Origin of the sequence: Streptomyces sp. NPDC058221 (assembly GCF_042882365.1) — a bacterium.
Lineage (GTDB): Bacteria > Actinomycetota > Actinomycetes > Streptomycetales > Streptomycetaceae > Streptomyces.
Genome location: NZ_JBHVWF010000004.1, coordinates 55,042 through 111,165 on the forward strand (window position 1 = coordinate 55,042; position 56,124 = coordinate 111,165).

Annotated in this window: 52 protein-coding genes, 1 tRNA gene and 1 pseudogene (1 of these 54 only partly in view); 24 read left to right on the forward strand and 30 right to left on the reverse strand. The window is 70.6% G+C overall.

The annotated features are described in order from the left end of the window. The 4 genes from ACFVW8_RS02695 to ACFVW8_RS02710 all read left to right on the forward strand — a co-directional run. Positions 1-1,714, forward strand: partial view of a hypothetical protein gene (locus ACFVW8_RS02695; protein WP_389685737.1) — the 3' portion only. It extends 1,124 nt beyond the left edge of the window; the window shows 1,714 of its 2,838 coding nt (coding positions 1,125-2,838); its start codon lies beyond the left edge, outside the window; the stop codon is at positions 1,712-1,714. A gap of 214 nt (positions 1,715-1,928) precedes the next feature. Further along, positions 1,929-3,773 (forward strand): MFS transporter, encoded by a 1,845-nt coding sequence (locus ACFVW8_RS02700; protein WP_389685738.1) that lies wholly within the window; start codon positions 1,929-1,931, stop codon positions 3,771-3,773. 151 nt (positions 3,774-3,924) lie between these two features. Then, positions 3,925-4,437 (forward strand): hypothetical protein, encoded by a 513-nt coding sequence (locus tag ACFVW8_RS02705; protein ID WP_389685739.1) that lies wholly within the window; start codon positions 3,925-3,927, stop codon positions 4,435-4,437. Then, the gene (locus tag ACFVW8_RS02710) at positions 4,434-4,844 is read left to right on the forward strand and encodes a winged helix-turn-helix domain-containing protein (protein ID WP_389685740.1); all 411 of its coding nucleotides are present in this window, start codon (positions 4,434-4,436) and stop codon (positions 4,842-4,844) included. Before ACFVW8_RS02705 ends, ACFVW8_RS02710 begins: the two co-directional genes overlap by 4 nt. 48 nt (positions 4,845-4,892) lie before the next feature. Here ACFVW8_RS02710 and ACFVW8_RS02715 read toward each other — a convergent pair whose 3' ends face one another. Then, on the reverse strand, positions 4,893-5,513 hold the full coding sequence (locus ACFVW8_RS02715; RefSeq protein WP_389685741.1) for a TetR/AcrR family transcriptional regulator: 621 nt from the start codon (positions 5,511-5,513) through the stop codon (positions 4,893-4,895). 141 nt (positions 5,514-5,654) lie between these two features. Here ACFVW8_RS02715 and ACFVW8_RS02720 point away from each other — a divergent pair, with 141 nt between their 5' ends. From ACFVW8_RS02720 to ACFVW8_RS02730, 3 genes are all read left to right on the forward strand, one after another. After that, positions 5,655-6,590 carry an alpha/beta fold hydrolase gene (locus ACFVW8_RS02720; RefSeq protein ID WP_389685742.1) on the forward strand — a complete coding sequence of 312 codons (936 nt, stop codon included), beginning with the start codon at positions 5,655-5,657 and terminating at the stop codon, positions 6,588-6,590. A gap of 190 nt (positions 6,591-6,780) precedes the next feature. Further along, a complete protein-coding gene (locus tag ACFVW8_RS02725; protein ID WP_389685743.1) occupies positions 6,781-8,214 on the forward strand; it encodes an MFS transporter in 1,434 nt (477 codons plus the stop codon). Beyond that, entirely contained in the window at positions 8,211-9,434 is a 1,224-nt protein-coding gene (locus ACFVW8_RS02730) for an FAD-dependent monooxygenase (RefSeq protein WP_389685744.1), read from the forward strand. The genes ACFVW8_RS02725 and ACFVW8_RS02730 overlap by 4 nt, the downstream gene beginning before the upstream one ends. Positions 9,435-9,446: 12 nt before the next feature. On the opposite strand, the gene ACFVW8_RS02735 is transcribed toward ACFVW8_RS02730, so the two are convergent. From ACFVW8_RS02735 to ACFVW8_RS02760, 6 genes are all read right to left on the reverse strand, one after another. Further along, positions 9,447-10,139 carry a response regulator gene (locus ACFVW8_RS02735; protein ID WP_389685745.1) on the reverse strand — a complete coding sequence of 231 codons (693 nt, stop codon included), beginning with the start codon at positions 10,137-10,139 and terminating at the stop codon, positions 9,447-9,449. Next, positions 10,136-11,395, reverse strand: coding sequence for a sensor histidine kinase (locus ACFVW8_RS02740; protein ID WP_389685746.1), 1,260 nt, complete (start codon positions 11,393-11,395; stop codon positions 10,136-10,138). Before ACFVW8_RS02740 ends, ACFVW8_RS02735 begins: the two co-directional genes overlap by 4 nt. 193 nt (positions 11,396-11,588) lie before the next feature. Beyond that, positions 11,589-12,479 (reverse strand): TIGR04222 domain-containing membrane protein, encoded by an 891-nt coding sequence (locus tag ACFVW8_RS02745; protein WP_389685747.1) that lies wholly within the window; start codon positions 12,477-12,479, stop codon positions 11,589-11,591. Between the two features lie 58 nt (positions 12,480-12,537). Continuing rightward, entirely contained in the window at positions 12,538-14,016 is a 1,479-nt protein-coding gene (locus ACFVW8_RS02750; protein ID WP_389685748.1) for a hypothetical protein, read from the reverse strand. A gap of 196 nt (positions 14,017-14,212) precedes the next feature. Beyond that, on the reverse strand, positions 14,213-14,719 hold the full coding sequence (locus ACFVW8_RS02755; protein ID WP_389685749.1) for a hypothetical protein: 507 nt from the start codon (positions 14,717-14,719) through the stop codon (positions 14,213-14,215). Positions 14,720-14,790: 71 nt separating this feature from the next. Then, entirely contained in the window at positions 14,791-15,579 is a 789-nt protein-coding gene (locus ACFVW8_RS02760; RefSeq protein ID WP_389685811.1) for an ArsR/SmtB family transcription factor, read from the reverse strand. Between the two features lie 302 nt (positions 15,580-15,881). Between ACFVW8_RS02760 and ACFVW8_RS02765 the strand changes: the two genes are divergently transcribed. The 3 genes from ACFVW8_RS02765 to ACFVW8_RS02775 are packed head-to-tail and all read left to right on the forward strand — an operon-like array spanning position 15,882 to position 18,541. After that, on the forward strand, positions 15,882-16,670 hold the full coding sequence (locus ACFVW8_RS02765; protein ID WP_389685750.1) for a hypothetical protein: 789 nt from the start codon (positions 15,882-15,884) through the stop codon (positions 16,668-16,670). A 27-nt stretch (positions 16,671-16,697) separates the two neighbouring features. Continuing rightward, positions 16,698-17,852 (forward strand): sensor histidine kinase, encoded by a 1,155-nt coding sequence (locus ACFVW8_RS02770; protein WP_389685751.1) that lies wholly within the window; start codon positions 16,698-16,700, stop codon positions 17,850-17,852. Then, positions 17,849-18,541, forward strand: coding sequence for a response regulator (locus tag ACFVW8_RS02775; protein WP_389685752.1), 693 nt, complete (start codon positions 17,849-17,851; stop codon positions 18,539-18,541). The genes ACFVW8_RS02770 and ACFVW8_RS02775 overlap by 4 nt, the downstream gene beginning before the upstream one ends. Before the next feature lie 147 nt (positions 18,542-18,688). Here the strand turns inward: ACFVW8_RS02775 and ACFVW8_RS02780 are convergent, their stop codons facing one another. Further along, on the reverse strand, positions 18,689-20,086 hold the full coding sequence (locus tag ACFVW8_RS02780) for an NAD(P)-binding domain-containing protein (protein ID WP_389685753.1): 1,398 nt from the start codon (positions 20,084-20,086) through the stop codon (positions 18,689-18,691). Positions 20,087-20,190: 104 nt separating this feature from the next. On the opposite strand from ACFVW8_RS02780, the gene ACFVW8_RS02785 reads away from it, so the two are divergent. After that, positions 20,191-20,556, forward strand: a complete 366-nt coding sequence (locus ACFVW8_RS02785) for an ArsR/SmtB family transcription factor (protein WP_389685754.1) — start codon at positions 20,191-20,193, stop codon at positions 20,554-20,556. A 150-nt stretch (positions 20,557-20,706) separates the two neighbouring features. Here ACFVW8_RS02785 and arsB read toward each other — a convergent pair whose 3' ends face one another. Beyond that, on the reverse strand, positions 20,707-21,810 hold the full coding sequence (gene arsB, locus ACFVW8_RS02790) for an ACR3 family arsenite efflux transporter (RefSeq protein WP_389685755.1): 1,104 nt from the start codon (positions 21,808-21,810) through the stop codon (positions 20,707-20,709). Next, entirely contained in the window at positions 21,807-22,115 is a 309-nt protein-coding gene (locus ACFVW8_RS02795) for an ArsR/SmtB family transcription factor (RefSeq protein ID WP_389685756.1), read from the reverse strand. Before ACFVW8_RS02795 ends, arsB begins: the two co-directional genes overlap by 4 nt. Before the next feature lie 89 nt (positions 22,116-22,204). Here ACFVW8_RS02795 and ACFVW8_RS02800 point away from each other — a divergent pair. Then, a pseudogene (locus tag ACFVW8_RS02800) lies at positions 22,205-22,318 on the forward strand (phosphotyrosine protein phosphatase); the annotation flags it as partial. 266 nt (positions 22,319-22,584) lie between these two features. On the opposite strand, the gene ACFVW8_RS02805 reads toward ACFVW8_RS02800, so the two are convergent. The 7 genes from ACFVW8_RS02805 to ACFVW8_RS02835 form a co-directional block, all read right to left on the reverse strand. After that, a tRNA-Arg gene (locus tag ACFVW8_RS02805) sits at positions 22,585-22,657 on the reverse strand. Positions 22,658-22,877: 220 nt separating this feature from the next. Then, positions 22,878-24,218: an MFS transporter gene (locus tag ACFVW8_RS02810; RefSeq protein ID WP_389685757.1), complete on the reverse strand. Its 1,341-nt coding sequence runs from the start codon at positions 24,216-24,218 to the stop codon at positions 22,878-22,880. 235 nt (positions 24,219-24,453) lie between these two features. Continuing rightward, on the reverse strand, positions 24,454-25,404 hold the full coding sequence (locus ACFVW8_RS02815; RefSeq protein WP_389685758.1) for a catechol 2,3-dioxygenase: 951 nt from the start codon (positions 25,402-25,404) through the stop codon (positions 24,454-24,456). Between the two features lie 126 nt (positions 25,405-25,530). Continuing rightward, positions 25,531-26,598: a 4-oxalomesaconate tautomerase gene (locus tag ACFVW8_RS02820; RefSeq protein ID WP_389685759.1), complete on the reverse strand. Its 1,068-nt coding sequence runs from the start codon at positions 26,596-26,598 to the stop codon at positions 25,531-25,533. Continuing rightward, complete coding sequence (locus tag ACFVW8_RS02825) at positions 26,595-27,305, reverse strand: 4-carboxy-4-hydroxy-2-oxoadipate aldolase/oxaloacetate decarboxylase (protein WP_389685760.1); 711 nt, start codon at positions 27,303-27,305, stop codon at positions 26,595-26,597. The genes ACFVW8_RS02820 and ACFVW8_RS02825 overlap by 4 nt, the downstream gene beginning before the upstream one ends. Beyond that, complete coding sequence (locus tag ACFVW8_RS02830; protein ID WP_389685761.1) at positions 27,302-28,051, reverse strand: PIG-L deacetylase family protein; 750 nt, start codon at positions 28,049-28,051, stop codon at positions 27,302-27,304. The genes ACFVW8_RS02825 and ACFVW8_RS02830 overlap by 4 nt, the downstream gene beginning before the upstream one ends. Positions 28,052-28,096: 45 nt before the next feature. Beyond that, the gene (locus ACFVW8_RS02835; RefSeq protein WP_389685762.1) at positions 28,097-28,750 is read right to left on the reverse strand and encodes a GntR family transcriptional regulator; all 654 of its coding nucleotides are present in this window, start codon (positions 28,748-28,750) and stop codon (positions 28,097-28,099) included. A gap of 188 nt (positions 28,751-28,938) precedes the next feature. On the opposite strand from ACFVW8_RS02835, the gene ACFVW8_RS02840 reads away from it, so the two are divergent. Continuing rightward, positions 28,939-30,729, forward strand: coding sequence for a class I adenylate-forming enzyme family protein (locus ACFVW8_RS02840; RefSeq protein ID WP_389685763.1), 1,791 nt, complete (start codon positions 28,939-28,941; stop codon positions 30,727-30,729). 15 nt (positions 30,730-30,744) lie between these two features. Here ACFVW8_RS02840 and ACFVW8_RS02845 read toward each other — a convergent pair whose 3' ends face one another. Beyond that, on the reverse strand, positions 30,745-32,022 hold the full coding sequence (locus ACFVW8_RS02845) for a M6 family metalloprotease domain-containing protein (RefSeq protein WP_389685764.1): 1,278 nt from the start codon (positions 32,020-32,022) through the stop codon (positions 30,745-30,747). Positions 32,023-32,327: 305 nt separating this feature from the next. On the opposite strand from ACFVW8_RS02845, the gene ACFVW8_RS02850 reads away from it, so the two are divergent. Further along, positions 32,328-32,990 (forward strand): TetR/AcrR family transcriptional regulator, encoded by a 663-nt coding sequence (locus tag ACFVW8_RS02850; protein ID WP_389685765.1) that lies wholly within the window; start codon positions 32,328-32,330, stop codon positions 32,988-32,990. 174 nt (positions 32,991-33,164) lie between these two features. Next, on the forward strand, positions 33,165-34,697 hold the full coding sequence (locus ACFVW8_RS02855; RefSeq protein WP_389685766.1) for an MFS transporter: 1,533 nt from the start codon (positions 33,165-33,167) through the stop codon (positions 34,695-34,697). A gap of 124 nt (positions 34,698-34,821) precedes the next feature. On the opposite strand, the gene ACFVW8_RS02860 is transcribed toward ACFVW8_RS02855, so the two are convergent. Then, a complete protein-coding gene (locus ACFVW8_RS02860) occupies positions 34,822-35,337 on the reverse strand; it encodes a MarR family winged helix-turn-helix transcriptional regulator (protein ID WP_389685767.1) in 516 nt (171 codons plus the stop codon). Between the two features lie 135 nt (positions 35,338-35,472). On the opposite strand from ACFVW8_RS02860, the gene ACFVW8_RS02865 reads away from it, so the two are divergent. Next, positions 35,473-36,255 carry a dioxygenase gene (locus ACFVW8_RS02865; protein WP_389685768.1) on the forward strand — a complete coding sequence of 261 codons (783 nt, stop codon included), beginning with the start codon at positions 35,473-35,475 and terminating at the stop codon, positions 36,253-36,255. Between the two features lie 69 nt (positions 36,256-36,324). On the opposite strand, the gene ACFVW8_RS02870 is transcribed toward ACFVW8_RS02865, so the two are convergent. Further along, positions 36,325-37,365 (reverse strand): questin oxidase family protein, encoded by a 1,041-nt coding sequence (locus ACFVW8_RS02870; RefSeq protein ID WP_389685769.1) that lies wholly within the window; start codon positions 37,363-37,365, stop codon positions 36,325-36,327. Positions 37,366-37,518: 153 nt separating this feature from the next. Then, on the reverse strand, positions 37,519-38,064 hold the full coding sequence (locus ACFVW8_RS02875; protein ID WP_389685770.1) for a GNAT family N-acetyltransferase: 546 nt from the start codon (positions 38,062-38,064) through the stop codon (positions 37,519-37,521). A 147-nt stretch (positions 38,065-38,211) separates the two neighbouring features. Between ACFVW8_RS02875 and ACFVW8_RS02880 the strand changes: the two genes are divergently transcribed. Next, a complete protein-coding gene (locus ACFVW8_RS02880; RefSeq protein ID WP_389685771.1) occupies positions 38,212-39,210 on the forward strand; it encodes an RNA polymerase sigma factor RpoD/SigA in 999 nt (332 codons plus the stop codon). 146 nt (positions 39,211-39,356) lie between these two features. On the opposite strand, the gene ACFVW8_RS02885 is transcribed toward ACFVW8_RS02880, so the two are convergent. Then, positions 39,357-40,340 carry a helix-turn-helix transcriptional regulator gene (locus ACFVW8_RS02885; protein ID WP_389685772.1) on the reverse strand — a complete coding sequence of 328 codons (984 nt, stop codon included), beginning with the start codon at positions 40,338-40,340 and terminating at the stop codon, positions 39,357-39,359. A 62-nt stretch (positions 40,341-40,402) separates the two neighbouring features. Between ACFVW8_RS02885 and ACFVW8_RS02890 the strand changes: the two genes are divergently transcribed. Beyond that, positions 40,403-41,947 (forward strand): MFS transporter, encoded by a 1,545-nt coding sequence (locus tag ACFVW8_RS02890; RefSeq protein WP_389685773.1) that lies wholly within the window; start codon positions 40,403-40,405, stop codon positions 41,945-41,947. 92 nt (positions 41,948-42,039) lie between these two features. Here ACFVW8_RS02890 and ACFVW8_RS02895 read toward each other — a convergent pair whose 3' ends face one another. Both ACFVW8_RS02895 and ACFVW8_RS02900 read right to left on the reverse strand, forming a co-directional pair. After that, entirely contained in the window at positions 42,040-42,810 is a 771-nt protein-coding gene (locus ACFVW8_RS02895; RefSeq protein ID WP_389685774.1) for a DUF6227 family protein, read from the reverse strand. Positions 42,811-42,944: 134 nt separating this feature from the next. Further along, positions 42,945-44,213 (reverse strand): P1 family peptidase, encoded by a 1,269-nt coding sequence (locus ACFVW8_RS02900; RefSeq protein WP_389685775.1) that lies wholly within the window; start codon positions 44,211-44,213, stop codon positions 42,945-42,947. A gap of 206 nt (positions 44,214-44,419) precedes the next feature. Here ACFVW8_RS02900 and ACFVW8_RS02905 point away from each other — a divergent pair, with 206 nt between their 5' ends. From ACFVW8_RS02905 to ACFVW8_RS02930, 6 genes are all read left to right on the forward strand, one after another. Then, positions 44,420-45,571 (forward strand): MFS transporter, encoded by a 1,152-nt coding sequence (locus ACFVW8_RS02905; RefSeq protein ID WP_389685776.1) that lies wholly within the window; start codon positions 44,420-44,422, stop codon positions 45,569-45,571. After that, positions 45,568-47,892, forward strand: coding sequence for a molybdopterin oxidoreductase family protein (locus ACFVW8_RS02910; RefSeq protein ID WP_389685777.1), 2,325 nt, complete (start codon positions 45,568-45,570; stop codon positions 47,890-47,892). Before ACFVW8_RS02905 ends, ACFVW8_RS02910 begins: the two co-directional genes overlap by 4 nt. A 7-nt stretch (positions 47,893-47,899) precedes the next feature. Beyond that, positions 47,900-48,502 carry a 4Fe-4S dicluster domain-containing protein gene (locus ACFVW8_RS02915; RefSeq protein ID WP_389685778.1) on the forward strand — a complete coding sequence of 201 codons (603 nt, stop codon included), beginning with the start codon at positions 47,900-47,902 and terminating at the stop codon, positions 48,500-48,502. Next, on the forward strand, positions 48,499-49,200 hold the full coding sequence (locus ACFVW8_RS02920; RefSeq protein WP_389685779.1) for a ubiquinol-cytochrome c reductase iron-sulfur subunit: 702 nt from the start codon (positions 48,499-48,501) through the stop codon (positions 49,198-49,200). Before ACFVW8_RS02915 ends, ACFVW8_RS02920 begins: the two co-directional genes overlap by 4 nt. Next, positions 49,197-49,577, forward strand: coding sequence for a hypothetical protein (locus tag ACFVW8_RS02925; RefSeq protein WP_389685780.1), 381 nt, complete (start codon positions 49,197-49,199; stop codon positions 49,575-49,577). Before ACFVW8_RS02920 ends, ACFVW8_RS02925 begins: the two co-directional genes overlap by 4 nt. 74 nt (positions 49,578-49,651) lie before the next feature. Continuing rightward, the gene (locus tag ACFVW8_RS02930) at positions 49,652-49,879 is read left to right on the forward strand and encodes a hypothetical protein (RefSeq protein ID WP_389685781.1); all 228 of its coding nucleotides are present in this window, start codon (positions 49,652-49,654) and stop codon (positions 49,877-49,879) included. A gap of 85 nt (positions 49,880-49,964) precedes the next feature. On the opposite strand, the gene ACFVW8_RS02935 is transcribed toward ACFVW8_RS02930, so the two are convergent. The 6 genes from ACFVW8_RS02935 to ACFVW8_RS02960 form a co-directional block, all read right to left on the reverse strand. Then, entirely contained in the window at positions 49,965-50,426 is a 462-nt protein-coding gene (locus tag ACFVW8_RS02935) for an MscL family protein (RefSeq protein ID WP_389685812.1), read from the reverse strand. A gap of 174 nt (positions 50,427-50,600) precedes the next feature. Then, complete coding sequence (locus tag ACFVW8_RS02940; protein WP_389685813.1) at positions 50,601-51,107, reverse strand: RcpC/CpaB family pilus assembly protein; 507 nt, start codon at positions 51,105-51,107, stop codon at positions 50,601-50,603. A 311-nt stretch (positions 51,108-51,418) separates the two neighbouring features. Next, on the reverse strand, positions 51,419-52,252 hold the full coding sequence (locus tag ACFVW8_RS02945) for an S-methyl-5'-thioadenosine phosphorylase (protein WP_389685782.1): 834 nt from the start codon (positions 52,250-52,252) through the stop codon (positions 51,419-51,421). An 86-nt stretch (positions 52,253-52,338) separates the two neighbouring features. Next, a complete protein-coding gene (locus ACFVW8_RS02950; protein ID WP_389685783.1) occupies positions 52,339-52,704 on the reverse strand; it encodes an FmdB family zinc ribbon protein in 366 nt (121 codons plus the stop codon). 66 nt (positions 52,705-52,770) lie between these two features. Continuing rightward, positions 52,771-54,054: an MFS transporter gene (locus ACFVW8_RS02955; protein WP_389685784.1), complete on the reverse strand. Its 1,284-nt coding sequence runs from the start codon at positions 54,052-54,054 to the stop codon at positions 52,771-52,773. 413 nt (positions 54,055-54,467) lie between these two features. Next, positions 54,468-56,093 carry a potassium/proton antiporter gene (locus tag ACFVW8_RS02960; RefSeq protein ID WP_389685785.1) on the reverse strand — a complete coding sequence of 542 codons (1,626 nt, stop codon included), beginning with the start codon at positions 56,091-56,093 and terminating at the stop codon, positions 54,468-54,470. Between the last annotated feature and the right edge of the window lie 31 nt (positions 56,094-56,124).

The following is a 56,124-nucleotide window of genomic DNA, read 5'->3' on the forward strand; positions in this document are numbered from 1 at the left end:
GTCGGCCCCCGATCAGGAAGTCCCCGACCAGGAAGCCGACGAGAAGGCGCCGGCCTCCGAAGCCACTCAGGCCGCCGGCGCCAGTGACGCCGAAGCCGCCGACGACAAGCGCGGGATCGATCAGCCGACGGCCATTTTCAAGGCGCCCAAGCTGCCCCGCGTCGACCAGCCGACGACCGCGCTGAAGATCACCCCGCCGTCGGCGCCGCCGACGCCCGGGTCCGAGCCGGATGCCGGCCGGAAGTCCCGGCCCGAGGCCCCCGCCGAGCGGACCAGCAAGTTCGTACCGCTGCGCGCCGACGACGTACGGTCGGCCACCGCGCCGCGCAGTCCCGAGGCACCCGCGCAGCCGTCCCGGCCCGAGGCGCCCGCGCCGCTGCCGCCCGACGCCTCGCTCAGCGGTGCCGAGCGGACCCGGCAGCAGCCGATGCCGCCCAGGCCGCCGCTCGACCTGCTGGCCGAGCTGACGAACACCCCGCCGCCGCCGGAGACCCCGGTCCGCACCGCCGTGCGGAGGGTCAAGATCTGGACCCCGCTGGTCCTGCTTCTCGTGATCGCGTTTGCAATCGTGCAGATGGTGCGCCCGCTGCCCGACCCGACGCTCACGTTGTCGGCGAAGCCGACGTACACCTTCGAGGGTGCCGATCCGTCCCTGCCGTGGCCCGACGAGGGCCAGGGCTACATGGCGGCGACCGGCCTCGGGAAGGTCGGCTCGTTCGGCGAGCAGAAGCCGGTGCCGATCGCGAGTGTCGCCAAGGCGATGACCGCGTACCTCGTGCTCAAGGACCACCCGCTCAAGCGCGGGCAGAAGGGTCCGAACATAGAGATCGACGCCAAGGCCGAGTCGGAGGGCGGGCTCACCAGCGAGGGCGAGTCCACCCTGGACACGGTCAAGGAGGGCGACATGCTCTCCGAGCAGGACGCGCTCGCCGCCCTCATGATCCCGTCGGCGAACAACATCGCCCGGCTGCTGGCACGCTGGGACGCGGGCTCGGAGAAGGCGTTCATCAAGAAGATGAACGCGACCGCCGACGAGCTCGGCATGAAGAACACCACCTACACCGACGCCTCCGGGCTCACCGCTTCGACGGTCAGCACGGCGGAGGACCTGGTGAAGCTGGGGGAGAAGCTCGTCGAGTTCCCGGCGCTGATGGACATCACCAAGCTGCCGGAGTGGAAGGACCCGTCGGGCAAGACCTGGCGGAACTACAACACGCTCGTGCCGTACAACAACGCCCTCGGCATCAAGACCGGATCCACCACCAAGGCGGGCGGCACCCTGCTCTTCGCCGCGCACAAGATGGTCGACGGCACGGACCAGCTCATCGTCGGGGCGGTGCTCGGGCAGCACCGGACCCCGATCATCGACTCGGTGAACGCGGCCAGCCAGAAGGTCATGCTGGCGACGCTCGACCTGCTGAAGGGCGCCAAGATCGTCAAGAAGGGCGATGTGGTCGGCGCGGTCGACGACGGCATGGGCGGCACCACTCCCGTCGTCGCGACGAAGGACGTGAAGGCGGTCGGCTGGTCCGGCCTCACGGTCAAGCTCGAACTGACCGACGACGGCAAGACGATCCCGCACTCGGCGGCAGCCGGTACGCATGTCGGGACACTCACCGTCGGTGAGGGCACCAGTCAGGTGCAGGTGCCGGTCGCGCTCCAGAGCGACCTGACCGAACCGGCGGCCGGCGACAAGCTGACCCGGATCGGCTGACCGGAGCCGGACGAACCTGACCGGCCGGAACGATTCGGCCGGTCAGGACCGAGGGGAGGGGGCGCCGATCCCGGCGCCCCCTCCCTTTTCTCGTACGTGTTAGCGTCCCGGAACAACTCAAGGACGCAGGGACAGCGTCCTCACAGGTGAACGGCGCACGGCGTACGAAGCTCGGGGTACGGGACGGGAACTCGGGGAGACGGGGAGAGCCGTAGTGACCACCGCGGAGCCGAAACCCGGCCGCGAGGCGGCCGACAGCAGAGGCAAGAGGGGCAGTAACGGCAGTATGCGGACCACAGTGCCGGCCCCCCGCGCCCCGGAGACGGGCATCGCCGCGCCCGAAACGACCCGGGCAGGGCGGCTGCTGCGGCATCCGGTGACCATCGCGACGGCTGCCGCGGCCGTGACGCACATCCTCTGGTTCTTCTTCTTCGCGAACAGTGGCGGCGACATCGCGGCCCAGGACGCCTGGGCCGAGTTCGTCGGCCGGCACCCCGGTACCGCGTACAACCTGGCCTGGTACGGGGGCATGCACCCCGTCTCGTACAGCGTCGTGTCGCCGTATCTGATGTCGGTGCTCGGTGTCCGTACGACGATGATGATCGCCGGTACGGTCTCGGCGGGGCTGACCGCGCTGATCCTGGTCAGGGTGCGGGCCGTCCGCAATCCGCTGGCCTGCTCGCTGGCCGGTGTCTTCGCGTACCTGTGCAACGCGCTGTCGGGCCGGGTGACGTTCGGGCTCGGCATGATGTTCGCGCTCGGTGCGGTGGCGGCGGTGTTCTGCTGGCCGTACCGGTGGCGCCACAAGCGGTGGGCGAAGGCGGCCGTCGCCGCGCCCCTCGCCGGGCTCGCCACGGCGGGCAGCCCGGTCGCCGGGCTCTTCCTCGGTGTGGTCGCGGCCGCGCTGTTCCTGAACAAGCGCAGGCCCGGGGCGTACGCGCTGGGGCTGGCGCCGGTCGTGGTGGTGGCGCTCTCCGCGTGGCTCTTCCCGTTCTCCGGTACCCAGCCGATGTCGGTCGCGACGCTCTCGGGGCCGTTCGTCTTCGCCGTCCTGATCTTCTTCCTGGTGCCGCGCGAGTGGAAGACCGTGCGGACGGCGGCCGCGGTGTACGGCATCGGGACGCTGCTCACGTACGTCGTGGACTCGCAGATCGGCTCGAACGTGTCGCGGATGGCGATGCTGTTCGCCGGAGTGGTGCTGCTGGCCGCACTGCCGTACGTGGAGCCCCGCTCCCGGCGGTGGTACGCGCTGGTCCTCGCGTTCGCCGGGCTGAACTTCTGGATCGGGTTCAAGGGCGTGGACGACATCGTGCGGACCGCGCCCGACGCGTCCTGGGCACGGTCGCTGGCTCCGCTGGTCAACCAGCTCCAGAAGGTCGGTGCCGAACGCGGCCGGGTCGAGGTGGTCCCCCCGAGCAGCCACCGGGAGGCGTCCGCGCTGGCTCCGGTGGTGAATCTGGCCCGGGGCTGGAACCGGCAGGCCGACATGGAGCGCAACCCGCTCTTCTACGACGACACCCTGGACTCCGTCAGCTACCGCCAGTGGCTCGACCGCTGGGCCGTGCACTACGTGGTGCTGCCGCAGGGCTCCCCCGACTCCAGCGGAGCGGTTCAGGAGGCGGAGCTGGTCAGCAAGGGGCAGCCGTACCTGAAGCCGATCTGGTCGAACGCCAACTGGCGGCTCTACTCGGTGGACAGCCCGGTCCCGCTGGCCGATCCGCCGGCGACGGTGGACCTGGCCGACGCGGGGGAGCTGACCATCCATGTGAAGAAGGCCGGCCGGGTGCTGATCCGGATCCCGTACTCGCGCTGGCTCGCCCTGGTCGACGACGAGGGCAAGAGCCTGGAGCGGCCCCAGGAGACCGAGGAGTCCAAGCGCCGTGCGGACAAGGACATCCCCAAGGACTTCGTGAACACGAACGGCTGTCTCATCAAGGTGGACGAGGACGAGTACGGCGACGAGTGGACGGAACTCCTGGCACCGCGCGCAGGCGTGTACCGGCTGGGCGCGCCCTACCAGCTGCAGCCGGGGACACCGTGCCCGGACGAACTGCGCTGACGACGGAGGCGGGGGAGCTTCCGGCGAGCACTTTCCATTCCGGAAAGTAGATGCCATGATGGTAAGTGCCGGGCCGTTCGGTGCCCGTGCGCCCTCAGTGCCCTCAGTGCCGTCATTGCCGTCTGTGCCTCAGGAAGGATTCGGTGTGCTCATGCCGTCGCAGGAGAACGTGTCCACAGCTCCGGAGGGTGGCCGGTCGGCGGTGCATGCCGAGGAGGCGCTGAGGGGTGTGGAGACGGCGAGGGAGCGGGCCCGGCTCAAGGCCGGGCTGGTTCCGGCGTGGTACGGCCCGACTGCGACGGTGACGCTGGTGCTGCCGAACGTGGTGCACGCCTGGAGTCGGGGCCGGGGCGGCGGGGCGGCGCTGCTGGCGCTTCTCGTGTCGCTCCTGGGTCTCGTCGCCGTGATCGCACTCGTCCGGGCCGCGAGGCGGGGGACGGGGGTGCTGGTGACGCGCTCCTTGTCCTCGCGCCTGCGACGGGCCCGGATCGCGCTTCCGGTCGTCCTGGTGGCGGGACTGGCGGCCGGAGGGTGCTGCTGGGGGCTCGGGGCGGGGGAGGCCGCGACCCGGATCACGGTGTTCGCCGTGTGGGGGCTCGGCGTGTGGGGCGTATGCCTCGTCCGTAACGCGGCGATCAACCGCGCGCTGAGGGATCCGGCGTGACCGGCGATCCACCGGGACGGGAGCGGGCGGCCCTCGACGAGACGATCCACCACCCGACCCGGCTTGCCGTGGTCGCCTTTCTCTCCGCGTGCGACGAGGCGGAGTTCGCCACGGTCCGCGACGGCTGCGACGTGTCCGACTCGGTCCTCAGCAAGACCGCGTCGGTGCTGGAGAAGGCCGGCTACCTGGACGTCCGCAAGGGGCACGTGGGCAAGCGCCCCCGGACCTGGCTCTCGCTCACACCCGCCGGACAGCAGGCACTGGCCAGGCATGTCGCAGCGCTCCAGGACATCGTGGCCGCGGCCCGGATCGCGGGCGCACGGGGGGGTGTCGAGCGGGAATCGTCGCCGGCCGAGTCGCCGGCCGAGTCGCCGGCAGGGTCGTCGGGCGGGTCGTCAGCCAGGTGATGCGTCCTCGCGGGCGGTGGGCGCCGGCCCGGCCTCCGTGCGATCCGCTCAGCTGTCGTTCCCGTCTCCGCCGCGGAAGATCCGGTCGAGCTGGTGGCTCAGGACGGCGTTGGCGGACTCGGGTCCGCGCTGACCGGTCAGGACGCTGATGCCGAGCCCCGCCGTCATGGCGAGCAGGCCGGTCGCCTCTGTCCGCACGTCCACGCCGGACCCCACCAGGCCGCTGTCCTGTGCCTGTGCGAGCAGGCCGGTCAGAACGCCCTCGGCGGCATCGGGGTTCTTGAGGAACGGCTGAGCGGCGAGCGTCTCGTCCGTCACGGCGAGCACCGCGTACGAGGTGTAGACGAGGTGGAAGGTGCGGCTCTCCTCGTCCGTGGGCAACGAGGCCAGCAGCAGCGCCTCGACCGTCGCGCGCGGGCCCGGGGCGTCCCCGGCGGCCCGGACGCGGGCGGTGACCCGTTCGCCGAACTCCTCGGCCAGCTGCTGGAGTCCGAAGAGCAGCAGCTTCTCCTTGGTCTCGAAGTAGTACTGCACCAGTCGCAGTGACACACCGGCCTCCGCGGCCACATCGCGCATGCCCACGGCGTGCAGTCCACGCCTTCCTGCGACCCGGACGAGGGCCCGGGCGATCTCGGTGCGCCGTTCATCATGGTCCACGCGCTTCGGCATCGGCCGGTTCGCCACCCGTCTGTCCGTCTGTCTGTTCGCCTCGTCCGCCCTGACCGGGTCGGGCCGACTTCATGGTACCGCCGTATCACGACCATGGTACGGTCGTATCATAAAAATGAGCTGCTCCAGGAGGTGGCCACCGTGCCCGATGCGACGACCCGCGACCGTACCCAGGCCGACGTCGGCCGATACGTGAACGACACTTTGCGCGACCGGTACTTCGCGGCCTGCGAGGCGGTGTACGCGATGGGCGCCCCGGTACGGGAGGAGCTCGACGTGGAGACGCGGTTCGGGACGACGCATGTGTACCGGTACGGCCCCACGGACCCCGCCGCCACGACGCGCACTCCGGTCGTGCTGGTGCACGGGGCCGGCAGCTGCTCAGCCATGTGGTACCCGAACACCGCCGCGCTCGGTGCCGATCGTGTGGTCTATGCGATCGACACCCCCGGCGACCCGGGCCGCAGCGTGCACCGCGAACCCCTCCACCGGCCCGAGCGTGCCGCGCAGTGGCTGGACGAGACGCTCTCCGGCCTGGGCCTCGACCGCGTCCACCTCATCGGCTCCTCGTACGGCGGCTGGCTCGCCCTGAACCAGGCCCACCGCAGCCCCCAACGCCTCGCCTCGGTCACACTGCTGGACCCCGGCGGTCTGGAGAAGGTCGGACTCCGCTTCTTCGTCTGGATCTTCGTCAGCCTCTTCGCGACGTCCGCCCCCAAGGCGCTGCGCCCACGCCTGGCGGCCTGGCTGGAGCAGCCGGTCCTCACGGTGCCGGAACTCCGCACGATGATCAGGGCCGGCGTCCGCGCCTACCGGATCCGCCGCCCGGCTCCACTGCCCCTCACCGAGGACGAACTGCGCACCGTCCGCACGCCGCTCCATCTCGTGCTGGGCAGGCGGAGCCTGCTGGTGCACCCGCAGCGGCAGGTGGAGCGGGTCCCGCGGCTGGTGGAGAACGCGACCGCCGTGATCGTCGGCAACACCGGGCACGGACCGCAGATCGACCATGCCGCCGAGGTCAACGGCCGGATGCTGGATTTCCTGGCCGACAACGAGGCGGGCGCGGAAACGGACTGACAACGGCGCCGTCACCGAGGCCCGAGCCGGCCCGAAGCGCGTAGTGCACAGGCACCAGGACACGTGCGGGCTGGTCCGGGCGCACCAGGGGAAGACGGCAACGGAGGACGATGCCCGGCAGGGCACCGGAAGGAAGTGTTGGAGGCGTGCGAATCCCGCGCATCACCCTCCGACGAAGAAGAGAACGCCCATGTCCGAAGTCATGGTTTCCCCGGCCCGCATCGGGAGGCCGGCGATCGGTGCCCTCGGCGTCCTGGCACTCGCCCTCGGCGCCCTGCAGTCGGTGGTGGAGCCCGCGCTCCCGCTGCTGCAAAGTGAGCTGGGGGTCAGTCCTGGCGAAGGGGCCCTGGTCGGCAACACGTTACTCGTCACCGGTGCGGTGGTCACACCCGTCGCAGGCAAGCTCGGCGACCGCTACGGCGGAAAGCGGGTGCTGGTCCGGCTGATGGCCGTGGTCTCGGCCGGTGGTCTGCTGGCCGCCCTGGCGCCGAACCTGCCGGTGCTGCTGCTGGGTCAGGTACTGCAGGGCGTGATGGTGGGTGCGCTGCCCCTCTCGTTCATCCTGGTGCGCAAACACCTTTCGGCCGGAGAGTCACAGGTGGCGATCGGGCTGGTCGTCGCGCTGTTCACGGGCGGCGGCATGGTGGGGACGTCGACTGCCGGGCCGATCGCGGAAGGACTGTCCTGGCACTGGATGTTCGCGCTGCCCACGCTCGCGGTCATCGCGATGACGTTGGCCGTGACGCGGCTGATGCCACACGATCCGCCGGCCCGGTCGGACGACAGGATCGACTGGCCCGGTGTGCTTCTGCTGAGCGGCACCCTGCTCGCGTTCATGGTCGGGCTGGTGACGGTGACGAGCGCCGGCCTGCCGCCCGTCGCGATCGGTGCCGTCGTGGTGGCCGTGGCCGCCCTCGCGGCCGGATGGGTCGCGGTGGAGCGCCGGGCGGCCGCGCCGATGGTTGATCTGCGCATGCTGGCCAGGCCCACGATGTGGCACGCGTGCGTGTTCACCTTCGTCATCACCACCAGTCTCGGGGCGGTGCTTCTTCTGCTCCCGCAGTTGTTCGCGGTATCGGCCGACGACGCCGGCGGGTACGGATTCGGAGCCGACACCACCGACATCGGACTGTTCCTGCTGCCCGGCGCCATCGCCGGGGCGGTGAGCGACTCCGTCGGCGGGATCGCGGCGCGGCGATTCGGATCGCGCGCCGTGGTCGTCGTGGGCACCCTCGTCACGGCGGCCACGCTGTTCGCCCTGGCGTCGATGCACTCCGAGGCGTGGCAGCTCGTCCTGGCGAAGGTGCTGATCGCGTTCGCCGCGGGCGTCGGCACCACGGCGTTGCTCGCCGGTACCGCCACCACTGTCGAGGCCGGGGACACCGGTATCGCGACCAGCCTGCTTGTGGTGACACGGGTGATCGGTGTCGCCGTGGGTGCCCAGATCGGCGGCGCGGTCCTCGACGGCGGGACCGACCCGTTGACGGGCCGGCCGGCCGAATCGGCCTTCGTCACCGGCTTCGTCATCGCGGGTCTCGTCGCCGCACTGTCACTGCTCGTTGTCCGTGTCACCAAGACCCGTGTCACCAAGACCCGTGTCACCAAGAAGGGAGTCCAGGCATGACATCCAACGGTCTGTCGACGGATGTGCGTACTGCCGCGAGGCGCAAGGTGCTGATCTCCGGCGCCAGCATCGCCGGACCCGCGCTGGCGTACTGGCTGCACCGGTCGGGATGCGCGGTCACCGTGGTGGAGAAGGCGGGTGCACTGCGCGGTGGCGGATATCCGATCGACGTCCGCGGCACGGCGACCGAGGTGGTGCGGCGGATGGGGATACTGCCGCAACTGCGGGACGCGCACATCGACTCGCGCCGCTGCACCTTCCTTGACGCCGACGGCGGTGAAGTGGCCTCGCTCAGCCCGCAAGCCGTCGCCGGCGGCGTCGATGGACAGGACCTCGAGGTGCGTCGTGGGGATCTGGCCGAGATCCTCTACGCGATCGTCCGCGACGACGTGGAATTCCTCTTCGACGACTCCATCGACACCCTCGACCAGTCCGGCAACGGGGCCGACGTCACGTTCCGCAGTGGACAGCAGCGCACGTTCGACCTGGTGATCGGCGCCGACGGAATGCACTCGCACACCCGGGAGTCCGTGTTCGGACCCGAAGAACAGTTCCACCGCTACCTCGGCTACGGCTTCGCCCTCTTCACCATGCCGAACACCTTCGGGCTCTCCCGCGAGGTCGTGCTGTGGAACACCCCGGGGAGAGCCGCGGCCCTCTACGCCGTCGGGGACAACGACGAAGTGCACGCCTTCCTGAACTTCCACCGACCGGAACCGCCGCTCGACGCCATCCGGAACCCCGACGCCCAACGGGCTCTGGTCGCAGAGGTGTTCGCGGACGCGGGATGGGAGGTCCCCGGCATGGTCGGCGCCATGCACGACGCGGACGACCTGTTCTTCGACACGGCCGGCCAGATCCGCATGCCCCACTGGTCCAGCGGCCGCGTCGCGCTCGTCGGCGACGCCGCGTACGCACCCTCGTTCCTGACCGGACAGGGGTCGAGCCTGGCGCTGGCCGGCGCCTACGTCCTTGCCGGCTCCCTTGCCGCGCACCGGGATCACACTGTGGCCTTCGCCGCCTACGAACGCGACCTGGGCGGGTTCGTGGCCATGAACCAGGCGCTGGTCGACAACGGTGGCGCCCGGCTCTTCCCCACCACGGCGCGGGCCCTGGAGCAACGCAACACCATGCTGCGTGACCTCGTCACCATGCCCGCCCCGGCAGCCCAGCCGGCGCATTCGGCCCTCGTCCTGCCCGAGTTCACCCGGCCGCGGTGACGTGACGACCCGCTACGGCAGGGGGGTGTTGCCGTCGTCCGTCGCGGCGTGGGCCAGGCCCGTCCGGTAGGCGATGACGACGAGCTGCGCCCGGTCGCGGGCCTGGAGCTTGGTCATGGCGCGCTGCACATGGGCGCGGACGGTGAAGGGGCTGAGGGACATCCGCTCGGCGATCTCCTGATTGGACAGGCCGGTCGCGACCAGCGCCACCATCTCGCGTTCGCGCGGGGTGAGCACGGCGAGCCGTTCGGGGAGGTGCGGCGCGGTGTTGTCGGGTGCGGCCAGGAATCGGGCCACCAGGGAGCGGGTCGCGGCAGGGGACAGCAGGGTGTCGCCGTCGGCGATCGTACGCACGGCGGCCAGCAGGTCGTCGGCCCCGATGCCCTTGCCGATGAAGCCGTCGGCCCCCGCGCGCAGCGCCCGGGCGACGTACTCGTCGGTCTCGTACGTGGTGAGGATCAGGATGCGGCTGGCGCGCAGTTCCGGGTCCGCGCAGATCTCCGAGGTGGCGGTGAGACCGTCCACATCGGGCATGCGGATGTCCATGATCACCACGTCCGGGCGCAGCTCCCGGGTGAGTCGGACGGCCTCCCTGCCATCGGCTGCCTCGCCGACGACGGTGATGTCGTCGGCGGTGTCGAGGAGTATCCGGAAGGCGCTGCGCAGCAGGGCCTGATCGTCGGCGAGCAGCACTCGAAGCGTCACGGTGCCTCCCCTGCCTCTCCGTCGGGTGTCGTGGCCTCGCCGGGCGGGAGGGGCAGCCGGGCGGAGACGAGGAAGCCGCCCTCAGGACGGCGGTCCGCGGAGAGGTGGCCGCCGACCGCGGTGGCACGTTCGCGCATCCCGATCAGACCGTAGCCGGGCGGACGGTCCGGCACCTTGGTCGCCCCCGGTCCCGCCGGTGCGGCCGGCGTCGTACGGGCGCCCCCTCCGTCGTCCGCGACGGTGATGGTCACGCGATCACGGTTCCAGCCGAGGCTCACCCGGGCGCTGCCGGCGCCGGCGTGCTTGGTCACGTTGGTCAGGGCCTCCTGGACGATGCGGTAGGCGGTGAGGTCCACCCCCGGCGGCAGCGGCCTGGCCGTACCCTCCTGGTGCACCGAGACCTCCAGACCCGCGCTGCGGAAGGAATCGAGGAGCGCGGGAAGCCGGGAGAGCCCGGGCGCCGGCTCGGCGGGTGCGGCCGGGTCCCCGGTCTGACGCAGCAGACCGACCGTGGCCCGCAGTTCGTCGAGCGCGTGCCCGGTGGTCTCGACAAGCTCCTTGAGGCTCTTACGGGTCTGCTCCGGGCGGATGTCGAAGAGGTGGGCGGCGACCGTGGCCTGCGCGTTGGCCAGGGTGATCTGGTGGGCCACAAGGTCGTGCAACTCCCGCGCTATGCGCACCCGTTCCTCGGACACTCTCCGGCGCGCCTCGCTGTCCCGGCTCAACTCGGCCCGCTGGGCCCGCTCCTCCACGGCTGCCAGGTAGGCCCGGCGGTTCCGCACCGAGTGACCGAGCACGCCGGCCACCAGCGGGAACGCCGCCACCGATCCCATCCTGCTCGCGTCCTGCCACGAGAGGCCCCCCGACAGGGGGACGGAGGCGACCAGCAGGGCCGCGGCGGCGAGCGCGACCACGCCCGCCGCACGCCGTTCGGTGCGCGCGGTGAGCGCGTACGCGTACGCGGTGATCACGGCGGGGGCCACAATGAGCGGGCTCAGCAGCAGGCCCAGGGCCGGCACCAGCAGGCCGCTCACGGTCGTGGCCGCCAGGGCGGCCAGGGGTGCCCGGTGCCGTACCGGCAGCACGGCGCAGGACACCACGGCCATGACGTAGGCGGCGACGGGCGGTGGTGACAGCGTGTTGTCGACCTGCACCACGCCGCCGAGCAGGCAGAGGACGAACGCCGTCGCCGTGACCGCTCCCTCCCGCCACCACGTGCCGCGTGATCGCGGGCCGGCATCAGTCGTGTTCGTCATCGCACTCGGAGCCGGCCGACGGGGAGCGGGGGCACCGCCGCGCCCGCCCGGGTCGCTGAGTCCGGCACGTGCCCGCTCATTGCCTCACCCTCGATGTCCCCAGTCGGCAGTACGCGCTCCAGAATACGGAGCGGCCGGCCGGCCACCGTCTGACCGGGCTCCGCAGCAGCTTCGCCCCATGTTTCCGGCAGGATCACGGCCCGCCCGATGATCCCCGGTAACTCGGTGGCTTCCACAGGCCGGTCCGCATGTCGGGGTCCGGGTAGTGGAACAGGCCCGACACCGCCACCACTCCCGCGTCGCCCTGCAACTGCGGGCCGTAGCAGGCCAGTACCGCACTGCCGTCCATGCTGCGGCCGTCGCGACGTGCCCGGCGCAACGCCTTGACGATCGCTGTTCCGGCCCGGGTGCGGAAGGCGCCGTCAGTGGCACACAGACCCACGATGCTCATGCAGACCAGCAGCCCTTCGGGCGCGATCGCCGCCTTCACACCATTGGCCACGGACGGCCTGGCCCCCGACAGACCGCTGCTGATCACCCACGCCACCCAGAGCACCAGCCACGCGGCGATCAGCGCCGGTGGTCCGTAACGGCGGAGAGCCCGGGTGCGTGCAGAGCTGACCAGCCCGTTGTCCCGCAACCGGCTGACGACTGCGGCCATCTCGGGCGCCTGCTTTGCCGCTTGGAGAAGTCCAGGTGTCCCAGCGGGTTCGCGCGCGGCACGCAGGACCACTGAGTCCAGAGCGTCGCCCTCGCCCTGGCCCTCGCTGTCTCCCTTGTTCTTTCTCCTGCCTCTGCCCTTGTCCTTGCTCCCGCCCACCGCGACGAGCACTCCGGGCTCAACGACTCGCAGCTTCCTTCGGGAGACCAGCCGCGCCAGCACGGTCTCGGCCGACCGGTCCGCGCCGTCGTGCAGGTACGCCAGCTCGACCGTGCTGAGTTCGGGCAGTGTGCCGGGCAGCACACAGCGGCGCACTCCACGGCGTGCACACCAGGCCGTTCCCCACAGAACGACGAGACCGGCAACGTGGATGATCAGGAATCGCAGCAGGGACAGCTCGGGCGGAGCAGCTGACTTCCACACGTCGACCTCCTCGACTCGACACGCCGGCTTCGTTCGGTGAGTCCGCGGTGTGACGGAATCACCGCTCGCGCAGCTTCCGTCGCGTCAGTACGCCGATGCCGGTGAGGACCACGCAGCCTCCGAGCACGCCGGCAAGTACGACGACCAGGTCCGTCTTCGAGCCGGGGCCGGCCTCGTCGGGCACCGGCCCGAACAGGTCGAACGTACGCGTGTTGTCCGTGGCATCGGGATCGGCGTGGTCCGCCTCGGTGTCGCCGAGCTTGAGTGCGGCCTTCGCCTCGCCCCTACCCATGTCCTTGCTCTTGCGCACCTCGAAGTCGAGTACGGATGAGTCGCCGGGCGCGGCCGTGTCCAGCGGGCAGGTGTAGGTGAGTCCGTGATGCCGGCAGACCGGCTCGAACGTGTCCGTGTCGATCTCCTCCATCGGCTCCTCGCGTACTTCGGTTCCCTCCGGCAGCGTGAGGACGAGCGAGGAGCTCCCACCGCCGCCCGGATTGCCCGGGCCGTCGTTGCGCAGTCCCACCCGGAGGTGGCGCCCGTCGTCGCCTGCGGCAGAGAGCTCCGACACGACTGCGTAGTCGGGGTGGTTGGCGATACGTACCTTCGTCCAGACAGTCTTCTGCTCGCTGTAATTCTTGCTCTTACCCGACGCCTTGCGTACCTGCGGGGTGAGTGCGGGGCCGGTGCCGCCGCGCGGGGTGCCGGGCGGGGAGGGTTCTGACGTCGAGCGGGAGGATCCGTCGAGGCCCCCGTTGTCGGCGCCGCTGCCCAGGAGTGTGACGGTGGCCCGGAAGGAGGCGTACATCAGGCTGCGCGAGCCGCGGAGAACGAGCCAGTTCGGGATGTGTGCTTCTTCGCCGGGTTCGAGGCGCACTCCGGGAAAGCGGCACGTCACGATCGTGGGGCCGTCGTGGGAAAGGTAGTCGCACGACCGGGACCGGCGGACCGGACCCAGCTCCTCGTCGACCGTCGCGGTGACGGTGAAGCCGTCCGCCGGCAGTTCCCCGGTGTTGCGGACGTCCAGCGCGGCAGTGTTCCCCTTGCCTGCGCCCATACGAAAGGGGCTCTGCTCGCGCAGGGCGAGGATGGGGCCGCCGACCTCGATGCGGGTCGTCGCCCGGCTCATGTCACCTTCCGCGTCGCGGAAGCTGATGTGCAGTTCGCCCTTGTCCCCGGGCCTGCTCGTGGGCGCGGCACGGGGCAGGGCACCGGCCCAGTCGGTCCAGCTGTCGTACGTCCCGCCGACACGGCACACGACCTTGCGGTCCGTTCCCGAGCAACCGTGGCCGTACTGCTTGAGCCGCAGGACGCCGGAGGAGCCCGTGACGTCCAGGGTGAGCGTGGACCCCTTCGCGTCACCGCGCGGCTCTCCCCGGTCGTAGCGGATGAGGATGTTCTTCTCACGGTCGGGACGCGGCTTTCCGCCGTGGGGGGCGATACGGAACGACGCGGGCGCCGTGAGCCCCGCCCCGGTGGAGTCCTCGTCGGCGAGGGCGGCACCCGGCGGGAGGACGCACAGGCCGAGCAGCGCGACCATGCCGGCTGCCAGGCCCCGGGCAAGGCGAAGGGTCCGGGACGCAGGAGGACGAAGACGTGGAACATCAGCCGCTACGGGGGACATCGCTCCAGTCGAACAGCTCGGGCCCGCGCCGCGATCACTGTCGGATGACGGAACAGTGACGGTTCCACGCTCCGGTCCGGCCGATCCTTGGACAGGACACACCGGGATCACGTCATGGCGTGATCCCGGTGTGGTCCGGCAGCAGGGCCAGGAGCTGTGCCGTGTGGCCGGGCAGTTCCACTTCGGCGAGGCCGGTGATGAGATCCCGTAGCGGCACTGGCTGATCGACCTGGAGCGTGTCGTTGGACAGGAGCAGCGAGGGCACCGGCGTGTCGAGTTCGGCGTCGCTGAGCGCCGGTCCGCTGCCGAGCGTGCACAGGGCGTCTCCCTGGAGGCGGATGCGTTCACGCAGGCCTGCGTTGCCGCCGCTCCGCGAGATGGTGCGTTCGATGGTCCAGGTGTCGAGCGCCAGACGGTTGTCGTATGTCGTGTTCGCTCCGGCGGCGACGGAGGCGGCGACGGTGATGGTGACGGCGTTGACGAGGGAGACGTGCGCCAGGATCTGCTCGGTGTTCCACTCGCCGGCCGGCGGCGGCAGGCTCGGTTCACCGGAGTCGGCGAGGGCTGCGGCGGCGCCCAGCAGTGCGCGGTAGGCGTCCCGCAGTGGGGTGGTGTCCATCCGTGGCTTCCTTGTCCCTGGAGTCGTACGTGGAGTGAAAGCGGGAACGGCCGGGGCGGCCGGCCGCCCTCTCAGCTGTGTGCCTGGGTCATCTCCCAGGGCGCCTGCGGCAGGACCTCGCCGGTTTCGAGCAGCGACTTGAGGTTGGCGAGCACGGCCGGCCAGCCTTGCGAAATCCCCTTGAGCATCTCCTGGTTGGGGAGATTCTCGTGGGTCACGGTGAGGCGCACGATGTCCTGGTGCGGTTCGACGAGGAAGGTGACGACCGATGGCTCGCGCGGTGCTTCGGTCCCGGCCGAGTCCTCGAAGGTGATGACCAGACGGGTAGGAGGCTCGGCCTCGAGTACCTTGCCGACGACATCGACGACGCCCGAGTCGTCGGCGCGTCGGTGCTCCCAGGCCGAACCGGGCTGCCAGTCGGACACGTTGGCGTGCCCCCAGTAGCGCGCGGTCAGGTCTGCGTCCGTCAGGGCCTGCCACACCTGTTCCGTGTTCGCGCGGATATAGGTGACGTAGACGTAGCTCGGCACGGACGTGGATGCGTTGGTCATGGCGTACTCCTCTGCCTGGTGTTTGATCGCGCTGAGCGCCAGTAGACGGGGCTTGTCGAACGTCGAGATCCAGCGCTCCTCGATCTCGTGGATCGGCGCCGGGTTGAGGTAATGCAGCCGCTCCCGGCCCCGCCGTACGACGGACACGAGGTTGGCCCGCACCAGCAGGTCGAGATGCTGCGTCGCCGACTGGCGGGCCATGCCCAGGTGCTCGCACAGCTCGCGCAGCGTCTGGCCGTTGTGCTCGCGCAGACGGTCGAGCATGAGCCGTCGGGTGGGGTCGGCCAGCGCCTTGAAGGCCGAGTCCATGGCTCTCGCTTCGTCGCTCACCCCTCAATTATGCAGGCATTTACCTGCCTAATGTCAAATGGTGCACACGTGCGCCGACGCATCACGGGTTGCTCCGCCGGCGCTCCGGATCGCAAGCTCACCGGCGCCGGACGGCGACTGATCTCGCACGGTGCTCTCCCGGAAAGCGTCGAATTTGCTCATCCAGCAGGTTGCAAGCGGTGCCCGTTCAGGCGGCCCGACGGGTCATACCCAGGTCCGACCCCGCAGTTCAGCTCCTGGTCCGACGCCCCGCGGGGGACGGTGCAGGCATCGTCGTCACCATGACGAACCCGACGACATCCATGGCCACCGCGGTCGCAACGATCGGCGCCCGACTGCGTGCCACGCTGCCTGTGGAGCGGTGGGAGGGGGCCGGCTTCCCCGGGCGCTGGGTGGGTGGCACCGCCATGGTGCTCGGCCCGCTCCTGATGCTGACCGGCGCGTTGTTGCGGGCCCGCTTCCCCTTCTTCTACCCCGATCAACTCGCAGCGTACGAGCGGCACCCCACCCTGATGGCCACCGCATACAGCCTCTTCGCCGCAGGCAGTCTGCTGCTCTGGCCCGCCGTGGCCGTGGTGGCCGCACGGATCGGGTCCCGCAGTGCCGGATGGGGACTGTGGGGCGGGATGCTGGTCATGTTCGGGCTGTTCGCCCGCGCCTTCCATGCGGGCGTGGACCATCTGGCCTTTCAGCTGGTGCGTTCCCAGGGAGTCGGGCCGGCCACCGATGCGGTCTCCGCCGGCTACGGCGCCTTTCATGTCTTCGCCACGCTGAACCTCGCCATCCTCGCCGGGTGGACGGTCCTTGCTCTGGGGGCCTGGCGCACCCGGGTGCTCGGCCCCGTCCGCGCTGCCGCACTCGGCCTCACCTCGGCACTGCCGCTCGGGGTGCTGAAGGGAACCACCCCTGTGTCGCTGGTGGCCCTGACCGGACTGTGCGCAGCACTGGTGCCGCTGGGCATGGCGCTGCTCCGCGAAGCACCCCGTCCCAGCCGGGCTGCGGTGCTGCGCTGGGTGCCGCTGACCCTGGTGACGCTCGGGCTGATGGCGCTGCTGGGACAGGCCGGTTGAGTGGACGCGTACAGATACGGTCGGGTCATGAAGCCCAAGGGGCAGCGCCATCTCTACGCCCTCGACCTCAGCGCTGCCCTGGCCCTGACCACCGTCTACGTCGGCTTTGCACGGCTGACCGCCGACGACGGGCAGCCCGCCTACACCGGACCGCTCTGGCTCGGCTGGCTGATCGCCGCCACGGTCGGCCTGCCGATCGCCGTACGCCGCCGTTGGCCGCTCGCGGTCCTGGCGGCCGTGCTGGCAGCCCTGGCCGCGGCATCGCTCCTCGACATCCCCCGTGAGCCCTATGCCGCCGCCGGGCTTGCGGCCTACCTCGTCGGACTGGCAGAGCCCGCCCGCAGGTCCGTGCTCGCACTCGCGGTCACGCTGCCGGTGGCGTGCGGTGCCGTCTGTCTCGGCGAGGCGGTGGTGACTCCCGCCGAGGACTGGCAGGGCGCCTTCGGGGTGGCAGGGCTGGTGCTCCTGGTGATCGGCGGTGCTTGGGGCGCGGGGTTCACCGTGCGCGGCCGCCGGTCCGAGGCTGCCCGGGAACAGCGGCGCCGGTCGGAGCACGCACTGGACGAGGAGCGTCTGCGGATCGCCCGTGAGCTGCACGACATCGTCTCGCACAACCTCAGCCTGATCGCCGTCAAAGCGGGTGTCGCCGGGCATGTGGCGGAGGCCGACCCGCAGGAGGCGCGGGCCGCCCTCAAGGTCATCGAGGAGACAAGCCGCCGCGCACTGGCCGAGATGCGGCGCACGCTCGGCGTGCTGCGTATCGAGGGCGCCCCTCTGGGACCCGTACCGGATCTCGACGGCCTCGGCTCGCTCGCCGCGCAGGCACAACGGGCAGGGGTGGACGTCGACCTGACGGTGCGCGCCACGGAGGGTCTGGCCGAGGGGACGCGGCTGACCGTCTACCGGATCGTCCAGGAGGCCCTCACCAACGCGGTCCGGCACGCCGCCCCGACCCGTTGCCGGGTCACGGTCGAGGCGGATGCGCGAGAGATCCGCATCGACATCGCGGACGAGGGGCCACCGTCCGCACGTGGGCAGGCCGACCGCGAACTGTCCGGCGGGCACGGCCTCTTGGGTATGCGGGAGCGGGCGATGATGTACGGCGGCAGCTGCGAGGCGGGGCCCCGGCCGGGAGGCGGCTTCTCGGTGTCCGTCCGCCTGCCGGCCGAAGGGAACCGATGACCATGACCGACGCGACCCCGGTCCGGGTGCTGATCGTCGACGACCAGGCGATGGTGCGCGGCAGCTTCCGGGTCCTCGTCGACCACACGCCCGGCATGACGGCCGTGGGCGAGGCCGCGAACGGAGCGGAGGCCGTCGAACTCGCCCGCCGTGAACGGCCGGACGTCGTGCTGATGGACGTACGCATGCCGGGCCTCGACGGCATCGAGGCGACCCGGCAGATCTGCTCGGACCCGGCCCTGTCCGGCGTCCGCGTCCTCATCCTCACCACCTTCGACCTGGACGAGTACGTCTACGCCGCCCTGCGCGCCGGTGCCGCGGGCTTTCTGCTCAAGGACACCCCGCCGACCGAGGTTCTCACCGCCATCGGAGTCGTCGCCGCGGGCGAGGCACTGCTCGCCCCCTCGGTGACCCGTCGCCTGATCGCGGAGTTCGCCCGCCGTCCCGAGCCCGCGCGCCCGCCCAGTCGCACGCTGGACGGGATCACCGACCGGGAGTTGGAGGTGCTCGGTCTGATCGCGCGGGGGTTGTCCAACGCAGAGATCGCAGAGCATCTCCATCTGAGCCCGGCCACGGTCAAGACCCATATCGGTCGGCTGCTCGCCAAGCTGCGTGCGCGCGACCGCGCCCAGCTCGTGATCGTCGCCTACGAGACCGGGCTTGTGGGCGACGGCCGGCGTGGAGCGTGAGATTCACGAGACCAAAGGCGAAGGTCGTGCTGGTGCGCGGGCGTCTGCGCATCCGTCGAAGCAGCCGGCGCTCAGAGCGAGCTGTACGCGTGACATGACGTTCCTCCTGACGCGGTGCGGACGGCGCCCCGCCCGGGGCGCGGTGGTTCAGGATCCGCAGCAGCCGCCGGACGGGGTGTCCTCGGTGACCGCCACTGGCTGGGAGACGCCGGCGGCGATCTGTACGGGGGCGGGCGCAGCCGGAGCGCAGCAGCCGCCCTCGTCGCGCTGTCCGGCGGCCGGGTCGTCGAAGAGTCCGGCGCCGCCGCAGACCCCGGTGTCGGGCAGGGTGAGTTCGACGCGGTCGGCGGCCTCGGTGTCGCCGGCGAGGGCCGCGGTGACGGAGCGGACCTGTTCATAGCCGGTCATGGCGAGGAAGGTCGGGGCGCGGCCGTAGGACTTCATGCCCACCAGGTAGAAGCCCTGCTCGGGATGGGACAGCTCGCGGTGGCCGTGCGGGTAGACGGTGCCGCAGGAGTGCTGGTTGGGGTCGATGAGCGGGGCGAGCTCCACGGGTGCCTGGAGGCGTTCGTCCAGGGCGAGACGGAGTTCGGAGAGGAAGGACAGGTCGGGGCGCAGGCCCGTCAGGACGATGACTTCGTCCACCGGGTCGAGGCGCCGGCCGTCCTCACCGACCAGGACCAGCCGGCCGTCGGTGGCGGGTTCGACGGCCTCGGTGCGGAAGCCGGTGACGGCGTCGGCGTATCCGTCGTCGACGGCGGCCTTCGCTGCCGGCCCCAGGGCGCCGCGTGCGGGGAGCTGATCGGCGGAGCCGCCGCCGAAGGTGGAGCCACTGATGCCGCGGCGCAGGATCCACACCGAGTGAGTGCCGGGCTCGTCCTTCGCCGTATCGGCGAGGGTGGCAAGGGCGGTGAACGCGGAGGCCCCGGAGCCGATGACGGCGGTGCGCTTCCCGGCGTAACGGGCGCGGACGGCCGGGTCCTTGAGGTCGGGGATGCGGTAGGAGATGCGGGCGGCGGCTGCGTGTTCGCCGAGGGCGGGCAGTCCGTCGGCGCTGATCGGGGCGGAGGTGGACCAGGTGCCGGAGGCGTCGATCACGGCCCGGCCCAGGATCCGCTCCTCGGTGCCGTCGGCGCGGGTGATGCGGATGGTGAAGGGCTGCTGCTCGCGGTCCGCGTCGACGATCCGGTCGCGGCCGAGGCGCGAGACGCCGGTGACGGTGGCGCCGTAGCGGACCTTGTCCCCGAGGATGTCGGCGAGCGGCTGGAGGTACTGCCTGGCCCAGTCGCCACCTGTGGGGTAGGCGTCCGCGGCGGGCCTGGCCCAGCCGGTCGGTGCCAGGAGCTTCTCGGCGGCGGGATCGGTCAGCTCGCTCCAGGTGGAGAAGAGCCGTACGTGCGACCAGTCGCGTACCGCGGTGGCCGCGCTCGGCCCGGCTTCCAGGACCAGCGGTTCGATGCCGTGCTCGACCATGTGGGCGGCGGCGGCCAGCCCGGTGGGCCCGGCGCCGACGACGATGACCGGAAGGTCTGCGGTGGTGGTCATGGCGGTGATGTCCTCCGGGATGGGCGACCGCTCCCGGTCGCTGTTTCGACTGATGTCTATATTCGGAGGTTGTCACTGGCATCGATGGGTGTCAACATAGACGCATGTCGAATTCAGGGATGGTGGAGCTGCCGGTGCTGGATGCCGGAACGGTGGCCCCGTGCTGCCCGCCGATCACCGCGGGCGAGCTGTCGCAGGCCGACTCGGAGAAGATGGCCGTGATGTTCAAGGCGCTGTCCGACCCGGTGCGGCTGCGCCTGTTCTCCAGGGTCGCCTCGCATGCGGGGGGCGAGGCGTGCGTGTGCGACATCTCCGACGTCGGCGTCTCCCAGCCGACCGTGTCCCACCATCTGAAGAAGCTGCGCGAGGCCGGCCTGCTGACCTCGGAACGACGAGGGACCTGGGTCTACTACAAGGTCGCCCCGCCCGTTGTGGCAGCCATGTCCGCCATGCTCGACCTGCGCACCTGACCTCCGGCTCGCGGCTGCGCGGGTAAGCCGGTTTCGGCGTTGTCGGGACAGGCGAACGCGTCGGGCTGCTCCACGGCATGCGGTGGGACGTTCAACTGATTGAACGCCGGAGCCGCTACGTCAACCGAGCCGCCATCGGACCAGCGGTCGTCACCGGGCCGCCGGGGCGAACTTCTTGCGCCAGGCGAGGGCGACGTAGACGAGACCGATCAGGACGGGGACCTCGATGAGCGGGCCGACGACCCCGGAGAGGGCCTGGCCGGAGGTGACACCGAAGGTGGCGATGGCGACGGCGATGGCCAGTTCGAAGTTGTTGCCCGCCGCGGTGAAGGCCAGGGTCGCCGTGCGGTCGTAGGCGAGTCCGAGTGCGTTGCCGAGCAGGAAGGACCCGAAGAACATGATCGCGAAGTACACCAGCAGCGGCAGCGCGATCCGTACGACGTCCAGCGGCTGCGAGGTGATCGTCTTCCCCTGCAGGGCGAACAGGACGATGATCGTGAACAGCAGTCCGTACAGCGCCCACGGGCCGATCCTCGGCAGGAACTTCGCCTCGTACGACTCGCGGCCCATCTTCGTCTCGCCGATGCGGCGGGTGAGGAAGCCGGCGAGCAGCGGGACGCCGAGGAAGACGATGACGTTGAGGGCGATGTGCCACACGGGGACATCAAGTCCCTGTCCGTCGCCGAGGCCCAGCCACTGCGGCAGCAGGTCGAGGTAGAACCAGCCCAGCACGCCGAAGACCAGGACCTGGAAGACGGAGTTGAGGGCGACGAGGACGGCGGCGGCCTCGCGGTCGCCGCAGGCGAGGTCGTTCCAGATGATGACCATGGCGATGCAGCGGGCGAGGCCGACGATGATCAGGCCGGTCCGGTACTCGGGCAGGTCCGGCAGGAAGGCCCACGCCAGGGCGAACATGACGGCAGGTCCGACGAGCCAGTTGATGACCAGCGAGGACACCATCAGCCTGCGGTCGCCGGTGACCGTATCGAGCCTGTCGTAGCGGACCTTGGCCAGCACCGGATACATCATGACCAGCAGGCCGAGCGCGATCGGCAGCGAGATCCCGCCGACCTCGATCTTCGCGAGGGCGTCGTTCATCCCCGGGATCAGGCGCCCCAGGCCGAGGCCGACGGCCATGGCGAGCAGGATCCACACCGCGAGGTAGCGGTCGAGGGTGGAGAGCTTCCCGACGATCGAGTCGTCCCCGTCGCCTCCTGGCGTGGTGCCGGCGGTGGCGGGCTCGGTGGAGGTCACGGGCAGGCCCTCCTGTTCTCGACGGCGGCGCGGGCGGACTCGGCGAGCTCGGCGAACTGTGCGGAGACCGAGGCCAGCACCTCGGGCCGCAGCTTGAAGTAGATGAACCGGCCGCACGGCTCGGTCTCCACCAGCCCCGCCTCGCGCAGGACCTTCATATGGTTGGACAGATTCGTCTGCTTGGCACCGGTCTCCTCGACCAGATGCGACATGCAGAGCGTCTCCCGGGCCAGCAGAGTGACCATCTGCATACGGAGCGGATCACCCAGAACCCGGATCGCATCAGTTTCGACTGAAGTCATCATGGGCTGATATTTTCACATCAGTGGTGCCTGATTCCACCAGAGGCTGATGTCAGTAGAGTCTGATTTCTTCGTGAGACAGGAAAGGCCTCCTGAGGCCTGACAAGCCCTCTGTTCTGTCGTCTCTGTCCACAACGCCGGCTGCTCCCAGATGGCCGCCGCCTGGCTGACCCGTCCGGCCGGCGACCGCGTCGAAGTCCGCCCCATCCGCGACGAGATCGGGACCCTGGTCGAGGGCCTGATCAAGGAGATCGTCCCGGAGGCTACGGGCCCAGGCCGAGAAGTTCGGCGCCGAGATGATCGACGGCGGCCTCACCGATGTCGGCCTCACCGGCCCCGTCAGACTCCTCACCGACTCCGCCGGCACCGGCAGGGCGACGCCGGGACGTAGTGGCACGCGCATGGCGCGGCCGTGCTCATGCGAAAGGGCCAGTTCGAGAGGATCAAGCCTCCGAACTGGCCCTTGGTGCTGTGCCCCCGGCAGGATTCGAACCTGCGACACCCGCTTTAGGAGAGCGGTGCTCTATCCCCTGAGCTACGAAGGCGGGGCTTGTCCAAACCTTGCCGGTACCCGGCAGAGCGAGACAAACGCCCTGGTCAGGCCCCCTCGTGGTGGAGCCGGGGCAAGGGTCCGGAGGACACTTTTCCAGGCAGGCGCACTCAAGGTCGACTGACCGCTGACAGCCTAGCGGATGGGGGATACGGAGGTCGCCCCCCATTGCCGCCAGGCGTCGGCATGGGCCTATGCCAGGCCCAGCGGGCCCGTCAGCCCGTGGTGGCCAGTGAGGGGGTGGTGGTGTTCTTCGGGGTGCGGCGGGACATGCGCAGGCCGGCCAGGGTGATGAAGACCGTGGAGAACACGGCGGCCAGGGCGAATGCGGTGAAGCCCCAGTCCGCCGCGCCGTTGGCGAGCAGCTGGCCGCCGAGCCAGGGGCCGAAGACGGCGCCGAAGCGGCCCATTCCGGAGGTCCAGCCCACCGCCGTCGCGCGGTTCTCCGAGGTGGAGTAGCCGGCCACCGTCGCGTAGATCATCGTCTGGGCGCTGTTGAGGAACAGGCCGGCGAAGAAGACCACGGTGAAGGTCAGCGCGAGCGGCATGTGGACGCTCAGCAGGTAGACACCGGCGGCCGTCAGCAGGAACCAGATCGCCGAGATCCGGGCGGCGCCGAAGCGGTCGGCGCAGCGGCCGGCGACGAGCATGCCCACGATGCCGCCGAGGTTGAAGACGACCACGAAGTTCAGGGAGGAGCCGAGCTCGTAGCCCTCGCCGCGCATCATCGTGGGGAGCCAGGTGGCGACGCCGTAGACGAGCAGCAGGCCGCCGAATGAGGCCAGCCAGAACATCAGTGTCTGGATCCACTCGCGGCCGCGGACCAGCTGGGCGAGGGCGCTCCAGCGCTCGGTGGCCGCCGGGCGGTCCTTGGCCGTGGCGGGCAGTTCGACGTTGTAGCGGCCGGCGAGGTCGCGGGCCTCGGTGGTGCGTCCCTTGGCTATCAGGAAGCTCAGCGACTCCGGCATGAAGCGGGCGACCAGCGGCACCGCGATGATCAGCGGCGCCACGCAGACCCAGAAGGCCGCACGCCAGCCCAGGGGTTCCACGATCCACAGGGCGACGTAGGCGGAGAGGATGCCGCCGACGTGGTGGGCGGTCATCAGTGCGCCGATGATGAAGGCGCCGCGGCCGCGCGGGGCGTAGTCGGAGACCATCGTGATCGCGGTCGGCAGCAGCCCGCCGAGTCCGAGGCCGGCCAGGGTGCGGCCGAGGCCGAAGACCGCCACGCTCGGGGCGGCGGCGCACAGGGCCGAGGCCACGGAGAACAGTGCGGTACAGAAGATGATCATCTTCTTGCGTCCGATGAGGTCCGTGACCGTGCCCGAGGACAGGGCGCCGACCAGCATGCCGAAGGTGGCGTAACTGCCGAGGTCGCCGGCCTTCGACGGTTCCAGCCCCAGGGCGTGCTGCTCCAGCATGTGCGGCAGGACCGAGCCGTAGATGAACATGTCGAGGCCGTCGAAGAGTACGACCAGCCAGCACAGGGCGATGACCAGCATGGCCATTCTGTTGCCGCGGGTGCCGCGAGCGGCCGGGGCGAGCGAGGAGGACATCGTTGTTTCCTCTCGTCCGGGAGAAGAGTCCCTGGAGGTTGGGCGGAAGAGGGGCGGTCGGCGCGGCTCGGGCCGCCGACTCGACGCCGCGCGAGACGGGTGCTCGCAGTGGTGGCCTTGACGGTAGAAACACCGGTGAGATGTGTCAACGCTTTTGTTAACAATCTCAGGAACAATTTGGCCCCGGACGTCGGCACACGGCCGGCGCCGGGGCCGTACGGGGGTGTGCGGCGCGTCAGGCGACGGGCGGCGTCCCATGGGTGTGGAAGGACTCGATGGTCCGCAGGCCCCAGGCCTGCCCCTTGGACCGCTCGGCCTCGGTCCAGGTGATCAGCGGCCAGTCGGGGGCGAGCACCAGCCGGGTGAGCGGGTTGCACAGTTCGATGCGGTTGCCGCCGGGCTCGTACACGTACAGGAAGAACGTCTGCTGGATGGCGTGCTTGTGCGGGCCCGTCTCGATGAACACGCCGGTGTCGAGGGCGAGGTCCGCGGCGCGCAGGATGTCCTCGCGGGTGTCCGCGGCGAACGCGATGTGGTGCAGACGGCCGCTGGAACCCGTCCAGTCCTCGGTGTAGACCACGTCGTAGGACTTGTTGGTGAAGGTCAGCCACTGCGCCGCGATCCTGCCGCTGTCGAGCTGGATCTGCTCGGTGGGACGGGCGCCGAGTACCTGCCGGTGGAAGTCACCGTTGGCCGCCACGTCCGCGCCCAGGAAGTTGACGTGGTCGAGGCGGCGGACGCCCACGCCGTGGCCCGGTTTGGCCTGCGGCTGGTTCTTGAGGCCGGGCCGCAGTCCTTCCGGGGCCTCGTACCACTCGGTCTCCCAGTACAGGGCGATTTCGTGGCCGTCGGGGTCGGTCGTGACGTACAGCGGGCCGATGCCGGGTTCGTCCTCCACCCAGCGCCCCGCGCTGCCGGTGGCCTCGACCGCCTCGACCCGGCGACGGAGCGCCTCCTCGCTGGAGGCGCGCAGGGCGGTGCGGCGTATGCCCGGCGTGGGGTGGGCGGTGACGACCAGGCTGTGGTGCTCGTAGTCGTCCCAGGTCCGCAGATACACCGAGTCGCCGGAGCGGCCGTTCTCGGTCAGGCCGAGGAAGTCGGTGAAGAAGCGGACGCTGGCATCCGGGTCCGGGGTGAGCAGTTCGACGTGACCGAGATGGGCGATGTCGCCGAGGGGCGGGGTCATCTGCGACTCCTTGAGGTGCGGGTGCGGGTGCGGGTGCGGGTGCGGGTGCGGGTGTCTGTGCTTGTGCTTGTGCAGCAGGTCAAGTGGTGCGGGTGCCTGCGCAACAGGGCCAGTGGCGGGGGTGGTTCAGGTCGGGCGGGGGAAGACCGTGCCGTCGAATATCTTTCGCGCGGTACGGACGACAGCGGTGCGGCGGGCCGTCGGCGGGGAGCCCGGGGCGCCGGGGTCGATGGCGGATTCGATGTCCAGGAATCCGGTGGGGTGCTCGATGCGCAGCCGGTCCCCGTGTGCGGGCAGGTCCGCCACCTCCTCGCCGACGCCGCCCGCGATCCGCAGCCCGGCGGCGACGCTCGCGGCGCCCAGTACGCCGATGGAGGTGTGGCAGCGCACCGGAATGAAGGTACGGGTCGTCACCGCGCCCCCGTACCGGGGCGGTGCCAGCAGGCTGAGCTTGGGCACGGTCGTGCTGCCGACGTCGCCGAGGCCCATCAGCTTCCCCGCCCCGAGCCGGATCTCGCGGAGACGCCCGGCCAGTGTGTCGTCCGCCTCCAGGTACTCCGGGTCCTCGTAGCCGGTGAGCCCGAGGGCCGGGGCGGCGATCAGCACGGTCGGCATCCCGTTGTCCACGCAGGTCACCGGCGTACCGGCGACCGTGTCGCGGACGTTCCCCGTCGGCAGCAGTGCGGCCCCGCCCGGCGGGAACCCGATCACCACCGGGGCGGCCGTTCCCGGAACACCGGAGATCCCGGCGGCGCCCGTGTACGCGACCCGGCCGCCGGGGGTGGGGAAGGTCGCCGTGGCGAGGTCCCCCGTGTTCAGCATGCGGATCCGTACGGATGTCTCCGCCGGGCCGGGCGTGACCAGTCCGCGTTCGACGGCGAAGGGGCCGACCCCCGCGAGCAGGTTCCCGCAGTTCTGCCGGTCCGACACCTCGGCGGTGGCGACGCCGACCTGAAGGAACAGGTAGTCGACGTCGGCCCGGGCATCGGCTGACGCACCGACCACCGCCACCTTGCTGGTCAGCGGATGCGCACCGCCCAGGCCGTCGATCTGGCGCGGGTCGGGGCTGCCCATGATCCGTAGCAACAGTGCGTCTCGCACGGCCGGTTCGCCGGTGGGGAGGTCGTCGGCCAGGAAGTAGGCGCCCTTGGAGGTGCCGCCTCGCATCAGCATGCAGCGCACCTGGGCGGTCATGCCCCGGGCCCGTCGCCGGAGTACTCCTCGTGAGGCCGGTAGTGCACACCGAGGCGTACGAGCGTCTCGCGCAGTCCGTAGCGGTCCAGGCCCAGTTGGCCCTCGGCGAACGCGGCCCTGGACGCCTCCTCCTTGAGTGTCCGGGCCTCGGACAACTCGACTGCGGCTGCGGCCTGTTCGCGGGGTACGCACATCACGCCGTCGTCGTCGGCGAGGATGACGTCGCCCGCCCGGACGATCCGGCCGCCGATCGAGACCGGTACGTTCACCGATCCGCCGGTGGCCTTCACCGTGCCCTGCGCGCTCACCGCGGCCGCCCACACGGGGAAGCCCATCGCGCGCAGCTCGGCGGTGTCGCGCACACCGGCGTCGGTGACCAGCCCGCGCACGCCCCGGTGGAGCAGCGCGGTGGCGAACAGCTCGCCGAACATGCCGTCGGTGGACGGCGAGGTGGTGGTGACCACGAGGATGTCGCCCTCGCCGCACTGCTCGACCGCCGCGTGGATCATGAGGTTGTCGCCCGGCCAGCTGAGGACCGTGACGGCGGTGCCCGCCACACGTACGTCCTGCTGGACCGGGCGCAGCCGGTGGCCGAGCAGACCGGTGCGGCCGAGTGCCTCGTGCACGGTGGCCACGCCGTAGCCGGCCAGGGCCGTCACGTGCTCGGAGGGTGCCTTGGGGGGGCCGGTGACGATGACGCCGCTCATGCCAGTTCCCCCGTCACCTGCGGGTAGGGGCGCATGTACGCCTCGGCGTAAGTGGAGTGCGCCAGGCCGAGGTTGGGGCCGGCGTTGCGCTTGAGCTGGACACCGCGCCGCTTGCCCAGGTCCGTGTAGTACTCCCACAGGTGCTGCTGGGCCGCCAGGCACTCCATGGCCTTGCGCTTGGTCTCCCAGACCTCGGTGATGTCCAGGAGCACTTCCGGTGCGAACCCGCACATCTCCGGCTGGTGCGGCTCGAAGAAGAACACCGGAGGGGCTCCGATGATCTCGCCCTCGGCCGGGTAGCCGATCGCCTGGGCCAGCACCCGGGCGTCCAGCGCCATGCGGGCGGCAGCCGGGTGGTCGCCGTTGTACGGGTCGGTGAGCGGGTGGGTCAGCACCACGTCCGGCTGGGCCTCGCGGTAGACGGCCACCAGCCGGTCGGTGAGTTCCGGCGTGACGGACAGCGGGTAGTCACCGGCGTCGAAGAAGACGATCCCGGCGCCGAGCGCCGCCGCCGCGCGCTCGGCCTCCTCGCGGCGCAGCGCCTTGATCTCGTCCAGCTGCTTGCCCTCGCGCCACGCCTTGGCGGACTCGCCCCGCTCGCCGAACGTCAGGCACGCGATGGTGACCTTCTCCCCGCGGGAGGCGGCGAGGGCGATGGCTCCGCCGGCCCGCCACACGAAGTCCCCGGCGTGCGCGGTGATCACCAGCGTCGATCGTGGGGTGGCGGGCGCGTTGCCGTACGTCATAGCGAAATCTCCTCGGTGACAGGTGTGCTCCCGCCCCGAGCCGCGTCAGTCGCCGCGCAGGGCGTCGATCACGCTGCCGAGGTGGGCGCGGACGGCTGCTTCGGCCGCCTGCGGGTCCCTGGCCCTGATCGCGTCGATCACGGCCAGATGCTCACTCAGGGACTTCTGCGGACGCCCAGGCCTGAGCGCCAACTGGAACTGGTGGCGCACCAGTTGGGCATTGAGTCGTTCCAGGAGTCCGAGGGCCGTCTGCTGGCCGGAGAACTCCCGGATCAGGGCGTGCAGTTGGTGATTGAGCTCGGAGTAGGTCATCGGTTCGCCGTCGGCGACGGCCTTGGACATCGCCGCGCCCGTCTCCGTCAGCCGGTCCAGCTGCTCCTCGGTGGCTCCGGCCGCCACCTTGGCGGCACACAGCCCTTCGAGGACCATCCGGCACTCGGTGATGGCGACCGCCTCCTCCTTGGTCACCACCCGCACGCGTGATCCGCGGTTACGGATCCGCTCGACCAGTCCTTCGGATGCCAGTTCAAGAAGTGCTGCGCGGATGCTGGCCCGCGTCACACCGAACTGCTCGGCGAGTTCGTCCTCCACCAGCCGCTGGGCCGGTGCCATCTCGCCTTGCAGAATCGCCTGCCGCAGCTGCGTGAGTGCGTGCTGCTTGGCCTGCTCCCCGGTGCCTGGACGGGCTTCCTTCGGCATCAATGCCCTCCCTGAGTGAGTGCCTGTCGAACCTAAACTTAGGGCAACAGGATTGTCAACGATTTTGTTTCCGCTATTGCCGACGCGAAGTGGAGGGTGTTCAGGGCGGTGGTTCGCTCTCTTGACGGGGGGTAGGTGCGGGCATAGCGTCGCGAAGGCCCCTGAGCAAGCGCTTAGAAAGGTCGTTCGTGCCGCACACCGACCCGACCCCAGCCACATCCGCTCCCGAGCCCGCCGGTGCGTCCGCCGACGGGACCGCTGCCCGGGTGGAGGCCGCGCTGACCGGGCCCGGGGCCCCGTTCGCCGTCGTGCGTTCCGAGGACGGCCCGTCGGCGGGCTCGCTCGTGTACGCGGACGGGCCCAGGACGCTCCGTGAATTCGTGGAGACCACCTGGGCGTTCGGGGACCAGCCGTTCCTGATCGCTGGGGAACGTACTTTTTCGTACGGCGAGTTCTTCGCTGCGGCGTCCGCCCTGGCGTGCCGGCTGAGCGAGACGTACGGGCTCCGGCCCGGCGACCGGGCCGTGGTGGCGATGCGCAACCACCCGGAGTGGCAGATCGCGTTCTGGGCCGCCCAGCTGGCCGGTCTGGTCGCCGTCCCGCTGAACGCGTGGTGGACCGAGGACGAGTTCACGTACGCGCTCGACGACTCCGGGCCGCGGGTGCTGCTGGTCGACGGGGAGCGGCTGCCGCGGGTCGCGGCCTGGGCGCGCGGCTCCGGGGCCCGTGTGATCGTCTTCCGCGACGGGGAACGCGGGAGCCGCGGGGCGGATCCGTCGGATGCGGTCGAGTGGTACGAGGACCTGCCCGCGCCCGATCCGTTCGCCGCGCCGCCGGACGTCGAGATCCGGCCCGAGGACGACGCGACGATCATCTACACCTCCGGCACCACCGGCAGGCCCAAGGGTGCCGTCGCCACCCATCTCGCCCAGGCGGGTGCCGCGCGCAACCCGCGGTTCCACGCGGCGGCCGCCGCGCTCGCCCGGGGAGTCGTCCCGGGACAGGGTCCGGCACCCGTCTCGCTGCTGACGTTCCCGTTCTTCCATGTCGCCGCGTTCACCGGCCTCTACGCCGCGATGTCGGCGGGCGGCACCATCGTCCTGATGCGCAAGTGGGACGCGGGAGAGGCCTTGCGGCTGATCCGCGAGCACGGGGTGACGCACTACGCGGGGGTGCCGGCCACCGCGCTGCAACTGCTCGCCGCGGCCGCCGACGAGGGGGACGGTCTTGAGAGCCTCCAGATGCTGAACACGGGCGGGGCCGCCGCCCCGCCGGATCTGGTCGCCCGGCTGACGGCCGGCCACGGCGAGCGGATCGAGCCGCGCAACGGATACGGGCTGACCGAGACCAGCGGCGGCGTCCTGGCGAACTTCGGCGCCGACTACCGGCGCCACCCGGGCAGCGTCGGCCGCCCGACCCCCACCACGGAGGTGCGGATCGCCGGCCCGGCAGGGGAGGCGCTGTCCGAGGGCGGGACCGGCGAGCTGTGGCTGCGTGGCCAGGCGCTCGTCCGTGGCTACTGGCGGGACGAGGCGGCGACAGCGCGGGCGTTCACGGACGGCTGGTTCCGTACCGGCGATCTGGCCGTGGTCCACGAGGGCCGGGTCAGCGTCGTCGACCGGATCAAGGACATGGTGATCCGCGGCGGTGAGAACGTGTACTGCGTCGAGGTCGAGGCCGTGCTGCACGACCACCCGGACGTCGAGGACGCGGCGGTGCTGGGAGTGGCGCACCCCGTGCTGGGCGAGGAGGTCGCCGCGGTCGTCCGGCTCCGGCCCGGTGCCGCCGCCACGGCCGAGGAGCTGCGGGCCCATGTGGGGCGGAGTCTGGCCGCGTTCAAGGTTCCGGCCCATGTGCTGGTGTCCGGGGAACCGCTGCCGCGCAACGCCACCGGCAAGATCCTCAAGCGGGAGCTGCGCGGGCCGGTGGCGAAGCAGGTGCGGGCGGCCGGGGGAGAGGGCGGGGTCAGGGGCGGGTGACCCGTACGCGTGGGGTCAGGGGCGGGTGACCCGTACGTGGTAGTCGCCCTTCGCGTCCTTGTCGACCACGGATATGCGTATTCCGGTGGCCCGGTCGGTGAAGGTCTGGCCGGGCTGGAACGGGGCGTCGGAGAGCTCGGCGTGCACATTGGGTAGCCGGGTGCAGCCGCTGCTGTCCTTGGTGCTGTCCGCGACGGAGATGGGCCCCTGGCCGGTGTCGACGTCCGAGCTCACCTTGTAGATCAGTACGCCGGGCCGGCAGACCGCCTGGTCGTTGCCCGACTGGGTCCGCACCTCGACCGCGTAGCCGGACTCCGCGGTCAGCGGGACGAACGCCAGCTTCGTGCCGCCGCGGGTGGACAGCGGTTCCAGGACATGGTCGCTGGTGCCGGGCCGGGAGGCGCAGCTGATCTGGCTGTTGTCGAGCCAGCCGAGCTTCCACTTGTGCCAGCCCAGCAGGTCGTTATTGGCGCCCCAGTCCTCGGACATGATGTCCCAGTGCCCGACCGAGCCGCCGCCCTCCATCGTGTAGAGGTCGGGCAGGCCGAAGACATGGCCGTTCTCGTGCGGCAGCACGCGGTATCCCGTCTGGGTGTACGAGCCCGAGCCGTCGTCCTGGCGGCTGTAGACGAAGGACGTGTTGGAGAGCGGCACGCCGTCCGCGTACGGGGCGTCCTCGTTGCCGGAGAAGGTCACGGACAGCACGGTGTCCAGGGCGGAGGGACCGGCGTTCGGGCTGACGAGGATGTTGACCAGGTCGTAGTCGCTGAAGTCCACCTTCGGATCGGCGGCGGCGACGATGTCCTGGACGAGGTGGCGGTATCCCGGTTCGTACGGTGATCCGCGCTCGATCCCGTAGCCCGAGAACGGCAGTGGCATCCGCAGCCAGGACTTCACCGGGGCTTCCGGCACATAGGTGAGCCGCCCGTAGGAGCTGGTGCGGAACCAGTCCGTGGTCTGCGGGAAGAATTCGGCGAGCCGGTCCATCGCCGGTTCCGTCCCCGGCGCGTCCGGGAAGTCGACCATCAGATTGAGCGCGTGGATCTGGCCGGTGGAGCGGGCGTAACCGGGCTGGGTCGGCATGCCCTCCGACATCTGTACGCCCATGGCCGAGGATATCCGGCACGGTCCGAGCCCGGCCGATCCGGTGCTGGACACCGGTCCGGCGGAGGCCCGGCTGGGGAGCGGGAGTGTGCTGCTGGCCGAGGCCAGTGCTGCGATGACCAGGGCTGTTGCCGCGCCAAGGATGACCGGGTGACGGTGTTTGCGTATCCGGTGGCGGGGCTGGTGCATAGAAGCGCCTTCGGGGCCGCGGCAGCCGGCCGACCCTGGCTGCGCTCTGTCGATCAGCCTGTGTCGGGTGGTGCGGGGCCGCGCGTTGGGTGCGCCGAAGGGGTGGGATTTGCCCGTTTTGATGGGTTGTGACTCAGGTCACATTAGGTCGGGAAATAACCGGGGATCGTTTCCCCGTTTGAACACGTGTCCCTGCGAAACGGGGAGGCGGTCCCCGGTTACGCGGAGAGATCGCCCGAGTGACGCACGTATGAACAGCTATGGACAGCACAGTCCGCAGGATCAGGAAGAGAAGGAGTGCCGCCGTGGACACCGTCGCCCGTACCGCCGCCGGAACGGCGCAGCCGCGTACGCCCCGCCCGCGGGCCGACGCGCTGCGCAACCGGGAGCGGATCGTGACGGCCGCGCGCGAGATGTTCGTCGAGTTCGGGCCGGATGTGCCGCTCGACGAGGTTGCCCGCCGCGCAGGCGTCGGCAACGCCACGCTCTACCGGAACTTCCCCGACCGGGCCGCGCTGACCCATGAGGTCGTCCTCGCGGTCACCTCACGCACCACCGACCGCGCCGAGGAAGCCGCGAACGAGGGGGGAGACCCCTTCGCCGCGCTCAGCCGCTTCGTGCACGCGGCGGCCGACGAACGGATCGGTGCGCTCTGCCCGATGCTGTCCGGCGGCTTCGACAAGGACCATTCCGAACTGCTCGCCGAGCTGCGGCGCCTCGAAGAGGCCGTCGAAGGACTCGTCGGGCGTGCCATGTCCGCGGGGCGCCTGCGTACCGACATCGCCGTCGGTGACGTACTGGTCGTCCTCTCCCAGCTCACCCGGCCGCTGCCCGGCATCGCCTGCCCGAACATCGACCGGTTCACCCACCGCCACATCCAGTTGTTCCTGGACGGACTGGAGGCTCCGGCCCGGTCCGTGCTCCCAGGAACGGCGGCGACCTTGGAGGATCTGCGGCGCCGGACCTGACCACCGCGCCGGGCATCTGAGACGGCCGCGCGTCCGCCACGCCTCGACCATTCCTTTCTTACCGACCCACGCCCGACCCACGCCTTCACGAGCCTTCGCCGTCATCACGGCCACGGCCCGCATGCACGGTTCACGACTTCGCGCGCCCGAGCGCGCCCTTAGGTGGCTACTCCCATGTCAAAAACAGCTGATATCCGACTCCCGGATCCAAGTCGCTGGAAAGCGCTGGCGTTCATCGCGCTCGCTCAGTTGATGGTGGTGCTCGACGCCACGATCGTGAACATCGCGCTCCCGCACGCCCAGACGGACCTCGGCATCACGGATGCCAACAAGCAGTGGGTCATCACGGCCTACGCCCTCGCCTTCGGCGGACTGCTGCTCTTCGGAGGCCGGATCGCCGACCTCTGGGGCCGTAAGCGCACCTTCGTGGTCGGTCTGATCGGCTTCGCGCTGGCCTCCGCGCTCGGAGGAGCGGCCCAGAACCAGGGCATGCTCTTCGGCTCGCGCGCCCTCCAGGGTGTCTTCGGCGCCCTGCTCGCCCCCGCGGCTCTCTCGCTGCTCGCGGTGATGTTCACCGATGCCAAGGAGCGCGCCAAGGCGTTCGGCATCTACGGTGCGATCGCCGGTGGCGGTGGCGCCGTCGGCCTGATCCTCGGCGGATTCCTCACCCAGACGCTGAACTGGCGCTGGACGTTCTTCGTCAACATCCCCTTCGCGATCGTCGCCGCCGCCGGTGCGTACTTCGTGATCCGCGAGCCGGCCGGCGGCCGTAACCGCTCCGCGCTCGACATCCCGGGCGTCGTCCTGTCCGCGCTGGGTCTGGTCTCGCTGGTGTACGGATTCACCCGCGCCGAGTCCAGTGGCTGGTCGGACGCGCTGACCATCGGTACGTTCGTCGCCTCGGCCGCGCTGCTGCTGGCCTTCGTCCTGACCGAGTCCAAGGTCAAGTCGCCGCTGCTCCCGCTGCGCGTCCTGATGGACCGCAACCGCGGCGGCGTCTACCTCTCGCTGGGCCTCGGCGTCATCGCGATGTTCGGCCTGTTCCTCTTCCTCACGTACTACCTGCAGGTCGTCCAGGGCTTCTCGCCGATCAAGACGGGCTTCGCCTTCCTCCCGATGATCGCGGGAATGATCACCGGTTCGACGCAGATCGGCGCCCGGCTGATGACCCGGGTCCCGGCCCGGATGCTGATGGGCCCCGGCTTCCTGACCGCCGCCGTCGGCATGCTGATCCTCACGCAGCTGCAGGTCGACTCGTCCTACGCGGCGGTCATCCTGCCGGGGCAGCTCCTGATGGGTCTCGGCATGGGTACGGCGTTCATGCCCGCCATGTCGCTGGCCACGCACGGTATCGAGCCGCGTGACGCGGGTGTCGCCTCCGCGATGATCAACACCTCGCAGCAGGTCGGCGGTGCCATCGGCACGGCGCTGCTCAACACCATCGCCGCCTCCGCCGCCACGGCGTACGCCACCTCGCACGCCGCGCTCGGCGCCACCGATCCGGAGCAGCTGAAGCTGCAGTCGATGGTGCACGGCTTCACCGGCGCCATCTGGTGGGCCGTCGGCATCCTGGTGCTGGCCTCCGCGATCGCGGCGACCTTCGTCAACGCCGGCCGTCCCTCGACGACCACGACGTCCGGCGGCTCCGGCTCCGGTTCCGTCGACGGTGTCGAGGACGAGGTCAAGATCCCGGTCGTCGCTCACTGAGCCACCGGGGACGACGTCCCGTGACATGACGTGAAGCGCACTCTGCCCCGGTTCCGTTCGACGGAACCGGGGCAGAGGCGCGTGCGGCGCGGGGGTGCGTGGGGTCTGCGGGGTGTGCGGCGGTTCAGCGGAGCCAGGGGAGGTCCGCGTCCGCGCCCTCCGGCTGCAGCCCGCCGGCCAGGACCTGCATGATCTCGCCGAGCGAACGCACCTGCTCGGGGGTGAGCCGGTCGAACATGGCCTGGCGCACGGCGCTGACGTGGCCCGGCGCCGAGCGGCGGAGCATCTCGTGGCCGTCCTCGGTGAGGACCGCGTTCTGGCCGCGCTTGTCGGACGGACAGTCCTCGCGGCGCACCCAGCCGTTCTTCTCCAGCCGGGCGACGGCATGCGAGAGCCGGGAACGGGTGATCTTGGCGTCCTTGGCCAGCTCGGTCATCCGCTTCTGTCGGCGGGGCGCCTGGGAGAGCTGGACGAGCAGTCCGTAATAGATGTGCGGCATCCCGGCATCGCGCTGCAGCTGGCGGTCGAGATGGTCCTCCAGGAGCGTGGTGGCGTGCAGGTACGCGCGCCACACGCACTGTTCTTCGTCGGTGAGCCAGCGCGGCGGCGCACCGGTGGATGCCGTGGTCATGTACTCCACTGTACGACCTTTTCTTGAAAGTTGAACTAGATAGAGCTAAGGTCTCCGAACATGGGAACTTGAAGGTTAAAGCAGTGTTCCTTTCGAAGACCCCAGTAGAAGACTTACCTTGAGCAGCAGTGGATGGGGAGTGTCATGACAGTCACCGCGGAGCGCATGCCCGCCCTCTATCTCTCCCACGGTGCCCCGCCACTGGCGGACGACCCGGTCTGGCCGGGCGAACTGGCGGCCTGGTCGGCCGGGCTGCCGCGCCCCACCGCCGTCCTCATGGTTTCCGCTCACTGGGAGGAAGCCCCGCTGGCCCTCGGCGCGACCGAAACGATCCCGTTGGTCTACGACTTCTGGGGCTTCCCCGAGCACTACTACCAGGTGCGGTACGCCGCCCCGGGAGCCCCGCGACTGGCCGAGCGCGTCCGCAAGCTGCTGCGCGGCGCCGGTACGCCGGTCCAGGACATCCCGGACCGCGGGCTCGACCACGGCGCGTACGTCCCGCTGGTGGAGATGTTCCCGGAGGCCGACGTTCCGGTGCTGCAGGTCTCCATGCCGACGCTGGATCCACAGAAGCTGATGGACATCGGACGCAAGCTGGCGCCGCTGCGCGACGAGGGCGTCCTGATCGTCGGCAGCGGCTTCTTCACCCACAACCTGGCCGCTCTGCGGCATCCGGGCGGCGGCACCCCCGGCTGGTCGACGGAGTTCGACGACTGGGGGAGCCGCGCGCTCCAGGCGCAGGACATCGACGCGCTGCTGGACTTCGAGCACAAGTCCCCGGCAGGCCGGCTCGCCCACCCGCGCACCGAGCACTTCGCCCCGCTCTTCGTCACGCTGGGAGCCGCGGAGCAGGAGCTCGGCCAGGGGCGCAGCGTGATCGACGGATTCTGGATGGGGCTGGCCAAGCGCTCGCTCCAGTACGGCTAAGGGCTGTCCCGCCGACCCCGATCGGCGAGACACCCCCCAGGCGGGCGCCTCTTCGGCTGCCCGCTGGGCTCAGAGAGCCGGCGGGTTCAGCTCGATCGAGCGGAGCGCGGCGGCCAGCGCGGTCGTGTCGCCGACGTCCAGTGCCGTGTCGGTGAACTTGATGGTGTGGTCGTCACCGTGCGCGGCCGCCCTCGCGAAGATCTCCTCGGGGGGCAGCCCGTCGGGCACGTCCGGAAAGTCGGCGGGCTGCGCCGGGGCGTACGCGGCGGTGACCGCGGCACTGGCCGTCCACGCGGCGCCCAGGCTCGGCGCCCACAGCTCCCGGGGCAGCGCCGGAAGCGTGCGCAGCACGGCGTTGGGCGCGGTCGCGGCGTGCACCAGCATGATCGGCGAGCCGTGCGCGTACGCCGCGTAGCGGTGGGTCGCGGCGCGCACCAGCTCCTCCAGCCGGGCGCGTGCGAGGTCGGGATCCGTCACCGGATGCTGCGGCCACAGCGGGAAGGCGGTGAGCTGGCCCAGCCGGTCCCGGACGCCGCCGCTCTGGTCCGGCACCCGGTCCACCGCGTCCAGAGCCGCCGCGGCGCCCGTCGCGGGGGCGAGCGAGGCCAGCGGCGGCAGCGGCTGGTGGCGGGCCGCCCAGTAGCCGAGGCCGTGGGCCAGCTCGGCGACGCGGGGCTCGCTCTCCCCGGCGGTCAGCAGGGTGCGTACGCAGTGGCCGACCCGGATCACCGGGTGCGTGGCGCCGGCCGCGATGCCGGGGAGCAGCCGGGGCCACCACTCGGCGAGGACCTCGCGCCACGGCCGGACGGCCGTCTCCCGCTCGAAGTACGCCGTCCAGTCGGCGATGCGGCGCGGGTCGCCCAGGGCCTCGCGCCAGTTGGCCGGGGTCACCTCGGTGAACCGGTCCGGCATGTCCTCCAGCTTGGCCCGGTAGTGGTCGAGCCACCGGTGCACACCGGGCGCCTGGCCATGGTGCACCAGCGCCTCGACCGCCATCGGGGCGTGATTGCTGAGCCAGCCGTCCCGTTCGGGGCCGAAGGAGTGCAGCCGGTCGAGGGCCTCGTCGAGGGTGCCGGAGGTGTCGGGTGAGTTGCGCGTCGTGTCGTCCATGCGGAATCACGCTAGGGACCGCACCGGCGCTCCGTAACGGGCTGTGGTCCTAGGGAGGGTCCCGGCGGTGGTCCTAGGGAAGGCCCCGGCTCCGGTCCTAGGGAGACTCCGGCTGTGGTCCTAGGAGGCTGCGGGCCTGGGCCGGGTCCGTGGTTACAGCCGCTTCTCGTACCAGGCGACATCCCAGTACCGGCCGAACTTCCGGCCGACCTCCGCGTACGTGCCGAGATGCCGGAAGCCGAAGCGGTCGTGCAGCCGGACCGAGGCCTCGTTCGGCTGGGTGATACCGGCGTACGCCCGGTGCAGGTCCTCGTCGGCGAGTGCCTCGAAGAGCGCGGTGTAGAGGAGGGTGCCGATTCCGCGCCCGGCGGCACCGGGCGCGCAGTACACGCTCACCTCGACGGAGGTGGAGTACGCCGGCTTGGGGCGGAAGGCGCTGCTGGTGGCGTAGCCGAGGATGCGGGGAACCGGCCCGTCGCCAGTTCCGTTGACATTACGGACATCCTGAGCAACCAGGAGCCGGTGCGGACCGTCTTCAGGATGGGAGCGCAACCAGGGCAGACGGTGGCCCGGAGTGAAGGGAGCCGTGTCGAATGTGAGGGCGGTCTCACGCACGTAATGGTTGTAGATGTCCGTGAGGGCTTCCAGATCGCTCTCGGTACCTGGCCTGACCTGCGTATCCGTACTGAACTCCGTCATGCGCCCTCCCTCGGTGGCGCGACAGGGTACTGCATGATCGCGAAAATGAATGCCAGGCATGGGAATTCTGTCCGGATTCCAGTCGTTGTTTCCATCGGAAGCTGGGCACCCGAAAGGGTGTCGCGACCTACTCAGCAAGGAGCACGCATGGCAACCCGTGCCGTCGCCCGACGTACGTCCGCCACCGGCGGGACCAACCGGGCAAGCAGTGTTCGCGCCGTGGGCGGGGAGATCGCCGATCGCGACCTGGTCGGCATGTACCTGGACGAGATCGCGCGCACACCGCTGCTCGATGCCGCCAAGGAGGTCGAGCTGTCGCAGGCCGTCGAAGCGGGCGTCTTCGCGCAGCGGGTCCTCGACGGCGTGGTGGAGAGCGACGCCGGCGGTGCCTCGCGCGAGGAGCTGGAGGCGCTGGCCGCCGACGGCGAGCGCGCCAAGGACGTATTCATCCGATCCAACCTGCGACTCGTGGTCGCCGTCGCCCGTCGCTATCCGCGGGCCGGGCTGCCCCTGCTCGATCTGATCCAGGAGGGCAACGCGGGCCTGGTGCGCGCGGTCGAGAAGTTCGACTACGCCAAGGGCTTCAAGTTCTCCACGTATGCGACGTGGTGGATCCGGCAGGCCATCACCCGTTCCATAGCCGACCAGTCGCGCACGATCCGGCTCCCCGTCCACCTGGTGGAGGAGCTCGGCCGGATCCGCCGGGTGCAGCGCGAGTTCAACCGCGAGCACGGGCGCGACCCGGAGCACGCGGAGATCGCCGCCGAGCTGGATTCGACGACGTCGCGCGTCGGTGACGTGCTGGACTGGGCCCGTGACCCGGTCTCGCTGAACATGTCGGTCGACGACGACGGCGACACACAGTTCGGTGACCTCCTGGAGGACACCTCGGCGGTGTCCCCCGAGCAGTCCGTGATGACGCTGCTGCGCAGTGAGGAGCTGGAGGAGCTGATCGGCAAGCTCGATCACCGCACCGCCTCCATCATCCGGATGCGGTACGGCATCGAGGACGGCCGTGAGCGGACCCTGACCGAAGTGGGCAAGCAGCACGGGCTGACCCGGGAGCGAATCCGCCAGATCGAGAAGCACGCACTGCTCGAACTGAAGCGAATGGCTCACGACACGGGTTTTGACGCTGCAGCCTGAGCCCGAGTCCAGTAACCTCCGAATTAGGCCGCTTCGCACGGGCCCCCTGAGCTGAGTCCCGGCGCCCACCCCCCCCTGGCGCCGGGGCTCATCCTTTTTCCCAGGCCGCTGCTCAGCCTTGTCCCAGGGCTCCCGAGGACACTTGCTCAGCCCTGTTCCGGAGCCCCTGAGGACACTGCGGCGCGGGTAAGCCTGCTGCCCAGATCGTTCAGGTACGTCACCAGCTGAGGCGGCCGGTGCGCGGTGAATTCGCAGTCCACCAGCGCCAGCCGCAGCGCCACCCACTCCAGCGAGTCCGACAGCACCGTGCGCAGCAGGCAGCTGTGCTCGCCGGTCGGCTCCAGCGGGCCGATCGAGGCGGGCAGCCGCGCGGCGACGAATTCAGCCGGGGCCGCGAAGCTCACCTCGACCGCCAGCTCCGGCTTGATGCGTGACATGGAGCGGCTCAGGAACTCCGCGGCGTCACCCGTGGGCAGCGCACGGGGTACGAAGCGGGCCCCGGTCGGATACGGATCGCTCACCCGGTCGACCCGGAAGGTGCGCCAGTCCTCCCGCTCCAGGTCGTACGCGACCAGGTACCAGCGCCACCCGGTGCTGACCAGGCGGTACGGCTCGGCCTGCCGCCGCGTCTCGGCGCCGTCACCCGCGCGGTAGGCGAAGCGCAGCCGCTCCCGCCCGGTGACCGCCGCCGCCATGACCGTCAGCGTCTGCGGGTCGATCGTCGCGCCGTCCCCGCGGGTCAGCGGCACCGTCGCGTTCTGCAGGACCGAGACCCGGTGGCGCAGCCGCGACGGCAGCACCTGCTCCAGCTTGGCCAGCGCCCGGACGGAGGCCTCGTCGACACCCTCGATGGCGTGGCCGGCACCCGCCCGCAGCCCCACCGCGATGGCCACCGCCTCCTCGTCGTCCAGCAGCAGCGGCGGCATGGCCGTGCCTGCCACCAGCCGGTAGCCGCCCACCGCGCCGCGCGACGCCTCGACCGGGTACCCCAGATCGCGGAGGCGGTCGATGTCCCTGCGGATGGTGCGCGGGCTGACCTCGAGTCGGTCGGCGAGTTCACTGCCCGGCCACTCGCGCGGCGTCTGGAGCAGTGACAGCAGATTCAGCAGTCGTGCCGGGGTGTCGGTCATGTCACCCAGGATGCCCGCCCATTGGGTCATGACTTGACCTAATGGGCCTTTAACTTCTTCATATGACTTCTTCCGCACCCCAACCGTCCGGGGTGGCCGCCCTCGCGCCGTCCTCGGACTCCTCGGACCGCCGCAGGTGGTTCGCGCTGGCCATCGTGATGACCGCGGCCTTCATGGACCTGGTCGACGTCACGATCGTCAACATCGCCATCCCGAGCATCCAGCGGGACACCGGCGCCACCTTCAGCTCGATCCAGTGGATCACCGCCGGGTACGCCCTGGCGTTCGCAGCCGGGCTGATCACGGGTGGCCGGCTCGGCGACATCTACGGCCGCAAGCGGCTGTTCCTCATCGGGATCGGCGGCTTCACCGTCGCCTCCGCCCTCTGCGGCTTCGCGGCCAACCCGGAGATGCTGGTCGCCTCCCGCATCCTCCAGGGCGGCACCGCCGCGCTGATGGTTCCGCAGGTGCTGTCGATCGTGCACGCCACCTTCCCGGCACACGAGCGCGGCAAGGTCTTCGGCCTGTTCGGCGCGATCGTCGGCCTCGGCGCGGTCTCCGGTCCGCTGCTGGGCGCGCTGCTCACCGAGTGGAACATCGCCGGTCTCGAATGGCGTCCGATCTTCCTGATCAACCTGCCGGTCGGCATCGCCGGCCTGATCCTGGGGAGCAGGTTCATCACCGAGTCCAAGGCGCCGAAGGCGCTGCGCCTGGACCTGATCGGTGTGGCGCTGGTGACGGCGGGGATGCTCATGCTGATCTACCCGCTGACCCGTGGCGAGGAGCTGGGCTGGCCGCTCTGGGGCTACCTCTCGATGGCCGGCAGCGTCGTGGTGTTCGTGGTCCTCGTGCTCTTCGAGCGGTCGAAGGCGAGCCGGGACGGATCGCCGCTGGTCGAGCTGTCGCTGTTCCGGGTCAAGAGCTTCGCCGCGGGCATCGCGGTGCAGCTGACCTTCGGCGTCGGCCTCGGCATCTTCTTCCTGGTCTGGACGCTGTACATGCAGCAGGGGCTCGGCTGGAGCGCGCTGCGGGCCGGCACGACCGGCATCCCGTTCTCGGTCGCCGTCTCGTTCGCCGCCGGGATCTCCGTGCAGAAGCTGGTGCCGCGCTTCGGCCGCAAGGTGCTCCAGGCGGGAGCGCTGCTCATGATCGCCGGTCTGCTGCTCTACATCTGGGAGTCCGACCGCTACGGCATGGGGATCACGTCCTGGCAGATGGCGCTGCCGCTGCTGGTCATGGGCGTCGGTATGGGCCTGATCGTGGCCCCGCTGGCCGACGCGGTGCTGTCCGAGGTCCCGAAGGAGCACTCCGGCTCCGCCTCGGGGCTGTTCAACACCGTGCAGCAGATGGGCAACGCGCTGGGGCTCGCGCTCGTCTCGGTCATCTTCTTCGGGATGATCGGTGACAAGCTGACGCCGCCGCAGATCGGTCCGGCGTTCGCCGACGCCTTCGAGCACTCGCTGTGGTGGGTGGCCGGTGTACTCGCGGTCATCTTCCTGCTGATGTTCGCGCTGCCGGCCCGGCCGAAGCAGCATGTGGAGGGCGGCGGCGAGGTGGCCGACGACTCCACCGCGGAACCCGTCGACGAGCCCGTGCTCACGCACTGAGCGGACGGAGAACACGCCGGTGCCCGCACCCCTCGGGGGTGCGGGCACCGGCGTGTTCGGGGCGGGGGCGTCCTGTCCCTTCCCCCGCGGGGTCAGCAGATGCGCGTGCGGCTCTCCATCGCGCCGCGCGCGGTGTCCTCGTCGCCGTACACCTCGCACATGTGGCGGCCGTCCGGCGTCGCCGTGTGCTCGACCTCCCACAGGCTCGTCTCGCTGCCGTCCAGGAGCAGGAAGGCGTGCTCGTACAGCGTGAAGCCCGCGTCCCGGCCGTCGACGTGGCACTGGCGGCCGAAGATCTGCGTGATGTGGTGGGCGAAGGCGGCCCGCAGGAGATGGGCGGTCTCCTCGCCCGGGACGTCCCCGTTCTCCGCGCGGCGCAGCACCCGGCGGGCGTGGTCGGCGGAATTGTCCGGGGCGTACATCCGGGGGAGCGGGGCCGGGGGCGCGGCCATCAGGGCCGTGAGGATGTCGAGGTCGGCCTGTGGCCCTTCGTCCCCGAAGACCGGGGCGTCGCAGAAGCCGCCGGTCAGCCGGGCCGCGGCGATGTGCACGTCGGCCTCGTCGTCGTAGAGCTCGTGCTGACGGATGCCGGTCCGGGAGCCGTACCTGGGGTCCCCGGTGTCCCGCTGACCGCAGTGCACCAGCTCCCAGAGGGCGAACGGGCTGCCGTCGGCCAGCAGATACGTATGCCGGTACGTCTCGCGGTGCAGGGTCGAGCTGTGGTGCGAGGAGTGCAGGGAGCTGCTGTGGGCGAGCGCTGTACCGAGCCGCTCCACCGTACTGTCGGGCAGGTCGAACGAGTTGAGAGCCCGTCGCAGGAGTCGCTCGAGGTGCTGCTCGGTTGTCTCGTACGGATCGCTCAAGGTGCTGTCTCCAGGCCGTCGCCGCGTGTTACCCGATGCGTGCTTAACGTAGTCCCTGGGTCTGACATCGTGACCGGGGTTCAGGAAAACGTATGGCGCACGCAGAAGGTTCCCGCCGTTTCGTCCGAACTTCCTTACGTGGAGGGTGAGTCGGTTCCCCGTCCGCTGCCGTCGTCCGGCTGTCGCGGGGGCCGCCGGGTGCCGTAGAGATCGCTGTATGCGGGATATGTGCCGCCGCCCTCGCGGCCGTTGACACCCGTGGCCGCGCGCACGGCCTTCACGATGGCACGCGTCACGGCCTCCGCACCCGCTGCCAGCAGGTCGTTCAGCGCGATCGGGTTCGCCGGGTCCAGCGCCCGCCCGCCGGTGGCCAGTGCGAAAACGGTGTCCCCGTCCGTCAGCAGATGCACCGGCCGGATGGCGCGCGCCAGTCCGTCGTGCGCCGTGCCCGCGAGCTTCTGTGCCTGTGCCCGGCCGAGACCGGCGTCCGTGGCGACGACGGCGAGTGTGGTGTTGAGCGGGGGGCGTGCGTTCGCGTCGTGCGCCTGTGCCAGGCGCTGTTGCGCCGTGTGATGGATCTCCGGAGAGGGGGTGACGGCCGGCTCGGCGGCGCCGTACTCGCCGTACAGCACCCCGGTACGGGGATCGAGTACCGAGCCCGCCGCGTTCACCACGACCAGGGCGCCCACCGTGATCCCGGACGGCAGCAGAACGCTCGCCGTCCCCACCCCGCCCTTCAGCTGTCCGGCGACCGCGCCCGTGCCCGCGCCGACACACCCCTCGGCGACCGCCGCGCCCGGCTCGGTGCGCGCGGCGTCCTCGACGGCGGCCCGGCCGGTCGACGCGTCCGGACGGGCCCGCCAGTCGCCGCCCCGGCCCAGGTCGAAGAGGCACGCCGCCGGGACCACCGGAACGACCTGCGCCGGATCTGCGCCGACCCGCACGCCGCGTCCCTGCTCCTCCAGCCATGCCATCACCCCGGATGCGGCGTCCAGGCCGTACGCGCTGCCGCCGGTGAGGACCACGGCATCGATGTGCTGCACCAGGTTGCGCGGGTCGAGCGCGTCCGTCTCGCGGGTGCCGGGGCCGCCGCCGCGCACATCGACGGCGGCGACGGCGCCGCCCTCCGGTGCGAGGACCACGGTGGTGCCGCTGAGCGCGCCCTTCCCCGCGAGCCGCGCATGCCCGACCCGCAGCCCGGCGACATCGGTCAGGGCGTCCAGTCGGTCCGAGGGGGCGGGTGTGTGCGGTGTGTGCGACGTCCGGGGCGCGGCCGACGGCTCCGGTGGTGTGGGGGATCGGGGTGGCTCCGGGGGCTCGGACGGCCCCGACGGTGTGAGGGATCGAGGCGGCTCCGGGGGCCCGGACGGCTCCGACTGGTCTGTGGCGTCGTGGCCGGTCATGCGGTGCTCCTCGTCATGCGGATGGCTGCCTGCGGGCCCGTGCACGGCGAACGTACAGTGCCGGCCGTGGCCGCACGGCCGGTAGTGGGACGCGGACCGGCTGGGGTGCGAATCGGGCCGCTCCTGGCTGTCGCCGCCCGCGACGCGCTCACTCCATAGAGCCTCAAAACAGGACCAATCACCTTATGCAGTCCTACGGTGACGGAGTGACCGAGCCACCAGAATCCTCCGCTGCCGCCGCGCAATCCGCCCCTGGACCGGGCGCCGGCTGGTCCGCGGCGACCGGTGCCCCGCCGTCCGCCGACGGACCGGTCCGCCGTGGTGTCTCGGTACCCCGCTCCGCCACCGCCCGTGCGACCGCGGCCGGCGTCATCGTCTCGCTCCTGCTCGTCGTCGCGATCGTGCTCGGCAGCAGGTTCCTGGAGAACTTCGACTCGGCACTTCTGCCCTATGCCGTGGCCACCGTCTTCCTCGCCTTCGGAGTGGCCTACCGCTACACGGTCTGGGTCTCCGCGCCCGGGGCCCGGCGGCTGTTCAAGAAAGGCTGGGGGAGCCTCTTCTCGGTCGCCAACTTCCGCAAGGCCCCCACCGCACTGCCGAGGATGATCGCCACCTACCTCGGCTTCCAGAAATTCCTCGGCGCCCGCTCGCACGCCCGCTGGGCCGCCCACCAGCTGATCTTCTGGGGCTGCATCCTCGCCTCCCTGATCACCTTCCCGCTGACCTGGGGCTGGTTCACCTTCACCTCAGGCAGTGGGTCCGGCCCCGGCTACGAGATGCGTATCTGGGGCTTCAAGATCATCGGATTCGACTCCCTGGACATTCTGGGCTGGCTGATGTTCCACGGCCTGGACATCGCCGCCGTTCTCGTCATCCCTGGCGCCTCCTACTTCCTGTGGCGCCGGATGAAGGACCGCGGCGCCATCACGGGCCAGCGGTTCGCCTACGACCTGGTGCCGCTGATCGCACTCATCGTCATCTCCGTGACCGGCCTGCTGCTCACCTTCTCCTCGATCTTCCTGCACGGCGGCGGATACGAGTTCCTGGCGATCCTCCACATGGTGTCGGTGGTCTTCACCCTCATCTACATCCCGTTCGGGAAGTTCTTCCACATCGTCCAGCGCCCCGCCGCCGTCGGCATGCAGCTCTTCAAGTACACCGGCCGGCAGGACCAGGAGGTCTTCAGCTGCCGCCGCTGCGAGGAGCCGATCGACACCGCCCCGTACGTCGACAACCTCCGCGGCACCATGCGCGACCTCAGCCTCGACTTCGACGCGTGGGCCGAGTACTGCCCGCGCTGCAAGCGGGTGCTGCGTGGCAGTGCCTATCTCTCCCAGGTGAAGAAGGGCTTCAAGTGACCGCGGACCCCCGAGCGGCCGACCCCCTGGCGATCGTGCCCCTCGACCCCTCCCTGGCACCGCCGGGCACCCGCGGGTTCCGGGACGCGGGCGGCATCCCCGCCGACCAGTGGCACGCCGACCAGAACGGCGAGACGCTCGTCCCCACCCACTGCTGCTTCTGCGGCGTCCAGTGCGGGATGTATCTGCGCGTCGACCGGGCCGGCAAGGTCTTCGGTGTCGAACCCCGCAACCACGACATCAACCGGATGCGCCTGTGCCCCAAGGGCATCAACGCCTATCAGCAGGTCAACCACCCCGACCGGCTCACCGCCCCGCTCATGCGGCGCTCCCGCGACGAGGACTTCCGGGAGGTCTCCTGGGACGAGGCCCTGGACTTCACCGTCGCCGAGATCAAGCGTATCCAGCAGACGCACGGGAACGACGCGTTCGGGCTGCTCGGCGGAGCCAGTCTGTTCTCGGAGAAGACCTATCTGGTCGGCAAGTTCGCCCGGGTCGCCCTCAAGTCCCGGCACGTGGACTACAACGGCCGGCTCTGCATGGTCAGTGCCGCCGGCGCCAACAAACTCGCCTTCGGTATCGACCGGGCCGGAAACCCCTTCTCCGACATCCTGCTCACCGACTGCCTGCTGATCGCGGGTTCCAACGTCGGTGAGTGTTTCCCCGTGATGACCCAGTACGTGTGGGGCGCCCGGGACCGAGGGGCCAGCCTGATCGTCATCGACCCGCGCGAGACGGCCATCGCCCGGACCGCCGACATCCATGTGGCCCTCAAGCCCGGTACCGACTCGGCGTTCTTCAACGCCGTGCTGAACGTGGTCATCGAGGAGGGGCTCACCGACGAGAACTACCTCGCCGCCCACGCCACCGGCTGGGCGGAGGTGAAGGCCAAGGCCGCCGAGTACCCGCCGGCCAGGTCCGCCGAGATCTGCGGGGTCCCGGCCGAGCAGATCGTCCAGGTCGCCCGCACCTTCGCCCGCGCGCCCAAGGCCATGGCCTGGCACGCGCGCGGTATCGAGCACCACTCGCAGGGCGTCGAGAACTGCCTCACCGTGATCAACCTCTGCACGGCCACCGGGCACATCGGCAAGCCCGGTGCCGGATACGGGACCATCACCGGCCAGGGCAACGGCCAGGGCGGCCGGGAGCACGGCCAGAAGTCCGACCTCCTGCCGGGCGGCCGCTCCATCATGAACGAGGAGCACCGCCGGCAGATCTGCGAGATCTGGGGCATCGAGGAATCCGAACTCCCGCCCGCCGGAACCTCGATGATGGAAATGGTCTGGCAGATGCAGCGCCGCGAGATCCGCGGGCTGATCGGCATCTGCAACAACCCCTTCGTCTCCCTCCCCAACTACAAGGTGGTCAAGGAGGGGTACGACGCGACAGAGTTCCATGCCCAATTCGACTTCTTCCTTTCCGAGACCGCTGCCAATGCCCATGTCGTCTTCCCCGTCACCACCTGGGCCGAGGACGAAGGGGTGATGGCCAACGCCGAGGCCCGGGTCGTCAAGCACAACAAGGCGCAGGACCCGCCCCCCGGCGTACGGACCGACACCTGGGTGATGTGCGAGCTGGCCAAGCGCCTCGGCGCGGGCGACAAATTCGAATTCGCCGACTCCCGAGCGGTCTTCGACGAACTGCGGGTCGCCTCCGCCGGCACCGTCAACGACTACTACGGCATCACCTACGAACGGCTGGAGGAGACGGGCGGCATCGCCTGGCCCTGCCCCTCCACCGACCATCCCGGCACCCCCCGGCTCTTCGAGGACGGCAGGACCTACCACCCCGACGGCAAGATCCATATGCAGGTCGTCGAGTGGCACCCGCCGATGGACCCCTACGACGACGAGCACCCGATGTCCCTCACCACAGGGCGCACCGTGGCGCACTTCCTCTCCGGCAACCAGACCCGCCGCCTGGGCGCCCTCGTCGAACAGACCCCGCGCCCCTGGGCCGAGATCCACCCCTCCCACGGCTTCCGCAACGGTGAACCGGTCCGCGTCGTCACCCGGCGCGGCAGCGAGGTCTTCCCCGCCCTGGTCACCGAGGCGATCCGCCCCGACACCGTGTTCATCCCGTACCACTGGCCCGTCCCCACCGCCGCCAACGCGCTGACCATCGACGCCCTCGACCCCCGCTCCAAGATCCCCGAGTACAAGGTCTGCGCCTGCCGCATCGAGCACGCCGAGAAGATCGACGAGGTCCCCGCGCCCCCGGTCGCGCCGGGCCATGTCGCCTACCCGGAGACCCAGGTCTCCCGTACCGACCCGTTGCCGCCCACGTCCCCGCAGGGCCGTGGCACCTCGGAGAGGAGCTGAGGCCCGCATGATGGGCAGAACGATCTTTATCGACCCGGGGCGCTGCATCGGCTGCCAGGCCTGTGTCTCCGCCTGCCGGGAATGCGACTCGCACCGCGGCAAGTCGATGATCCACCTCGACTACACCGACGAGGGCCAGTCCGTCGCCTCCCTTCCCACGGTCTGCATGCACTGCGAGGACCCCGTAGCCCCGTGCGCCGAGGTCTGTCCCGCCGACGCGATCCTGGTGACCGCGGACGGGGTGGTGCAGCAGGCGGACACCACCCGCTGCATCGGCTGTGCCAACTGCGTCAACGCCTGTCCCTTCGGCGTCCCGAAGATCGACCTCCAGGCCAAGCTGCAGATGAAGTGCAACCTCTGCTACGACCGCACCGCCTACGGTCTCGCCCCCATGTGCGCCACGGTCTGCCCGACGGGTGCGCTGTTCTACGGAACCCTCGAGGAGCTCCAGGCGGAACGCCCCGGCGTCCAGGTCGCCGACACCTTCGTCTTCGGTGAGAGCGAGGTCCGCACCGGCGTCGCCATGGTCGTCCCCGCCGACCGGGTCCAGTGGCCGGTGCCCGGCGGCCTCCCCGTCGTGGAGATCAACGGGAAGGACGTCCGCCGGTGAGCGTCACCGAACAGCCGCCCCCCGGAGACCCGCGCGAGGCCCTGCACGACCGGATCGCCGCGGACTCCCTCACCACCCGACGCGACTACCTCCGGATCGTCGCCACCGTCTCCGGCGGACTCGCCGTCGGCGGTCTCGGCGTCGCGGCCGGCATCCTCCCGCGCCACGGCGACCCCGACGACGCCAAGGCACCCGCGCCGAAGCGGGTCAGTACCCATCTGCTGCCCGGGGAGTCAGTCTCCTTCCGCTACCCGGACGAGGAGGACCGCGCGGTCGCTGTCCGGCTCAATGACGGGACCCTCGTCGGCTACTCGGCGATCTGCACCCATCTCGCCTGCGCCGTGCTCTGGCAGAAGGACCGGGGTGCCGAGGGCGAGCTGTACTGCCCCTGCCACGAAGGCGTCTTCGACGCCCGCACCGGCGAGGTCACCGCAGGACCGCCGCCCCGCGGACTGCCCAAGGTGGTGCTCACCGAGGAGACCGACGGCAGCATCTGGGCCGTGGGCACCACCCGCTCCGGCGAGAGCATCGAGCACGGGCTGTGCCGCCAGCTGGGCGACGACCGCTCGGACCTCGCCTCCCGGATCGGCTGCCCCGGAGCCAAGCAGGGCGCAGAGGCCCCTGCCGCCGGCGCCTCCGGCCCGGCGGCCACCGGCGCGGCCGGGACCGGCCCCGAGACCCCGGGCGGGCGGACATGACCGATGCCCAGCAGCCCGAACCCGGTCCGCACCACCCGGAGTACCACCCGGGCAGCGCCCGCCCCGAGCTCAACCGGCCCGTTCATGAGCGCTATCCGCAGATCCGGCCCACCAGTGGCTACGGCGACCCCCGCGTCCGCCGTACCGGACCGGGGCCGGGAGCCGGCACCGACCAGGAGCCGGAGCGCTCCTCGAAGCTCACAGCACGGCTGACCCTGGCCATGACCGTGGTCATCGGGCAGCTCTGGGGCCTGACCGTCATCATCGACGAATGGATGGAGGGCAACTCCGGCACCGCCTGGTGGGGGGCCGGGTTCCTGTGCCTGTCATTCCTCGTCGTGCTCGGCCTCTGGGCGCTGGACCCGAAGGACCGCTGAGCGCAGCCGCGCCGGGAGGGCGGCTGTACCTGGGAGGGCGGCCGTACCCTGGAGGGCGGCCGTACCCTGGAGGTATGAGTACCGCCCCCGCTCCCGGACCGCGTGATCCGAAACCGGACCCGTCGGACCAGCCGGACCCGCCGGACCGGCAGAAGCCGAAGCCGGCACTGGTCTTCGACGATCCGCTGGACCGGCAGTCCTCGGACGACACGGACCGGGGCTGGGGTGAGCGGGCCCCTTCCGGCGGCAGCGCAGCAGACCTGGCCCGCTTCCTCGACGAGAAGCCGCCGCACCACATCTGACTCCGCGGCCCCGGCCGCTTCCGCCGGCTTCCCCGGGCCTGTCCGGTCGTGGACCGAGGTACGACTTCGATCTGCCGGAAAGGCCCTACTCCTCGCGCTCCGGCCCGGACGTCCGGCCGAGGTCCCCCTCCGCCGGGCCGCTGCGCTGGGCGACCAGCGCGTCGCGGATCTCCTTCAGCACCTCCAGCTCGCTGATCTCCATCGTCTCCTGCACGCCCTCCTTCGCCGCCTGCGCGGCCGCGCGCCGGGCAAGGTACTTCGCCATCGGCAGGACCATCAGGAAGTAGACGACGGCAGCGGTGATCAGGAAGCTGAGGGTGGCGCTGAGCACCGAGCCCCAAAGGATCTTGATGCCCTCGGTCGCCTCGCCCGTCTGCGGGTCCGTCACGCAGGGGCCCTTGAGGCAGGAGCTGTAGTTCTCCAGGTCCTTGGTGCCGAACGCACCGACGAGCGGATTGATGACCCCCTTGACGATCGCGTTCACGATGTTGCTGAACGCGGCGCCGATGACGACGGCGACCGCCAGATCGATCACGTTGCCACGCATCAGGAAGGCCTTGAAGCCGTCCAGCAGATTGACCTTCTTCTTCTCGCTCAAGGGTGAGCCGTCCTTTGCATGTGCCGTAAGAGGAGCGAACTCCTCCGCAACCTACGGCAGTACAAGGTGGAACAACCCAATGCGGCACAGGGCTCGGGTGACGTGATGGCGCGTCAGTACGAATCAACACAGAATCACCGCAAGTCCGGCTGAAGCCCCCACGCCCGCCAGCGTCGCGGCCGTGGCGCGCGGTACGGACAGCACGATGAGCGCCCCGTTCTCCGTAGAGCCGTCGGTAGAGCCGTCGGTAGAGCCGCCGGCGGAGGCCTGTGGCACCTGGCTCACCCGCGCGTTCTTCGCCAGGACCCGGGCATCGGCGCCGGGCCCCTCGGACGCGATGACGTCGACGTGGTCACCCGGCCGCAGCAGCCGGACGGTCGCCGCGTCCGCGATCCGGACCGGGGCAGATACCAGCCGGACCGGCGGCGACGCCCGCTCCCGTGCCGCCCCGGCCGTATCCGTTGCCGCGCCCGCCGTCCCGTGTGCCGTGCCGCCGTCCCCGCTGCTGCCCCCGCCCCCGCCGAAACCCGAGGCGGCCAGCGCGGCCGCCGTCAACGCCAGCCCGGCCGCCACCGCCCGTCGCTGTCGCCACACCGCCCGTCGCAGTCGGTATCCACTGCCCCCGCGCACCCGCACCGGCGGGAACGCCGGCACCCCGCAGGGTACGGGCGCGGGGGTGCACATCGGCGGAGAGCCGGAAGGGAGAGCGGAGCGCGAGGGAGTGGACGATTTGGTCGAGCCGGTCGAAAGCATGCCAAACACCGCCTGGGGAAAGGGAGTCGGTGAACCCGGGGAGTGCGTCGCCCCGGATGAACAGCCCTCACGATCCAGCATCCGCGAGATTCCCGCCGAGCCCTGTGGACGGCCCGGCCGATGTGGAAAACTCCCTCACCCGCCGCGCCCCGCCCGTCCGTCCCTCTCTCCCTTGCCTGCCGCGCGGCCTACGGCAGCTCGATCCCCGTGTCGATCCCGTCCAGCGCGTGCGCGCACAGGCATGCCCGGTCGGCCTCAGGGGGCAGCGCGGCCACCGCGTCGAAGAGCACCGAGCGCAACCGGTCGACATTGGCCGCGAACACCTTGAGCACCTCTTCGTGGGAGACGCCCTCGCCGGCCTCCGCGCCCGCGTCCAGGTCCGTCACCAGCGTCATCGTCGTGTAGCAGAGCCCCAGTTCGCGGGCCAGGACAGCTTCGGGGTGTCCGGTCATGCCGACCACCGACCAGCCCATCGCCGCGTGCCAGCGCGATTCGGCCCGAGTCGAGAAGCGCGGCCCTTCGACGACCACCAGCGTCCCGCCGTCCACGGGCTCCCACTCCCGGCCCCGGGCCGCCGCCAGCGCGGCCTTGCGCCCCTCGGGGCAGTACGGGTCCGCGAAGCCGAGGTGCACCACGTTCGGCGCCACCCCGTCCGCCCGGGTCTCGCCGTCGTAGAACGTCTGGACGCGGCTCTTCGTGCGATCCACCAGCTGGTCCGGTACGAGCAGCGTCCCGGGCCCGTACTCCGGCCGGAGCCCGCCGACCGCGCACGGGCCGAGCACCTGCCGTACGCCGACCGAGCGCAGCGCCCACAGATTGGCGCGGTAGTTGATGCGGTGCGGCGGCACGTGGTGGCCGCGTCCGTGCCGGGGGAGGAAGGCGACCCGACGGCCGCCGATCTCGCCGAGGAAGACGGAGTCGCTCGGCTGTCCGTAAGGGGTCTCCACGCGAACCTCGGTGACGTCCTCCAGGAAGGAGTACAGCCCCGAGCCGCCGATCACACCGATCTCTGCGTTTGCCATGCCGTCACACTATCGGGGCCGTAAACGCCCATGACCCCGCCGATGTGGATCAGCGGGGCCAGGGGTGAAACAGGTGGGGCGTCGGCTCAGGCAGCCGACGAACCGCTCGAGGAGCCCGAAGAAGAGGAGCTCGAAGAACTCGACGACGAAGAACTCGAAGCGGACGACGTCGACGACGAAGAGGCCGAGGACTTGGTGTCCGACCCCGTCGAGGACGACGATCCGGAATCGGAGGTCTTCGCGGCGGCCGGTGCGGGCGTGCTGCTCGACGAGGAGCCACGGCTGTCGTTCCGGTAGAAGCCGGAACCCTTGAAGACAATGCCGACCGCCGAGAACACCTTCTTGAGGCGTCCTTCGCAGCTCGGGCACACCGTCAGGGCGTCATCGGTGAACTTCTGCACCGCTTCGAGGCCCTCGCCACACTCGGTGCACTGGTACTGATAGGTCGGCACTTGTTCCTCCTGGCACTCTGACTCAATGAGTGCTAACGACGCTCCATAGTGACGTATTCCGCTGGATCAGTCCACCGTGACCGGCCCGCGGTGACCGATACCACGTGCAACGGTCCGCCCTGGGGTGCTCGGTACGAGCCGGGAACGCAGGGTCAGCAAGGTCGCCAGCGCCAGCACCGTACCCACCAGCGGCACCAGGAATCCGGTGCTCGCGCCGTGGGCGTCCGCGAGCTGTCCCGCGACCGTCACGGCGGCCGCCTGGCCCAGCGCGACCGCGCCGGTCAGCCAGGTGAAGGCCTCGGTCCGGGCGGAGTTCGGGACCAGTGCCTCGACCAGTGTGTAGCCGCTGATCAGGGCGGGGGCGATGCAGAGACCGACCAGCAGCCCGAGCCCGGCCAGCAGGGGCACGGAGTGCACCGCCCACAGGCCCGACGCGGTCAGGGTCAGCGCCGCGTATCCGGCGATCAGCCGGCGCCGCGGCCCGGTCTTCCAGGCGATGGCCCCGCAGGCGATGCCGGCCAGCATGTTGCCGGCCGCGAAGATGCCGTACAGCACCCCGTTCGAGCCGGGGCTGCCGATCTCCTCGGCGAAGGCGGTCAGTGAGACCTGCATGCCGCCGAAGACCGCGCCGATCCCGAGGAAGGCCACCGCGAGGACGCGTACTCCCGGTACCGAAAGGGCGGATGCGTGCCGCGGGGAGCCGGCGGTCCCGGCCTCGCGCACCGTCGGCTGGGTGGCGCGCTGGGCGGCGAAGAACAGCCCGCCGACCAGCGTCAGTGCGGCCTCCGCGACGAGGCCGGCGGCCGGATGTATGCCGGTGCACAGCGCGGTGGCGATGACCGGGCCGATGACGAAGGTGAACTCGTCCGTCACCGATTCGAAGGCCGCCGCGGTCGACATCAGCGGCGAGGCCTCACGGCCGGGCGCCGCTCCGAGCACGGCTGCCCAGCGGGCCCGCACCATGGGCCCGATCTGCGGGATGGAGGCGCCCGTCGGCACGGCCGCCAGGAACAGCGCCCAGATCGGGGCGTCCGCCAGCGCGAGCACCGTCAGGGCCGCCACGGACGCCGCGTGCACGAGGACGCCGGGCAGCAGGACGGCCCGCTGCCCGAACCGGTCGGCGAGCTTGCCGGTCTGCGGCGCGAACAGGGCCATGGAGACCCCGCTCACCGCGGCGACGGCGCCCGCACTGCCGTAGGAGCCGGTGGTGTGCTGGATCAGCAGCACGATGCCGATGGTCAGCATGGCGAAGGGCTGCCGTGCGGCGAAGCCCGGCAGGAGGAAGGTCCACGCACCCGGAGTGCGCAGCAACTGCCCGTATCCGGGGCGGTCGGAGACCGTGGACACCACGGTCCATGCCTTTCTGCCGCCTGGTGGCCTTGCTCCCGCAGGCGGGCCGGCACGTGGGTGCGGACCCGGTCAGGAGCTGCCGAGAGCTGTCCTCTTCGCGCGGAACTGCGGTAGATGCCGGGCGCTCGCAGCAGAGGCGGAGGACGCCACGACCGCCATACGGTCGCGCCAGCTCTGCGTCAGGCAGAGTTGGTCGTTCAAGATCGTTCGAGTGTCGATCGTTGAGTATCGGTGGATCTGAATCTGGGTGGACCGGTCCCTGCCGGATGCCTTCCGTACGGAGGTGCGGCACCGGGGTGCGTCACGGCCGTACGGGGCATGGACAGGTTTCCCTCATGGTACAGGCGGAATGGCACCCGTACCTGCGAATGCGCGCCAGTCACCCTCCGTAACCTACGAACGCGGGCGTGTGCTCACCGGTGGGCCTTCTCTTCGCGAGCCTTCGCTTCCCGGTTCCTCGCCTCGCGATGCTTCTCCTCGCGGGTCTTCGTCGCCCGGTCCTTCGTCTCGCGCGACGAAGCCCCGTCCGGCGTCCTGCCCAGCTTCTTCACTGCTCTGAGCGCATTGGACACATGCGGTCCGGTGAAGGGTTCCGCATGCTCCGGGTGGGGCTCGGTTCCGAGCCAGCCGGCCAGCTTGCCGCCCTCGCCGACCGCGCGCAGCCGCGCCTCCGTCGCGTCGCGCACCGGATCGGTCGCCACGACGAGCAGTTCGTCGCCGCGGCGCAGTACGGTCGGCGGCGTGGGGACGAAGCTCTTGCCGTCCCGTACGACGAGGGTGACCGCGGCGCCCGACGGCAGCCGCAGTTCGCCGACCTCGACGCCGTGCATCTTCGACTTGGCGGGGATGGCCACCGACAGCAGATGTCCGCGCAGCCGCTCCAGGGGCGCCGACTCGATGCCGAGGTCGGCCGTCTCGGACGGGTCGTCGGCGATCTTGAGGGCTTTCGCCAGCCAGGGCAGGGTCGGTCCCTGGATGAGGGTGTAGACGATGACGAGTACGAAGACGATGTTGAAGACCCGGGTGGAGCCCTCGATACCGGACACCATCGGAATGGTCGCCAGGATGATGGGCACGGCGCCGCGCAGCCCGGCCCATGACATCAGGGCCTTCTCCTGCCAGGGCAGCCGGAACGGTGCCAGCGAGAGGAAGACCTCCAGCGGCCGGGCCACCATGGTGAGCACCAGGCCCACGACGACGGCGGGCCAGAAGTCGTCGAGCAGGTCGTGCGGGGTGACCAGCAGACCGAGCAGCACGAACATGCCGATCTGGGCCAGCCAGCCGAGCCCGTCGGCGAAGCCGCGGGTGGCGGGCCAGTGCGGCAGCTTGGCGTTGCCCAGGATCATCGCCGCGAGGTAGACGGCGAGGAAGCCACTGCCGTGGGCCATGGCGCCCGCCGCGTACGCGGACACGGCGATGGCCATCACGGCGATCGGGTAGAGGCCGGAGGCGGGCAGCGCCACATGACGCAGTCCGTACGAGCCCAGCCAGCCGACGGCGATGCCGATGGCCGCGCCGATGGCCAGTTCCAGGGCTATCTCGCCGACCAGTACGTACCAGTGGTCCACCGGACCCACGGTCGAGAAGGCGACCACGAGAATCACCACAGGGGCGTCGTTGAAGCCGGATTCGGCCTCCAGGACGCCGGTGATCCGGGAGGGCAGCGGAACCTTGCGCAGGACGGAGAAGACCGCGGCGGCGTCCGTCGAGGAGACCACCGCGCCGATGATCAGTGCCTGCCGCCACTCCAGGCCGACGAGGTAGTGCGCCCCGGCCGCCGTCACGCCCACGCTCACCGCGACGCCGACGAGGGAGAGCATCACGGCCGCGGGCAGCGCGGGTTTGATCTCTTTCCACTTCGTGCCCAGTCCGCCCTCGGCGAGGATCACGACGAGGGCGGCGTAGCCGATCACCTGCGTGAGTTCCGCGTTGTCGAACTTGACGTCGAAGAACCCGTCCTGGCCCATGGCGATACCGATGCCGAGGTACAGGAGCAGACTCGGGAGCCCGCTGCGTGACGAGATCCGTACCGCCGCCACCGCGACGAGCAGGACAAGTGAGCAGACGAGC

Bases quoted from the DNA above. Each gene is read 5' to 3' on its own strand.
- ACFVW8_RS02765 (WP_389685750.1), top strand. From the start codon at position 15,882: ATGACGAACCCGACGACATCCATGGCCACCGCGGTCGCAACGATCGGC.
- ACFVW8_RS02740 (WP_389685746.1), bottom strand. From the start codon at position 11,395: ATGACGAACACGACTGATGCCGGCCCGCGATCACGCGGCACGTGGTGG.
- ACFVW8_RS02715 (WP_389685741.1), bottom strand. From the start codon at position 5,513: ATGCCGAAGCGCGTGGACCATGATGAACGGCGCACCGAGATCGCCCGG.
- ACFVW8_RS02900 (WP_389685775.1), bottom strand. From the start codon at position 44,213: ATGACCGGCCACGACGCCACAGACCAGTCGGAGCCGTCCGGGCCCCCG.
- ACFVW8_RS02725 (WP_389685743.1), top strand. From the start codon at position 6,781: ATGTCCGAAGTCATGGTTTCCCCGGCCCGCATCGGGAGGCCGGCGATC.
- ACFVW8_RS02875 (WP_389685770.1), bottom strand. From the start codon at position 38,064: ATGACGGAGTTCAGTACGGATACGCAGGTCAGGCCAGGTACCGAGAGC.
- ACFVW8_RS02935 (WP_389685812.1), bottom strand. From the start codon at position 50,426: ATGCGTGGCAACGTGATCGATCTGGCGGTCGCCGTCGTCATCGGCGCC.
- ACFVW8_RS02855 (WP_389685766.1), top strand. From the start codon at position 33,165: ATGTCAAAAACAGCTGATATCCGACTCCCGGATCCAAGTCGCTGGAAA.
- ACFVW8_RS02770 (WP_389685751.1), top strand. From the start codon at position 16,698: ATGAAGCCCAAGGGGCAGCGCCATCTCTACGCCCTCGACCTCAGCGCT.
- ACFVW8_RS02820 (WP_389685759.1), bottom strand. From the start codon at position 26,598: ATGACCGCCCAGGTGCGCTGCATGCTGATGCGAGGCGGCACCTCCAAG.
- ACFVW8_RS02870 (WP_389685769.1), bottom strand. From the start codon at position 37,365: ATGGACGACACGACGCGCAACTCACCCGACACCTCCGGCACCCTCGAC.
- ACFVW8_RS02885 (WP_389685772.1), bottom strand. From the start codon at position 40,340: ATGACCGACACCCCGGCACGACTGCTGAATCTGCTGTCACTGCTCCAG.
- ACFVW8_RS02865 (WP_389685768.1), top strand. From the start codon at position 35,473: ATGACAGTCACCGCGGAGCGCATGCCCGCCCTCTATCTCTCCCACGGT.
- ACFVW8_RS02760 (WP_389685811.1), bottom strand. From the start codon at position 15,579: ATGGACTCGGCCTTCAAGGCGCTGGCCGACCCCACCCGACGGCTCATG.
- ACFVW8_RS02845 (WP_389685764.1), bottom strand. From the start codon at position 32,022: ATGCACCAGCCCCGCCACCGGATACGCAAACACCGTCACCCGGTCATC.
- ACFVW8_RS02780 (WP_389685753.1), bottom strand. From the start codon at position 20,086: ATGACCACCACCGCAGACCTTCCGGTCATCGTCGTCGGCGCCGGGCCC.
- ACFVW8_RS02830 (WP_389685761.1), bottom strand. From the start codon at position 28,051: ATGACGTACGGCAACGCGCCCGCCACCCCACGATCGACGCTGGTGATC.
- ACFVW8_RS02825 (WP_389685760.1), bottom strand. From the start codon at position 27,305: ATGAGCGGCGTCATCGTCACCGGCCCCCCCAAGGCACCCTCCGAGCAC.
- ACFVW8_RS02755 (WP_389685749.1), bottom strand. From the start codon at position 14,719: ATGGACACCACCCCACTGCGGGACGCCTACCGCGCACTGCTGGGCGCC.
- ACFVW8_RS02945 (WP_389685782.1), bottom strand. From the start codon at position 52,252: ATGGCAAACGCAGAGATCGGTGTGATCGGCGGCTCGGGGCTGTACTCC.
- ACFVW8_RS02795 (WP_389685756.1), bottom strand. From the start codon at position 22,115: ATGATGACTTCAGTCGAAACTGATGCGATCCGGGTTCTGGGTGATCCG.
- ACFVW8_RS02930 (WP_389685781.1), top strand. From the start codon at position 49,652: ATGAGTACCGCCCCCGCTCCCGGACCGCGTGATCCGAAACCGGACCCG.
- ACFVW8_RS02785 (WP_389685754.1), top strand. From the start codon at position 20,191: ATGTCGAATTCAGGGATGGTGGAGCTGCCGGTGCTGGATGCCGGAACG.
- ACFVW8_RS02890 (WP_389685773.1), top strand. From the start codon at position 40,403: ATGACTTCTTCCGCACCCCAACCGTCCGGGGTGGCCGCCCTCGCGCCG.
- ACFVW8_RS02925 (WP_389685780.1), top strand. From the start codon at position 49,197: ATGACCGATGCCCAGCAGCCCGAACCCGGTCCGCACCACCCGGAGTAC.
- ACFVW8_RS02815 (WP_389685758.1), bottom strand. From the start codon at position 25,404: ATGACCCCGCCCCTCGGCGACATCGCCCATCTCGGTCACGTCGAACTG.
- ACFVW8_RS02835 (WP_389685762.1), bottom strand. From the start codon at position 28,750: ATGCCGAAGGAAGCCCGTCCAGGCACCGGGGAGCAGGCCAAGCAGCAC.
- ACFVW8_RS02915 (WP_389685778.1), top strand. From the start codon at position 47,900: ATGATGGGCAGAACGATCTTTATCGACCCGGGGCGCTGCATCGGCTGC.
- ACFVW8_RS02775 (WP_389685752.1), top strand. From the start codon at position 17,849: ATGACCATGACCGACGCGACCCCGGTCCGGGTGCTGATCGTCGACGAC.
- ACFVW8_RS02880 (WP_389685771.1), top strand. From the start codon at position 38,212: ATGGCAACCCGTGCCGTCGCCCGACGTACGTCCGCCACCGGCGGGACC.
- ACFVW8_RS02810 (WP_389685757.1), bottom strand. From the start codon at position 24,218: ATGTCCTCCTCGCTCGCCCCGGCCGCTCGCGGCACCCGCGGCAACAGA.
- ACFVW8_RS02750 (WP_389685748.1), bottom strand. From the start codon at position 14,016: ATGGTCGCGCTGCTCGGCCTGTGCGTCCTCCCGCCGGGTGCCGCCCTC.
- ACFVW8_RS02730 (WP_389685744.1), top strand. From the start codon at position 8,211: ATGACATCCAACGGTCTGTCGACGGATGTGCGTACTGCCGCGAGGCGC.
- ACFVW8_RS02705 (WP_389685739.1), top strand. From the start codon at position 3,925: ATGCCGTCGCAGGAGAACGTGTCCACAGCTCCGGAGGGTGGCCGGTCG.